Below are 57,671 nucleotides of genomic sequence, written 5' to 3'. Positions count from 1 at the left end.
GCAGAGCTGGATTTTATTATTGATTTTGACGGCCTTCTAGGCAGGGAATTTACAGCCTCCTGCAAATATGGCGTATGGGCTTTTCAGCAGGGAGATGAACAGTCATACTCTTACGGATCTTCCTGTTTTTGGGAGATTTATAACGATGAATCTGTCACAGCAGTCAGCTTGTATAGATATGCGGAAAAAAAGGATGAAAAAATTCTATTAAAAAAAGGGTATTTTGCAACAATAAAAGATTCGTATATGAAAAATAAAGATCATATTTGTTCATCTGTTAGTGCTTGGCCATCAATGGTATGCAAAGATATATTAAACGGCAATGCAGCTTATTTGAACGGAAATCCTGCAGTTTCAACATCAGCAAAGGCATTCGGTAGTCCAACTCAGGTTCAATGGTTCATTTTCTATAGTAAGCTGATCAGGAATAAAATAAAAAAACTAGTTACACAATTATTTTGTTATGAATACTGGAATGTCGGGCTGGTCAATCAGTCTATTGAAAATCTTTTAAATGAAACTCAGCCTGCAATTAAATGGCTGGTTGAAAAAAAAGACCTTTATTACGCGGATCCATTTGGATATGAAGAAAATGGAAGACTTCACATTCTAATGGAGGAATTAGATCACAAAGTCGTCAACGGCTATATCTCAAAACTGGATGTAAATCTTGGCGGAGATAAGGATGTTACGATTGATTCCTCAATCATCAGACTTCCATCACATATGTCCTATCCGTATATCCTGCACCATAAGGAAGATGTGTTTTGTATTCCGGAAACATCAGAGGAGAACGAAGTAGCGGTGTATCAATTAAATAAAATAACAAAAAAATGGATCAAGGCGAAAACAATTCTGGAAGGATTTCCGGCGGTAGACGCTACTATTGTAAAGCATGAAGATAGATGGTGGATGTTTTGCACCAGAGGCGGGACTGAATCTCAAACCCATAATTGCGAACTGCATCTTTTTTACGCAGAGCATTTATTTGGAGAGTGGAAAGCGCACAAACAAAACCCCGTGAAGATTGATATCCGCTCAAGCAGACCTGCAGGTACACCTTTTTATCAAGAAGGTTCTTTATACAGGCCTGCCCAGGATTGTTCTGAAACATATGGCGGAAGAATCGTGCTGAACAAAATAATAACCTTAACAACCACTCAATTTATTGAAGAACCTGCATCCCACGTACAGCCTGAGAAAAACAGTCTTTATCCGGATGGAGTTCACACGCTGTCATCATTAAACAGCCAGTGGACACTTATTGATGGAAAGCGGTTTGATTACAGCATTTTTCATCTTTTTAAAAAGCTGCATAAATTCAAACCTGTAAAGCGTCTGGAAATAGAAAAACATTCGGATAAGCACGTTCGTAACGTGTAGGAAGAAGCATTTTTTTAAAGTTTTTGTTCTTTATTAAGAATATATAGATGTCGTTATTCTTGTTAAAGAACCCTCATTGAGTTGATTCAGAAAGAGAGGAGAAAGAATAGATGATAAATAAGAATCCTGGTGCAAATGCTCATAGAATCTTCTTGGTTTTTTTTGATATTGCCTTGGTGTATATATCTTTTAGTTTTTCCCATTGGATTCATGCAGAAGGTTTATCCATAGATTTAGGAGTGAAAATTGACAATTCACTAATATTCTTTCTCTTAATTAGTTCCTTTTTAAGCTTTTACTTATTTGATTTATATGTAGATTGGCGCAGGAAAAGTGTACGCAATCTGCTTTATTCCGTTATTTTATCTTCATTGACTTTGTCAGGACTGATGCTTGTGATGCTCATGATAAAAGGGGCTGTGATGTCCATTCCTTTCATTATTACGGCTTTTTGCATACAAACCGTCATGCTGTGCACCATGCGCTTTCTTTTTTGGCATCAGCTTAAGCGCATATATGCAAACAAGAAGGTGTTAATCGTAGGTGAGGATTATGAGACGAGCTTAAAGATGGCTGATAAATTCCTTAGCCAGAAGCAGGAATGGTTTATTATCAGCGATTTTCTTCCTCTTGTTAAAAAAGAGTTTTTATTAAGCAAACTTCAATCTGCAGATGCAGTATTAATAGCACCTGAAATAAACAAACACGAAGCATCAGAAATCGTCAGTCTGTGTGTGAAAAATGAAAAAGAGGTACTGATTGTGCCGCACCTCTTTGAACTGTTTATTGCAGGATCTGAACCGGAGCAAATTGACGATATGCTGGTTTTATCGATTAAGCCACCCATGCTAAATCAAACTCAAAATCAGTTAAAGCGTGTCATTGATGTCATTGTTTCTGCCGCCATGCTGATTCTTTCTACCCCGATTATCATTGCACTTTTTACATTAATACCGCTGACTTCAAAGGGCCCAGCCATTTTTAAACAGGAACGCATCGGACAAGGCGGAAAACCATATTTACTGTATAAATTCAGAAGTATGGTACAGGATGCTGAAATCCAGACAGGACCGGTACTGGCAAGTGATAAGGATCCGAGAATAACAAAACTCGGAAGCTTCATGCGGGCAACACGATTAGATGAAATACCGCAGCTGTTTAATGTACTAAAAGGAGATATGAGTTTAATTGGCCCTAGACCTGAAAGAGAGTTCTTTATTATGAAGTTCGAGCAGGATATTCCTGACTATAAGTACAGGCTAAGGGTAAAACCAGGCATTACTGGACTGGCTCAAGTTTTAGCAAATTACACAACTTCCGTCGAAGATAAGCTTAGATATGATTTGATGTATGTGCGCAACTATTCCTTCATGCTGGATTTAAAAATCTTTTTACAGACGATCAGGGTTGTCCTGCAGAGAGATCAGGCACAAGGCTTAAAGGAAGAGAGCATGTTGAGGAAACAGAAGCTTATTCAAACGCTTGAACAAAATCAAGCAATAAATCAATGATCCGCAGAGGAATTATAAAGGAGGCAGTCCTTTGAGTACTGATAATGAACGTCTGGTGTCTATCATAACGCCAAGCTATAATGCTTCTAAATATATTAGAGAAACGATTCAATCTGTTAAAAATCAGACATACAGTCATTTTGAAATGATTATCGTGGACGATTGCTCTAAGGATGAAACGCGGGATATTATCCGCTCAGAGATGGAAAATGATAAGAGAATAAGATTAATAGAACTAGCTGATAATAGCGGACCTGCTGCTGCCCGCAACTATGCTATTAATCTTGCAAACGGCGATTACCTGGCTTTCCTGGACAGTGATGATTTGTGGCATCCGGACAAACTGAAAAAACAAGTTCAATTCATGGAAGACGGCGGTTTTGCTTTTTCTTACACCAATTACCGGATGATGAATGAGAACGGTGAGAAAACGGATGCAGTTGTTAATGTTCCGGCCAAGACCAGTTATGAAGGCTTACTGAAAAATACGATGATTGCTACATTAACTGTCATGATTGACAAACGGAAAACAGGTGCCGTTCAAATGGATTTATATCGGGATTGTTCTGAAGATTACGGTCTTTGGCTCTCCATTTTAGCGAACGGCATAGAAGCGCATGGACTCAGGGAAGAATTAGCCTTTTATAGAAAATGCGAAAATTCGCTTTCCAGCAATAAATTGAAATCTGCTGTGAAAACCTGGAACACATACAGGAAGATTCGAAACATTAACCGTTTCTCTGCTATGTGGTACTTTGCCAATTATTCCATTAATGCATTTAAAAAACACGCTAAAACCTATTGAAATTCAAATCCTTACTTTTGGATTATATCTCGCAAAGCAGGTGTTAATAATGGTTGAAAATAAAGCCGGAAGACTGTCAATGGTGCAAGTTTCAAGAGGCATTGCCATCCTATTTGTATTAATAGGGCACCTCAATATCCTGTACTACAGCAAATTCCAATACGACTGGTTTTATATGGGCAGATGGGAAAGAACGGGAGGTGTGGATTTTTTCTTTATTGTGACAGGTTTTATGATTTATTACTTGTACCATAGACACATTGGGGTACAATCAAAAGCCCGTGAATTCTTATTGAAAAGGCTGATCAGGATTTACCCATTGTTATGGATATTTACGATTGTCACAATCATTCTTTTCCGTTTATTTCCTTCACTTGGAAATGGATACACAACTGAGGAAATCATTAAATCCCTGATTCTTTTTCCGATGAAAGAGCCCATTATTTCATCAGCGTGGTCGCTTAGCCATGTCATGTTCTTCTATCTTTTATTCGCTAGTTTAATGTTCAGCCCCAGAGTCTTTAAACCGATCTTAATAGGCTGGGCTTCAGCCACTGTTTTCATCGAATTAGTTTTTCCGGAAGTTGCTTCATTTCTATTCAGTTTCAGCACCCTGGAAATTGTTTGCGGCAGTCTGGTTGCATATTTAATGCTGAATTATAAACTAGGATATTCAACACTGATGATCATTTTGGGTTTTGCAGGCTTTCTATTTGTTTGGATGAATAATGTATATGACTTTGCAGCAATACATGCACCGCTTCTCTATTGCTTATTCTCCATGCTGATTATGCTCGGTATATCTATAAAGGACAGGAAGGTAAGAGAAATCCCTAAAAGTCTATCATTGATGGGGGATGCTTCATACTCGATTTACATTACACACGGCCCATTTTTGCAACTGTATATTTTCATCTTTCAAAAGCTCCATGTTATAGGTTCACTTGGATACTTTTTATCCATGTGTCTTGTCATTCTTTGTACCGTTTTATCTGCATGTGCAGTTTACAAGATAATAGAAAAGCCAATGTCAAAAAAATTAAGAAGCATGGTCTTTGGAAGAGCTAAATCTCCAAAAGTCAGTCCTGCCATTGCTAAAACGTCGTAAGTTGTATAAAGAAATATATACTTGAAGAAGGTGTTTAAATTGATTGGGGAGAGAGTAAAAAGGCTTCGACAAGAAAAAGATCTGTCTATATCTGAGTTAGCGGCTATAACCGGTGTGGCAAAGTCCTATATAAGTTCCATTGAAAGAAATATTAAATCCAACCCCTCTATTCACATTCTGGAGAAGATAGCTGAGGGATTGGATGTACCTCTCCTTACCATCTTAAGTGAGAATGAAACTGCTGAGAATATCGACTCAGAGTGGTTATATCTCCTGAAAAAAGCGATAGATACAGGCTTAACGAAGGATCAATTTGAAGAATTTATTACGATTAGAATGCTGAAAAATAAATAAAAACATGATTTATCCCTGGATTCCATTAATTCCTAAATCATCCGCCATTTTATCCAATCTATTCTTCCCCGCGAACTTCCGAAGTTTTCGTTTATATCCTCAAAAATCTTTTTGGCTATAAATCCCCTTTTGCTGACGCGATAGGGTTTTTTATCATGGAAATTGATAATCCCCCAAAACTCATATAAACTGAAACAAACCACAAACACAAATCCTGACTTGAAGGGGAATATCAAGCTATTGGAGAGAACATACAGATGAAGATTCAGCAAAATTATTCATATGAGATCATGGAGGTTTGTCTGCTTGCCGGAAAAATCATGCTGATCAGCGGAGCTGAAACGTACCGGGTCGAAGATACGATGATGCGGATTGCTGCATCTTACGGTGTGAAAGATTCGCATAGTTATGTAACCCCGACAGGCATTATTTTTTCGATTGAGTCTGATCAGCCGACAAAGACGAAGTTAATTCGGATTATGGAACGGACAACGGATTTAGATAAGGTGACGAATGTAAATGCCATTTCAAGAAAAATAAGCAATGGCGAATTAAATGTAGATGAAGCTTATGATCTGTTAAAAGAGATTGAGGATGCAAAGTCTACATACTCTCTTGCTTTACAGGTAATAGCAGCAGCGATTGCAAGCGGCTGCTTTCTGATTATGTTTCAGGGGCAGTGGTCTGATTTCTTCCCCGCGGTTTTAGCAGGCGGGCTCGGTTTTATGGCTGTTATCTATTTTCATCGCCTGGTGCCAATCAAATTCTTCTCGGAATTTCTGGCATCCTTTCTTATTGGTCTTCTTGCTTATTTATTTGTAATGACCGGCCTCGGGACAGAGATGGATAAAGTCATAATTGGGTCTGTCATGCCTTTAGTTCCGGGTCTTCTTCTTACAAATGCAGTCAGGGATTTAATGGCTGGCCATTTAATATCGGGACTTTCAAAAGGAGCGGAAGCATTTTTAACTGCATTTGCCATCGGCTCTGGGATTGCCGTTGTTTTTTTACTATTTTAAGACAGGAGAGATTGAGTCATGTGGATACTTGGACAGCTGGTGACAAGCTTTATATCTACAGCTGCATTCGGTATTATTTTTCAGGCCCCAAAACCCTCCCTTATAAAATGCGGATTGGTGGGGATGTGCGGGTGGCTGATTTACATATCATTGGTTGGCTATGGACTAGACGCAGTTCCAGCTACTGTTGTTGCTGCTGTTTTTGTAGCCGTTACAAGTCAGGTTTTTGCAAAAATCTATAAAACTCCGATTATTATTTTCAGCGTAGCCGGCATTATTCCATTGGTTCCTGGGGGAATGGCATATGACGCAATGAGGAATTTCGTTGAGAATGACTATAATACCGCGATTACATTAGCTGCAAAAGCTTTTATGATTTCAGGTTCCATCGCGATCGGACTTATTTTTTCTGAAGTGATTAATCAAGTCATTAGAAGATCTCAGCTTCGTACAAAGGTTAAGTAAACGGGGGATTGACATGAGCTTCAAAAAAACACCATGATAGGCACGCTCGCTTATAAGCTCAGTCAGAAGCACTTAGATGAGATTGGCAGAGTATCTAAAGAGTGTGCGTTGAAATAGTTCAGTATAGAATGATAAGGATACCAATTGCAACGAAATTGGTATCCTTTTTTTTGTGGTTCTTGGAAAAGAATCTTGGAGCAGTGCTTGCTGATGGGAGGAATTATAGACAAGGTATGATTACCCTAAACCAAAGAAGAAGACCTGTATAGGCACCCATACACCCGCTTTGAGCAACCAAAACAATGCAGCATTCCTGCAAGAGCATCCTGCAACCGCACTGATCCCCAATCCGCCAATTCCCAAGGCAGATTCTGCTGAACGATTTCTTTTTTTTTTACAAATCCCTAACATTTCCTTCATATTAATCTACATTACCTTCATACTGGGTTTACTTTGGGGAGGTATGATGAAACTCGTGAAGGACAAGTGAATATAACCAGGTTGAGATATTGAGAAACCATAAAAAAACATAGGTGATAGATAAAGCCCAAGTTTTTTTATGGTTTTTATTTTTATATAAGGGGCTGAAACAGCCATGGATACCCACCAGGAATTCATAAAGCGTCTGCATGAAGACCGGCTGATTGCTGCAATAAAAGATCCGAAAAGCTTTGACAGGTTTATGGAAACGGATATTCAGTCCGCGTTTTTGCTCATGGGCAATATAAGTTTGATCAAGCGGTATGTTGATTTGCTGAAAAAGCATGATCGTCACGTTTTTTTACACTTGGAAAAGATACCTGGCATCAGCTATGACCGTGAAGGTCTGAAGTTCATTGCGAAATTTGTGAAGCCCACTGGAATCGTCACAACAAAGAGTTCCCTTATTCAATTTGCCAAAAATGAAGGCCGCTTGCCATCCAGAGGCTCTTTCTCATCGATACGGATGCTGTTGCAAATGGACTGAAAACCGTAAATGAAATCCAGCCGCACGCACTTGAAGTGATGCTCTTGAAACAGCAGGAAAGAAACAAGGGAAATAATACAGGGAGCTGACGAATCACTCTCCTCGAGATTCGTCAGTTCCTATTTTGAAAGAATCTTAGAGTAACATCATAGAAAGGAGTAGGAAGCCATGAGTAAACGAGTTGAAATATATGCACACAGGGGATGCAGCGGAGAGTATCCGGAGAACACATTGGCTGCATTTGAAGCATCGTGTGAAATTGGAGCGGATGGCATTGAGCTTGATGTGCAGTTGACAAAGGACGGAGAAGTTGTTGTCATACATGATGAACGTATTGACCGGACAACGAATGGGATTGGATTTGTTAAAGACTTCAGGTACAAACAATTAAAGCTGTTTGATGCAGGCAGCTGGTTTCATCCCAAGTATTCTCGGCAAATGATCCCGTCTTTACAGGATGTTTTAGATTTAATCAAAACGAGCCGTCCTGAAATGAAAGTAAATATTGAACTGAAAAATGATGTCCTCCTCTATGAAGGGATGGAAGAAAAGGTGCTTGAATGTATTTGGCGGTCTGGAATGGCGGACTCAGTCATTCTCTCATCCTTCCAATTTAAAAGCATGGGGAAAATACGAGAGTTGGACAACAGCATTCAAACGGCCCTTTTATTCGAAGGAATCCCATCTAACATCATTGAAGAAGCAAGGAAGGTTCGCGCTAATGCTCTCCACTCTGAAGCTTCTTTTGCCATTTCAGCTGCTGGAAAGAGAGTTATTGATGCAGGATATCCTCTTAGAGTGTTTACAGTAAATCAGACTGAAAAACTGGAGGCTTTGGCCAGATCGGGTGTTTCCGCGCTTATTACTGACTACCCGGAAATGTTTTTAGAGAATAAGAGTGTGCCTTTTTAGGCGCATTCTTTCTTTAAAAGATAAGAAAGTATAAAATTTTGCGCTTCGATGGCGAGCGGAATCGCTCAGGCTCCTCGGTCAGAACGGATCCGTAAGTATTGGCAAAAAGCGCTTTTACTGGCGGATCCTTATCTGTCATGCCCGCGCTAAACGGGCACTTGCGCTTTTCTTATGTCACTTTTTTTAACATAGAATGTAAGAAAAAAGAACCGCTGTATATGGGTTGTTTGCGTTTTCAACCTTTTTTAACGCGACCAATGGCACATATTCTATCAAAATAGTGATTGTGCAGTTATGACTTATCCCTTATAATCTAAAAAGAAAGAAAATTCAGTATTATGAGGGGGATTTTTATTGGAGGCGTTTGTTAATAGCTTAAATAGTGTTCTTTGGAGCACGCCCGTTATTTACATTTGTTTGGCTGTAGGTTTGCTTTTCTCCATCTTGACCCGATTTATGCAAGTGCGTCATATCAAAGATATGGTGCTGCTGATGTTTCAGGGGAAAAGCTCTGAAGCAGGAGTTTCTTCTTTTCAGGCATTATCCATTGCGTTATCAGGACGTGTAGGTACAGGGAATATCGCTGGTGTTGCCACTGCGATCGGCTTCGGCGGACCAGGAGCAGTATTTTGGATGTGGGCCATTGCCTTCATTGGAGCTTCAAGTGCTTATATTGAATCAACATTGGCTCAGATTTATAAAGTAAAACAGGACGGACAATACCGCGGGGGTCCGGCTTATTATATTGAAAAAGGAACTGGATGGAAATGGTACGGCATTATTTTTGCATTCGCTGCTTTACTTGCGATGAGCTTGCTGATGCCTGGTGTTCAAGCGAACTCCATTGCACTTGGCCTTGATAATGCATTTGGTTTAAGCCCTGTTATTACTGGTTTAGGACTTATCATTGTTTTAGCACTTATTATTTTTGGCGGAGTTAAGAGGATTGCAAATGTAGCACAGGTAGTAGTGCCATTTATGGCGCTTGGCTACATCCTGGTTGCTCTTGTTATTATTGCTTTTAATATTTCTGAGCTGCCTGCAGTTATTGCCCTTATTTTTAAAAGTGCATTTGCACTGGATTCTGCATTTGGCGGAATCGTTGGGATGGCGATTGCTTGGGGAGTTAAGCGTGGAATCTACTCAAATGAAGCTGGACAGGGTACAGGACCTCACCCAGCTGCTGCAGCTGAAGTTTCGCATCCTGCAAAGCAAGGCTTAGTTCAAGCTTTCTCTGTTTATATTGATACTCTTTTCGTATGTTCAGCTACAGCGTTTATGATTTTATTTACTGGCATGTACAACACACAAGCTCCGGATGGAACGTTCATTACGAATAAACTTGGAGCTGAAGTAGAGCCTGGCCCTGTTTTTACACAGGCGGCAGTAGAATCGGTTATTCCAATTCCAGGATTTGGTTCAGGATTTGTTGCAATCTCACTTCTCTTCTTCGCTTTTACAACAATCATGGCGTATTACTATATCGCTGAGACAAACATTGCTTACTTAACGAGGGGGAAAAGCAATAAAATCCCGATGTTCCTCGTAAAAGTCGTACTCCTTGGAGCGACATTCTATGGATCTGTTAAAACTGCATCATTAGCATGGGCTTTAGGGGACGTTGGTCTTGGAATCATGGTTTGGCTGAACTTAATTGCCATCCTGATCTTGGCCAAACCGGCGCTTATCGCTCTAAAAGATTATGAAGCTCAAAAGAAGCAAGGTCTTGATCCAGTATTTGATCCAGTAAAGCTTGGCATTAAAAATGCAGATTTCTGGGAGCACGAATATAAATATGAAGATCCTGGCACAGATTCAGTGCTGGATAAAAAAGACCGGACGTTAAATTCTTAAATGGCGGGACCTCTTGTTAACGGCAAGAGGTCTTTTCATGTTGCTTAAGAGATTGTGAGCCTGCGATGTGAAGTACTTAATATTGACAGACTGGTCATAAAAATGATTAATAGATAGTAAGAATCTGAGACAGGTGGGATCATGATGAAGCTGATCATATTTGGTGCAGGCGGAAAGACCGGAAGACACATGGTTGCCCAGACGCTTGCTGCGGGACATGAAGTCACTGCTTTTGTTCGATCTCCGGAAGCATTCAGTCTGGAACATGAGCGTCTTGCTGTTGTGAAAGGAAACGCGCTGAATAAAAAAGAAACAGAAGCTGCAATTAAAGGGCATGATGCCGCTGCCTCTTGTCTTGGCGGAAAAGGTCTAGGAAAGTCGTCCGTATTGACAGAGATGACAGAAAATATCTTATCCGGGATGAAAAAACATTCTGTTAACCGGATTTTATACGTTGCCTCTGCAGGCATCCATCAAGAGATCCCGGGCATTACAGGCTTTCTGACACAGAAAGTCATTTTGAAAAATGTGTTAAGAGATCATGCAGACGCTGTAAGAAGAATTCGGGAAAGCGAGTTTGACTGGACGGTTGCAAGGCCAATGCAGCTTATTGATGGACCCTTGACAAAAAACTATCGGATCGCGCAGGAGGGGATTCCTGAAGGGGGAAGGAAAATAGCCAGAGCGGATGTTGCTCATTTCTTAGTGAAGGCTTGGATTCAAAAGAGTTTTATTCATACATCAGCAGGTCTTGCCTACTAATGGATACGCTCATGCCGGCGTATCTTTTTTAGATACGGAAACAACAAGGGTGAAAATCTAAATATTCAAATTTTAACCAATAAAGAGTATGATAGAATAAATAAAATTCAAGATATTAGTCTGGCTAAATATGTACATAGATGATGCAATGTTTGGAGGATGCCGTATGTCGAAAGTATTTTCTTTGCTAAAGCCTTACCGTCTTGCGATGGGTGTAGCCCTGACCCTGATGCTGATTGAGCTTGGGGTAGAGCTGCTGCATCCGCTGTTAATGGCGAAAATAATTGATGATGGCATCTTGAAAAATGACTTATCTGTTGTCATCTATTGGGGAAGCGTCATGGTCGGGATTTCCATTGCGGCATTTGCTGCTGGTGTGACAAATTCCTTTTATGCGGCTCATGTCAGTCAGAGCTTCGGATATGATGTACGCAAAGGTTTATTTGAGAAGGTTCAGTCCTTTTCTTTTGCAAATTTCAGCCTGTTTCCTACTTCATCTCTGATTACGAGGATGACAAATGACGTGACGCAGCTTCAGAATACGATCTTTATGAGCCTGCGGATCATGCTCCGTGCGCCCCTTTTAATAGTAGGGGGAACAATCATGGCTCTAATCGTCAATTTTAAACTGGCCCTCATTCTCTTAATTTCGATTCCCCTTTTAATAGGATTTCTAGTATGGATGATGAAAAAAGGCAGCGGCCTGTTCAAAGCTGTTCAGGACCGGCTTGATTCTGTTAACGGTGTCATGCAGGAGAACCTGACTGGAATGCGGATTATTAAGGCATTTTTGAGAAGAAACTATGAAGTCTCAAGATTTACACAAGCAAATGAAGAGTTGAAAAGTGGGACCGTTTCAGCACTAAGGCTGATGGAAATTGCCATGCCTGTCTTATTATTAGTCATGAATATCAGTATCCTCGCCATTCTGTGGTTTGGCAGCATCAATGTCGGCACAGGGGATGCAAAGGTTGGGGAAGTAGTGGCGATTGTAAACTATGCGCTGCGAATATCCTCTGTTTTATCCATTTTTTCTTTTATCATCATGGCTTTTTCACGTGCAAAAGCCTCAGCCGGACGCATTAATGAGGTTTTAGATACAGAAGCTGATTTGACTGATTCGCTTGACGCAGAAGAAACAAGTGTGATTGAAAAAGGAGAAATTGAATTTAAATCCGTTTCTTTTACTTATCCGGGAACGAATACGGCTGTTCTGAATAACCTCTCCTTTACTGTGAATGCAGGTGAGACGATTGCCCTGCTTGGTGCAACGGGCTCAGGGAAATCGTCCATTTTCAATCTGATACCAAGGCTTTATGATGTGTCTGGCGGGGAGATTTACATTGGTGGTAAGAACCTACTGGATATGAAGCTTGAAAGTCTGAGGGGACAAATTGGTTTTGTTCCGCAGGAGTCTCTTTTATTCACAGGATCGATCAGAGAGAATATTGCTTGGGGTAAAGAAGGAGCATCATTTGAAGATATAAAGGAAGCGGCCATAAATGCACAGATTCATGAAACCATTGAAAGACTCCCTGATGGCTATGATACAAGAGTCGGTCAAAAAGGAGTCAATCTTTCCGGAGGTCAAAAACAAAGACTTTCGATAGCAAGAGCACTTGTCCGCAAGCCTAAAATTCTTCTGCTTGATGACAGCACAAGCGCTCTTGATTTAGCAACAGAGGCAAATCTATTAAAAAAGCTAAAAACATATAACAGCACGATTTTTATTATTACACAAAAAATCAGCACAGCAATGGAAGCCAGCAAGATCCTCTTGCTGGATGAAGGGGAAATTCTGGCATATGGTTCTCATCTTGAATTAATGGAAAAATCTTCGCTGTATCAGCGGATCTATGAATCCCAGTTTGGAGAGGAGGCCCTGCAGAATGTTCAAAGAGCTAAGTAAGCCATTCAAGTATCCGAAAGTCAAACAGGAAGAACCTATTCAGAAAAAAACAGGGAAACCAAAAAACTGGTTTGCGACGATTACAAGGGTATGGTCGTACCTTTCTTTGAATAAAGGCCTGCTTAGTTTGGTTCTCCTTATGGTAGTTCTCAGTTCCTTTTTGGCCCTCCTTGGTCCTTACCTGATTGGGAGAGTCATTGATGATTATATTGTGACCAAAGAAAGCAGCGGTTTTGTTAAGCTGCTGATTGCTTTGGTCGCAATTTATATAGTCCAGTCCATTTCTCTGCTGCTGCAGAACATATGGATGATAGGAATCGCCCAGAATACCGTTTTTACCATGAGAACACAGCTTTTCCGTCATCTGCACAGTCTGCCGATTTCCTACTTTGATAAACGGCAGCACGGGGAACTGATGAGCAGGGTAACGAATGATATTGAAAACGTCAGTTCAACCTTGAACAGTTCTGTTATTCAAATTTTCTCAAGTATCCTGACACTTGCAGGAACAATAGCAGTCATGCTCTGGCTGAGTCCGCTGCTTACGCTAATTACTCTGACCATCATCCCAATCATGTTCTTTGGGATGAGGTGGATCACAAATAGAACAGGAAAATTATTCAAAGCTCAGCAGCGGAACTTGGGGAATCTTAATGGCTATATTGAAGAAACCATTTCAGGCCAGCGCATCGTCAAGACGTTTTCACAGGAGCAAAAAGTGATTTCTGAGTTTCTGGAAAAGAGTCAGCGGCTTAAAGGAGCAGGGTTCTGGGCTCAGACGATCTCTGGCTTTATTCCGAAGCTGATGAACGTCCTGAACAATTTAAGTTTTGCGGTGATTGCCGGGGTAGGAGGCATTCTTGCTCTGAATGGTCTTGTCACAATCGGGGTCATCGTGATTTTTACTGAATACTCCAGACAGTTCACAAGACCTTTGAATGAGCTTGCGAATCAGTTCAATACGATTCTGTCTGCTGTAGCAGGTGCTGAGAGAGTGTTTGAAATTCTGGATGAAGACGAGGAAATGATAGATGAGAAAGGTGCTTCAAACCTTCAAGGAATGCAAGGAGAAGTGATATTTGACCGGGTCTCATTCTCTTATGAAGAAGAACAGCAGACGGTTCAAAACTTGTGCTTTACAGCATCTCCCGGTGAAACGATAGCCATCGTCGGTCCTACCGGTGCAGGAAAAACAACGATGATCAACCTGTTATCACGGTTTTACGATCCTGATGAAGGAAAGATTCTGATTGATGGAATGGAAAGCACAAAAATTAGACGCAGCAGTTTGAGAGAGCACATGGCATTTGTCCTTCAGGATCCCTTCCTGTTCACTGGGACGATCATGGAAAACATTCGTTATGGCCGTTTGGATGCAACGGATGAAGAAGTAATCCTTGCAGCAAAAGAAGCGAATGCCCATTCTTTTATTATGAAAACAAAAAATCAATATAAAACGGTTCTCACTCAGGACGGAAGCGGAATCAGCCAGGGGCAAAAACAGCTGCTGTCCATCGCGAGAGCGATCCTTTCAAGTCCGGTTATCCTTGTTCTTGATGAAGCGACAAGCAGCATTGATACCATTACAGAGCTGAAAATCCAGGAAGCCCTTCAGAGATTGATGAAAGGCAGAACAAGTTTTGTGATCGCACACAGGCTGAATACCATTCAAAAAGCGGATCAGATTCTCGTGCTTGAGAATGGTGCACTGATTGAAAGAGGAAGCCATGAGTCTCTTCTCCAAGAAAAAGGATTTTATTACGGTCTCTATCAAAGTCAGCTGAAAGACGAGGTCGTATAAGACCTCAGTTTTTAATTAGAGAAACGGTCATGCTATACTGAAACTGGAGGTGGGACAATGCGTTTATCAAATAAAAAAGTCATTGCGCTGGTCAGCGCCGATTTTGAAGATCTTGAATTATGGTACCCTGTGCTTCGTTTACAGGAAGAAGGGGCTGAAGTCCACTTAGTAGGCGAAAAAGCAGGCGAAACCTATATCGGGAAGTATGGTGTTCCGGCAACAGCGGATTATGCATTCGCCGATATTCAGTCTGGAGATTATGATGCGATATTGGTTCCTGGAGGATGGGCGCCTGATAAACTAAGACGATATCCAGAGGTTCTTCAAATGGTGAAGGACATGCATGAAAAAGAAAAGCCGATCGGACAGATCTGTCATGCAGGATGGGTGCTGATTTCAGCAAGAATCTTAGAAGGAAGAAATGTAACAAGCACACCAGGCATTAAAGATGATATGGAGAACGCAGGTGCAACGTGGCATAATGAAGCAGTTGTTGTTGACGGACACATTGTTTCAAGCAGAAGACCGCCGGACCTGCCGCCTTATGTAAAAGCTTTTGCAGATGTTTTAGCCGAAAAGTGAATATTTATAAAATAATGAGAGAAAGCATCTTACTTCATGGTGCTTTCTTTTTATATTTATATAGTTTGCTGAATAAAATATAATAGCGTGCTTTGATTCACTTTGCTATCTGGATAAAGGGATCAACTGAAGCTGGAATGTCAATAAATAAAAAGAAAAAGATACTATAGACGGATATCAAATAATATTATACTATATTTTCAGAATATTAATTTTCTTTAGAAGAGTCATTTAATTAGAGTGAAAGAATCTTTAGGAGGTGGTTCGACTACAGCGATGAACGGATAAAATGGCAACTTTGCATCAAAATATGATCAAAAACGGGGGATACGAATGAAAAAGAGAAGATTAATGGCAGTGTTTATGTCACTGATGATTTCAGCTGGCGTGATGGCAGGATGCGGTGCAAAAAGCACAGGTTCATCCGAAGGAGAAACAATTAAAATCGGTGCGAACTTAGAATTATCCGGCGGAGTAGCATCTTATGGTCAATCCATTTCGGAAGGCCTGGAACTTGCTTTAGAGGAAATAAATAAAAAAGGCATCGACGGCAAAAAAATTGAACTTGTTGAGTTTGATAATAAATCAGATGCAGCTGAAGCGACAAATGGAGCTATTAAACTAGTTAGCCAAGATAAGGTAGCTGCAATCATTGGTGCAGCAACAAGTACAAATACGCTGGCCCAGGTGCAGGTTGCACAGGATAATAAAGTGCCATTAATCACACCGACTGGAACGAACCCGACTATAACGAATACGGATGGCAAAGTGAATGATTATGTATTCCGTACATGCTTTATCGATCCATTTCAAGGAACGGTTGCAGCAAACTTTGCAACTGGAGACTTATCTGTTAAAAATGCAGCAGTCCTAATCGATAGCTCAAGCGATTATGCAAAAGGACTTGCAAAATCCTTCAAAGAATCATTTGAGAAAAACGGCGGTAAAATTGTTTCAGAGGAAGCTTATGTAGCAAAAGATACAGACTTCCGTGCAACTCTTACAAGAATCAAGTCAGCTAATCCTGAATTTGTATTCCTTCCTGGCTACTATGAAGAGGTAGGTCTAATTGTGAAACAAGCCCGTGAGCTTGGAATTGATGTTCCTTTCATGGGGGGCGACGGATGGGATTCTCCGAAGCTGATTGAAATTGCAGGCGGAGAAGCTTTAAACAATACATTCATTACAAATCACTATTCTGCTGGAGATCCGGATGAGAAAATTCAGGATTTTGTAAAAGCGTTCAAGGCGAAATACAAAGACAAATCTCCTGATGCCTTTAATGCGCTTGGATACGATACAGGCTATTTCCTGGCTGACGCTATTAAACGTGCAGGCGGTGCTGACCCTGAGAAGCTTCAAAAAGCAATCGAAGAAACAAAAGAACTTGCTCTTGTTTCTGGGAACCTGACGCTTGATGAGCTTCATGACCCAGTTAAGTCAGCGGCTATCCTTGAATATAAAGATGGCGAGCAAACATTTAAAACGAATGTAGATCCTGAATAAACACAATAAAAAGCAAAAGGAATAGGGGGCACTGCCCCCTATTCTGAATTTAGGATATAAGAAGGGTGAATTCTTGCACTTTTGTTTTAAACTGCCATACAAAATAATGGACTTTCAGGGGAGAAAGAGATTATGGAAATTTTTCAGCAGATTGTCAACGGAATATCTCTGGGCAGTATTTATGCGTTAATTGCACTTGGCTATACAATGGTATATGGCATCGTGAAGCTCATAAACTTTGCTCATGGTGATGTATTTATGATAGGTGCCTTTGTAGGGTTTTACTCAATTACCATTTTAGAACTCGGTTTTTTTCCAGCCTTAATCATATCAATGGCCGTTTGTGCATTATTCGGAGTCTTAATCGAGAGAATTGCTTATAAACCTTTGAGAAATGCGACTAGAATTGCAGCGCTTATAACAGCAATTGGAGTTTCCCTTCTAATTGAGTACGGAGTTATTTATGTGAGGGGAGCGCAGCCGGAAGCATATCCTGGAACGGTTCTGCCATCTGAGAGCATTTCCATTTTCGGCGTCACAATCAGCAGTCAGTCATTATTTATTCTGGGTATTTCTGTCGGGCTTATGATCTTGCTTCAATTTATTGTCCATAAAACAAAAATCGGCAAAGCCATGCGTGCGGTTTCATATGATGCAGATGCAGCAAGACTGATGGGTATTAATGTAGACAATACCATTTCTGCTACTTTCGCAATTGGCTCTGCTTTAGCTGGTGCAGCGGGTGTTATTTTTGGAACTTACTATATTAAAATTGAGCCTCTTATGGGGATTATCCCAGGCTTAAAGGCCTTTGTCGCTGCAGTATTAGGCGGAATCGGGATTATTCCAGGTGCGATGGTAGGCGGATTACTTCTGGGAGTCATTGAATCACTGGTAAGTGCTATGGGCTACTCCTTATGGCGTGATGGAGTAGCATTTATCGTCCTCATTCTCATTCTTATCTTCCGTCCATCAGGATTGTTCGGCAAAAATGTAAGAGAGAAGGTGTAAGGGGATGACTGCAATGAAAAAATCAAAAGGATTTTGGTATTCAATCGGTTTGGCATTCGTTGTTTTCATCGTCGTACAGGTTTTAATCTCCGGCGGGTTTTTAAACATCTATCTTGTCAACGCTTTGTACTTTATAGCCATTAATATTATTTTGGCAGCAAGTCTTCATCTTATTATAGGGATTACCGGTCAATTTTCCATCGGACATGCCGGCTTTTTAGCAGTAGGCGCGTATGCTTCAGCTGTTATTACGATGAAATTGCAGCTGCCTTTCTCTGTTTCACTGATTGTCGGTGGCCTTGCAGCAGCAGTTGCAGGTCTGATTATTGGGATTCCAAGTTTGCGCTTAAAAGGGGATTATCTTGCAATCGCTACACTTGGGTTCGGTGAAATTGTCCGCATCACGCTTTTAAATATCGATTACGTCGGCGGAGCAAGCGGTATGCAGGTATCCCATCTCACCACATGGCCTTGGGTATTCGGGTGCTTAATGCTTACTATTCTTGCAATCGTCAATTTTACGAATTCGACTCATGGACGTGCCTGTATTTCCATTCGTGAAAATGAAATAGCAGCTGATGCGATGGGAATCAATACAACGTACTATAAAGTAGCGGCATTTGTTATTGGATCCTTTTTTGCCGGAATTGCCGGCGGACTGTACGCACATAATTTTTATATCATTCAGCCTACAAACTTCGGCTTTTTGAAGTCATTTGATATTTTAATCTTTGTTGTTCTAGGTGGACTTGGCAGTATGTCTGGTGCTGTCCTGGCTGCAATCCTTCTTACGATTGTTTCTACTTTCCTTCAGGAATATCCAGAGACAAGAATGATCATTTACAGTCTCGTCCTTATCGTTATGATGCTTTATCGTCCGCAAGGCTTGCTTGGCACGAAAGAAATCACTTCTTTTTTCAAAAACCGCAATGGCATCAAAGGAGGTCCTGATCATGACAGCAAAAACACCGTTGCTTAACGTGCAGAATTTAGGCATAAAATTTGGGGGTCTTAAGGCTCTTTCATCCGTCAATATCGAATTGAATAAAGGTGAGCTTGTTGGATTGATCGGTCCAAACGGAGCCGGAAAAACGACTTTTTTTAATCTTTTGACAGGCGTATATGTACCTACAGAAGGAACGCTGATGCTGGAAGGACAAAAGCTGAATGGTCTTGTTCCCTATAAAATTACGCGCAAAGGAATAAGCAGGACGTTTCAGAATATTCGACTGTTTGGTGAACTTTCGGTTCTCGATAATGTTAAAGTAGCCTATCATTCTCTTGCAAAGCATTCTATAGCAAGCTCTATTTTAAGACTTCCTTCCCACTTTGCCGGTGAACGTGAGATGGAAGAAAAAGCGATTGAATTTCTTAAGATTTTCAAACTGGATAAAGTGAAAGATGAAAAAGCAAAAAACCTTCCATACGGTCAGCAGCGCCGGCTGGAAATTGCACGTGCTCTTGCAGCCCATCCAAAGCTGCTTCTATTAGATGAGCCTGCCGCAGGGATGAACCCGCAGGAAACAGAAGAGCTCATGAATTTGATTGCATTTATTCGCGCGAAGTTTGATTTGACGGTTTTGCTGATTGAGCATGATATGCCGCTTGTCATGGGTGTTTGTGAACGAATTTATGTACTTGATCATGGCCAGTTGATTGCTCAGGGGGTGCCTGAGGAAATCAGAAACAATCCAAAAGTCATCGAAGCGTATCTCGGCGAGGAGGTTTCATAATGCTGAAAGTAAATGGAATCAATGTATACTACGGAAACATACAAGCAATCAAGGATGTATCTCTAGAGATCAATCAAGGTGAAATTGTGACCTTGATCGGTGCGAATGGAGCCGGGAAGAGCACTTTATTAAAAACGATTTCAGGACTTTTAAAGCCTAAAAAGGGAGAGGTGCTTTTCCAGGAGAAATCAATTGCAGGAAAAGCGGCTCAAACAATCGTTAAACAAGGAATATCACATGTTCCTGAGGGGCGAAGAGTATTTGCCAACATGACAGTTGAGGAGAATTTAGAGCTTGGAGCTTACTTGCGCAAAGATAAAGCTGAAATAAAAAGGGATTTTGAAAAAGTATTTGAACTCTTTCCAAGGCTGTTTGAGCGCAAAAAACAGCAGGCAGGAACATTATCAGGAGGAGAACAGCAGATGCTTGCAATGGGCCGCGCGCTAATGGCCCGCCCTAAACTTCTCCTGCTGGATGAACCATCTATGGGACTTGCGCCGCTGCTCGTTAAAACGATCTTCAGAATTATTGAAGAGATCAATAAGACTGGAACAACCATTCTATTAGTTGAACAAAATGCAAACATGGCTTTGTCGATAGCTGATAGAGTCTATGTAATTGAAACTGGGAAGGTTGTGCTGTCTGGAACGGCAGAAGAATTAAATGCAAGTGATCAGCTGAAAATGGCGTACCTGGGAGGCCATTAATAGAAAACCCCTTCAACTCTTAATGGTTGAAGGGGTTTTTCGTTGTCTAGGTAATTAAAAAAGGCGATTGGTTGTGGATAACGAAATAAAGTTATCTGCGAGAGGTGCTTTTGCTTTTGTTATTTTAAAACAGCTGTTTGGCTTTTGTTTCTTTTCCAAGAATGATTACAGCCAGGACACCAATCAGAATGGATACACAGAATATGGAAAAGATCATGGTCATTGGAGTGTTTTGAGCCACAAGATAACCAACAACTAACGGTCCCAAAACCCCGCCAATACGTCCGAATGATGCAGCCATTCCAGCTCCAGTACCGCGAACGGCTGTCGGATATTGCTCTGGTGTATAGGCGTAAAGCGCGCCCCATGCTCCTAAGTTAAAGAATGAAAGGAATATTCCTGATGTAAGCAACATGGTGAGAGATTCTGCCGTTCCAAAGAAATAAGCGCTGATTGCTGTACCGACTAAATAAGTCGTTAAAACAAATTTCCTTCCGAATTTCTCTATAAACCATGCTGCTGTAAAATAGCCCGGTAACTGAGCAAGAGTCATAATAAGTACATACTGGAAGCTTTTAATTAAACTGAAACCTTTCAGTACCATGACACTTGGCAGCCATAAAAACATGCCGTAGTAAGAAAAGACGACACAGAACCAAAGTATCCAAAGCATAGTCGTCTGACGGATGTAATCCTTGGACCAAACCATTTTGATGTTTTCCATTATCGAAGGCTTCTGTTCTTTCTTGATCGCTAAAAACTGGGGAGAGTCCGGAAGCTTGATCCGTAAGTACAGTGCATAAAATGCAGGAAGCGCGCTTAGAAGCAGAGCCGTTTGCCATCCAAATCTTGGAATAACAAAATATGAGATAAGGGCGGCAATAAGCCAGCCTGCGGCCCAGAAGCTTTCAAGCAGGACGACAATTCGTCCCCGTTTTTCAGGTGCTACACTTTCAGATACCAGTGTTGATGCAACAGGAAGTTCTCCTCCAAGGCCCATTCCAACAAAAAACCTTAGTATGAGGAAGGCGGTTAATGTCGTTGTAAAAGCAGACAGTCCGCTCCCGATTGAAAAGAGAAGCAAGGTAATAATAAAAACATGTTTTCGTCCGATCCGGTCAGATAATAATCCAAAGACGAGGGCGCCAACGGCCATTCCGATTGAATTCATGCTGCCGATCCAGGCCATTTGCTTCACGCTCAACCCCCAATCAGATTGAAGCGCGGCTATAATAAATGAGAGCATTCCAACGTCCATGGCATCAAACAGCCAGCCAAGTCCTGCAATTCCAAGCAGCTTGCGGGTTGGAAGTGTATTCTTTTTCTCCATCGTATCCTCCTTAACAGCTTTCACCGATAATAGAATGCAGTAATCTTTCTTATTTTAGTCTACCTTATGAATTATATCTATCTTTGGATGAGTCTAAAGGAGGTTATTTTTTAAAAAAGAGTTATCTAAATTTACATATTTTTCAGATAAATATATAATAAGAGTGTGAAAATTTGGAATTAAGGAGGGCTGGGTTTTTAAAACTATTAACTAAAGGGGGAACAGGTAGTGAGTAATGAAAAGCAGCAATTAAAGTCCGCGCAGTCCTCAGTCGATTACACCAAAATTGTTCAGTCAGAATCCTTTCAAAAACTGCTTCAGACAAAGAGAAGTTTTATCTTGCCAATGTCTTTATTTTTCTTAGCCTTTTATTTTACATTGCCGGTGTTAACGGCTTATTCAACCGTACTGAATGAGTATGCAGTCGGCCCGATCAGCTGGGCATGGGTCTTCGCTTTTGCCCAATTTATTATGACTTGGACTTTCTGTATGCTTTATTCCAGCCGGGCAAAGAAGTTTGATCAGATTGTAGAACAAATTAAAGCCGAGGCAAAAAGGTAAAGGAGGACACATACAATGAACATGCTGGCATTTTCTCTCTTTTTAGGAATCGTAATTATGACATTATTTATCACTTATTTTGCCTCTAAGCGTACAAAGACTACAAGTGATTTTTACACCGCGGACAGCAGTTTAACCGGCTTTCAAAATGGCCTTGCCATCGCTGGTGACTATATGTCAGCTGCTTCTTTTTTAGGGATCGCAGGAATGATAGCGCTTTCTGGGTTTGACGGATTTTTTTACAGTATTGGATTTTTAGTTGCGTATCTTGTGGTGTTATACATAGTGGCTGAACCTCTTAGAAATTTGGGGAAATACACTATGGCTGACATGATAGCGGCAAGGTTTAATAATAGTAAGGTGCGCGGCGTTGCGGCGCTGAATACGATCTCTATTTCAATCTTTTATATGATCGCGCAGCTAGTAGGAGCAGGAGGGCTTATTCATCTGCTGCTTGGCATTGATTATGTGTATTCTGTTTTGATTGTCGGAACGCTGATGACCATCTATGTTGTATTCGGAGGAATGACTGCAACGAGCTGGGTGCAGATTGTAAAAGCTGTTCTTCTTATGATTGGTACATTTGTTATTTCGGTGATTGTGTTTGCTAAATTCGATTTCAGCATCATGAAAATGTTCTCTGAGATGCAGACGGCGACACCGACACCGCTTGGTGAGAGCTTTTTGAATCCGGGGAACAAGTTTAAAAATCCGCTGGATACGATTTCGCTGAATCTGGCGCTTGTGCTTGGAACAGCCGGTCTACCTCATATCCTGATCCGTTTCTTTACCGTTAAAGATGCTATTACAGCTCGGAAATCCGTTGTGTATGCAACATGGATTATCGGTGTATTTTATGTAATGACTGTCTTTTTAGGTTTTGGAGCTGCAGCGTTTGTCGGCTATGACAATATCGTAGCGGCCAATTCAGCCGGGAACATGGCAGCGCCATTGCTTGCAGAAGCGATTGGCGGAGATTTCTTATTTGCCTTTGTTTCAGCAGTTGCATTCGCAACCATACTCGCTGTTGTAGCGGGACTCGTGCTGTCAGCTGCTTCTGCATTTGCCCATGACTTTTACAGCCATATTCTTCGCCGGGGAGAAGCAACGGAGAAGGAGCAGGTTGTGGCAGCCAGATGGGCATCAATCGGTGTGGCTATTCTTTCGATTCTTCTTGCATTGTTTGCACAGAACATGAACGTAGCATTTTTAGTTGCACTCGCCTTTGCTGTCGCAGCAAGCGCAAACCTGCCGATTCTCTTGCTGACGATTTTCTGGAAACGGTTTAATACAGCAGGAGCAGTTACAGGAATGCTCACGGGCTTGTTCAGTTCTCTTATTCTTGTAGCCCTCAGCCCTAATGTATGGTCACCAGAGGCCGGAGCAGCGATTTTCGTTGGAGATCCATTGTTCAGCCTGTCTAATCCGGGTATTGTTTCAATCCCGCTTGGATTCCTCGGCGCTTACATTGGAACGATCGTTTCAAGCAAAAAAGAAGATGCGAAGAAATTTGATGAGATTCTTGTGAAGGCTAATACTGGAATGAAATGAATTAAATAAAATCCTCCTGCTTAGAAGCGGGAGGATTTTTATATAAGGCAGAAATGAAATTGAGAGATTTTTGCTATCTAGCCTTAAAGGTTAATCACTTGAAGATTGATTTTTAGTTTTATGTTTCTTTTTCTCATCTTGCAGTCCGATCTTTACTTCTTCGACTGGAATCGCATCAACAGTCATTTCATTTTCCCGTTCAATTAATGTTTTTCCGTCACGGCCAGGAATTTGCTCAGGGTTATCCTGTTTTTGCTTATTCTTTTTATCGGTCATGTCAAAAACACCTCCATGCTTGTACAGATACCTGTTTTATTGGGGTTTAAAACATCAATTAAACGCTTATTTAAATAGTGTGTTAATTCGAATAATAAAGAGGAATTATGCGGTTTTTGTCGAATAAGAACTCAAAACACAAATATAATTGGGGAAATTACGATGCTCGCAGAGAAATTGACGTTACATGTTTTGATCGTCTTGGTTCCTGTCTTGATTTACACGGTTATTCTTGAAAACAAGCGCATAACGGCATCACCTTATTTCTCCGGGGTCATATACGGGATCGCTGCCTTTTTGTGCATGATTTTCTCGTTTTATGATTACGGTCTTTATTGGGATTTAAGGTATGTACCAATGGTCTTTGCATTGCTGTATGGAGGTCCTGCTGCCGGCTTGATCGTCTTCATTTTCATTCTGCTCGCAAGAACATATGTAGGCGGGGAAGCAATCTTGTTTGGATATATAAGCGCCTTTCTCGCACTGATTGGACCTTTCCTGTTTTCAAAGCGCTTCAGAAAGTACAAGCCTAAAAAAAGGATTCAGCTTTCAATCATTATTGGATTTTGGCCTGCTGTTGTTCAGCTTGGCATTCTGCTCTCTTTTTTAATCACATCTGATTACACCTTCAGCAGCAGTAAGAAACTATTATTTTATGTGTTCATCTTCGGAATTTTACAAGTCATTGCCATTGGGATAGCTGCTAAACTCCTTGAAGCAGGCATTGAGCGGAAGATGATGAAGCAGGAGATTATCCGTACGGAAAAGCTAAATACGATCGGAGAGCTTGCCGCATCCATAGCACACGAGGTCCGGAATCCGCTGACTGTTGTAAAAGGTTTTTTGCAGCTGGTGGAAAAAGAAAAGAAGAATGATGAGCAATATATGCGTTTGATTTTGAGTGAGATTGGCCGAGCCGAGTCCATTCTGAATGATTACTTGAATTTTGCTAAGCCGAAGCTGAAAAAAATAGAAGAATTTCAGCTTTCAGAAGTAATACATAATGTTGTTTATTTATTGAATGCGCTTGCAGTAAAACAAGGGGTGAAGTTATCCTGCCAGCTTCATCCGGGTCTTTATATTGAAACCGATCGAAGCCAGCTTAAACAGGCGCTTGTCAATCTGATTAAAAATGCCATTGAAGCTACTCCAGAAGGGGGAATAGTCAGGGTGCAGCTCTTTTTTAAAAATGGACAGGCGTATACCGTCATTTCAGATACAGGCAAAGGCATGTCCGCGGATCAGCTTTCCCAAATCGGCACTGTTTTTTATTCTACCAAGGATAAAGGAACTGGTCTTGGAACAACTGTGTCTCTGCGCATTATTGAAACTATGAAAGGTAGAGTAGCTTATAAGAGCGAGCTTGGTTCCGGCACTGAAGTCACCATGATTCTTCCGATTAAAAACAAAAATAAGCGAGGTGCTCCACAGTAGAATCATACTGTGGTTTTTTCTTTCCTTAAACCTGTTCCCTCATCTAAAATCCTACTATTAACTATTAAAATACGAAAAAATAATTATTTAAAAATTCAGACATCAAACGTATAATAAGTGTGTACGCTACAGAAGGGATGATGGCAGATGAAGGCTTTAAGATCGATTATTATTTGGGGGTTAGTCTCCACACTGGGAGCAGCAGGATTTGCAGTCATCGCTCTTAATCAGGGGGAGAGCATTAACGCCATTTGGCTGCTGACAGCAGCTGTTTGTTCGTATGCGGTTGCTTACCGTTTTTACAGCCGTTTTATTGCTAATAAAGTATTTGAGCTTGATGACAAGCGGGAAACTCCTGCAGAGACACACAATGACGGCAAGGATTATGTGCCGACAAACAAATGGGTATTGTTTGGTCATCACTTTGCAGCCATCGCCGGAGCTGGACCGCTGGTAGGACCTATACTCGCTGCACAAATGGGTTATTTGCCGGGGACGATCTGGATTATTGTCGGGGTTATCCTTGCCGGAGCGGTGCAGGATTTCATTATTTTGTTTGGTTCTATGCGACGAAAAGGAAAGTCATTAGGGGAAATGATTAAAGAGGAAATCGGTCCGATAACGGGAATCATTGCCATGGTCGGCATTCTTGGAATTATGATTATTTTATTAGCTGTACTCGCTCTCGTTGTTGTGAAAGCGCTTGTAGGAAGTCCGTGGGGTATGTTTACGATTGCAGCTACGATTCCGATTGCTGTATTCATGGGCATATATATGAGATATATTCGGCCGGGAAGAGTTGGAGAAGGTTCTATAATCGGAGTCGTTCTTCTTCTTTTATCGATCTTCCTCGGTCAGCATGTTGCCGAAACACCGGAACTTGCCAAGCTGTTTACATATAAAGGTGAAACGATTGCTATTTTAATGATTGTATACGGTTTCATTGCGTCTGTATTGCCGGTTTGGCTGCTGCTTGCGCCAAGGGACTATCTGAGTACATTCCTGAAAGTCGGAACGATTGTCGGTCTTGCACTTGGAATTATCGTTGTAGCTCCAGACCTGCAGATGCCGTCTGTCACACCATTTATAGATGGTACAGGCCCTGTGTTTGCAGGAAATATGTTCCCGTTTTTATTTATCACAATCGCATGCGGTGCGGTTTCCGGCTTCCATGCTCTAGTATCTTCCGGTACAACGCCAAAAATGATTGAAAGAGAATCACATGCGAGGCCGATCGGATACGGCGCCATGCTGACAGAATCCTTTGTTGCAGTTATGGCGATGATTGCTGCATGTGTGCTTACGCCAGGGATCTATTTTGCTATTAATAGTCCGCCTGCCCTGATTGGCACGGAAGCTGTACAGGCGGCGGCAACCGTTTCGAGCTGGGGTTTTACAATAACGCCGGATGATTTGACAGCGCTTGCAGATGATGTCGGAGAAGAGACGGTTCTCTCAAGAACTGGAGGGGCTCCGACGCTTGCCATCGGAATGGCTTATATCTTTTCTGAAGTCATTGGCGGTAAAGCTCTTATGGCCTTCTGGTACCATTTCGCCATCCTGTTTGAAGCCTTATTTATTCTGACAACCATTGATGCGGGAACAAGGGTCGGGCGCTTTATGATTCAGGATTTATTGGGTCATATATATAAACCATTGGCCAGAACAGAATATCTCCCGGCCAATATTCTTGCCACTGCCCTATGTGTTCTCGGATGGGGATATTTCCTCTATCAGGGAGTAATCGATCCATTAGGAGGAATAAACACACTCTGGCCGCTGTTCGGCATAGCCAATCAGATGCTGGCAGGAATTGCCCTGCTGCTTGGTACAACCATTCTTTTCAAAATGGGCAAAAAAGCTTACGTTTGGATCACTCTCGTTCCGACGACTTGGATTTTAATCGTAACCATGACAGCCGGATGGCAAAAGCTTTTCCATGAAAATCCGAAGATCGGTTTCCTGTCACATGCAAATCTGTTTAAAGGGGCGATTGATAAAGGAGAGGTGCTTGCACCTGCTGCGAATGCGGACCAGATGAAGCAGGTGTTGATAAATGACTATGTGGATGCGGCCCTTTGCGCCATATTTATGATTGTAGTAATAGCTGTCTTGATTTCGGCTATCCGCATATGGATTAAGGTATTGACGAACAAGGAGACCACTTTGCACGAGGCGCCGTATATTGAGAGATCTGAAGGAGGCATAAGCCACCATGTATAAGAAACTGTCATCCATCCTTAAGTTCAGAAAACAATTTATCAGTTTACTCGCGGGTGTTCCGAGCTATGAAAAATATGTGGAGCATATGATGATCCATCACCCGGATCAGCCGGTCCAAAGCAGAAAGGAATTTTTCTGCGAGGCACAGGAAGCACGCTACAACGCAAAAGGCGGCAAGGTTTCGCGCTGCTGTTAATTATTAAAAATCGCTCATCTTTTGATGGGCGATTTCTTTTTATATTATAAGCTTGCTGATAAACTAATAATAGGTGATGCGGAATGAACGTAGTGCATATATCAGTCAGAGCACTAGTAGAATATGTTTTCAGAGCTGGAAGCATAGATTCAAGATTCAGAACTTCAGCAACGATGACTGAAGGAACAAAAGCACATCAGGCGATTCAGGAAACCTACGGGGAAGCGGATCAAAAAGAAGTATTTTTACAGACTGTCATCCTGCATAATCATCTTTCATTTCTAATTGATGGAAGATGTGACGGTCTTCTGTTATCTGAAGATATGCCATATATTGATGAAATAAAATCAACTGCCGGTGATCTTTCTTTATTAAATCAGGATTCTCATCCGGTTCACTGGGCTCAGGCGAAATGCTACGCATATGCTGTTTTAAAAGAAAGGGAACTTGATCAAATCGGGGTGCAGCTGACTTATGTCAGTGTACAGTCGGGAGAACAAATCAGGTTCAGGAACACGTTTTCGTCAGCAGATCTTGATTCTTTCATGAAGGAATTGATAAAAGCCTATTCTCCCTATGCTGAATTAAGAGCCGCGCATCAAAAGAAACGGGATAAAAGTATGGAAGAGTTATCTTTTCCTTTTGAAAGATATAGAGAGGGTCAAAGGAAGCTTGCTGGAACTGTCTACAAAGCAATCAGCGACAAGACGGACTTGTTTGCTCAAGCTTCAACCGGAATCGGCAAAACCATTTCGACCGTCTTTCCGGCATTGAAAGCGATGGGAGAAGGCAAATTAGATAGACTCTTTTACTTAACGGCTAAGACAATCACAAGAAAAGCAGCAGAGGATACCTTTTCTTACATGGAAACAAAGGGACTGTGTTTTACTGCGGTTACGATTACAGCAAAGGACAAAGTTTGTTTAAAGGATGAGACCCGCTGCCAAAAGGATTACTGCGAATTTGCAAATGGTTACTATGACAGGATTAACGGAGCGGTGCTTGATATCCTCTCAAATGAAACACGTTTAACTGCTGATGTTATTAAGGAATATTCTTTAAAGCATACCGTTTGCCCCTTTGAATTTTCATTAGATCTCGCATCTGCTTCAGACGGCATGATTTGTGATTACAATTATGTGTTTGACCCGCGCGTCTCCTTAAAACGTTTTTTCGATGAACAAAAGAAAAAATCGGTCCTGCTGATTGATGAGGCTCATAATCTGGTTGACCGGGGAAGGGCGATGTTTTCTGCAGACTTAAGGAAGTCGGACTTTCTTCAGCTGAAAAGAGAATTTAAACGAGGCGGCATTTTTAAACATGCGAAGAACATAAATGATTATTTTATTGCCCTGAAGAAACAAGTTGAAAATCAGCCGATGCTGACGAAGGATTTGCCTCATGAGCTTTTGGAACTTCTGGATCCTTTTGTAAAAGAAGCGGAGAAAGAGCTTTTGACGGGAAATCCGTCGCAGCTTCTCCTGGACTGCTACTTTCAGGCTCAGACATTCATGAAAATGTCGAAGTTCTATGATGAGAGATATGTGACGACAGCAGAAGCAGATAGAAAAGAGACAGTGATTAAACTGCTGTGTCTCGATCCGTCTTTTCTTCTTGGACAAATTAAAAAACCGTTTCGCTCAAGTATCCATTTTTCAGCTACGCTTTCTCCCATCCATTTTTACATGGACATGCTTGGAGGAACTTCTGATGATTATCAAGTGAAAATCCCCTCTCCATTTGCCAGAGAAAACCTGGGTGTCTTTATTAAACCAATTTCCACCAGGTATCATGACAGGGAGAAAAGCAGGGCGCCAATCTCTCAAGTGGTCATACAGCTGCTTGAAGAACGAAGCGGAAACTACCTTATCTTTTTTCCTTCTTACGTTTATATGAAGGAAGTATTTGAGTATTTGACAGAGCTAAATCCGTCTTTTGAAATGAAGATTCAGCAGCCTCAGATGACGGAAGCAGAGAGAGAAGCTTTTTTAGATGCATTTCAAGAAAACAGCAGCACGACAATGATTGCATTTGCCGTAATGGGAGGGATTTTTTCTGAAGGTGTTGATCTGATAGGCAACCGGTTAAACGGGGTCATCGTTGTTGGAGTAGGCCTGCCTCAGATAGGGTTTGAAAGAAACATCATGAAAGCCTATTTTCAGCAGTCAGGTAAAAATGGATTTGACTATGCCTATGTTTTCCCGGGGATGAACAAAGTTTTGCAGGCGGGCGGCAGACTGATCCGTTCTGAAAAAGATACCGGAACCATCGTGCTTGTTGATGACCGTTTTTTAGCCGATAAGTATCAGTCGCTTCTTCCGTATGAATGGAAGAACTTTGTTATCTTGGATTAAGCTCCTTCAAACTCTCTGTACAAGGGTTATCAATTTGCAGGGAGGGTAAAAAGGGAGAAGAGGTGATTATAAATGAGTGAGTTTTTTAAAGACTTCTTCCTTTTTATTGGCGGGTTTTTAAATGTAGGAATCACCTTGCTTTTTATCGTTCTGGTTTTTGTCGTAATTGGCGTAAAACGGAAGAACAAACGCAAGGCTGGGCATATGAAAGATCAAAATCACTAATAGGCGGAAAAGATGCACTTCAGACAGAGGTGTATTTTTTTGTGCTTATTGATACAGAGGGCACTAGTCTCATTCTCTCATCTTTCGCAAAAAAGCAGGATAATGACGTAAATTTACAAAATCATCATAAATAGTTAATGTTTCCATAGTATTCTTTTTTTGTAATCAATTAGAAAAATGAGGAGGAATACCGTTTTGCTTAAAAACAAACATGCTGCACGATTCGTAAAACTGGCACTTATGCTCAGTTTTTTTATTCCAATGTTTCAAGTCTCCCCGTCCCAAGCTTCGACCGGAGACGGGACCTGGACAGCACCATATTCAGTCGCTCAGGCGAATGCTGATCAAAATGGTTCTGTTAAAACGGTTAAAGGCTACGTTGTTGGACAGCCGACTGCCACGAGCACGGTAGTGACAGCCAATTATCCAAATGATTATGCACTTGCTCTCGCAGATTCACCATCAGAAACAAGTACAACTAAAATGATTTATGTTCAAATTCCATCCTCTTTCAGAACACAATTTGGATTAAAAACAAACCCTTCTCTAAAAGGCACGGAAATAAAAGTAACTGGAAAACTTGCAGCCTATTTTTCTCACGCAGGAATAACGGGGACGGCAGCTATGGAAAAACAAACTGGAACTACTGATCCCACGGACCCTACAGATCCAACAGATCCAGAGCCCTCTCCTTATGATGACACATACTATCAGTCTGCTGTCGGAAAAACAGGTGAAGCTTTAAAGACAGAACTTCATAATATTATAGACGATCATAGAGAACTTTCTTATGACAATGTTTGGGATGCACTCCGGAACACAGATGAAGATCCAAACAATTCGAGTAATGTCATTCTGCTATATACGGGGCGTTCACAAAGCAAGCTTACAAACGGCGGGAATGTGAATGACTGGAACAGAGAGCATGTCTGGGCAAAATCACATGGCGATTTTGGAACAAGTGCCGGTCCAGGAACAGATATTCATCATTTAAGACCGACGGATGTTTCAGTAAACAGTTCAAGAGGAAACCTTGATTTTGATAACGGAGGATCACAGCACTCCGAAGCTTTAGGAAACTATTATGATTCTGATTCCTGGGAGCCGAGAGATGCGGTAAAAGGCGATGTGGCCAGGATGTTATTTTATATGGCTGTCCGTTATGAAGGAGACAGCGGCGAGGTGGATCTCGAGCTGAACAATAATGTGAATAACGGAACAGCCCCGCTGCATGGGAAAATGTCTGTATTGCTTGAATGGCACAGACAAGATCCGGTTGATGCACGGGAAAGAAGAAGAAATGACATCATCTACAAAGACTATCAATACAACCGGAATCCATTCATTGATCATCCTGAATGGGCGGATGCCATCTGGAACTGAGAAATGCCTTCAATCCTCCCGAGCAGCAGCGGGAGGCTTTTCATGTTTGATGGAATAAGAAAAAGGCAAATAAATTACTATAAATGAATCGAAAAGGAGACTGGATCATGCTGAAAGCTCTCTACTTAAATTGTTCTTTAAAAAAGGGAAACGAACCTTCCAACACGGAATCCTTAATGAGACAATCTCAAAAACACATGGAAAATGAACATGTGCAAACGGAAGAATTGCGCATATCGGACTACAATATTGCATTTGGAATGGCACAAGATATGGGACGCGGCGATGACTGGCCGCTGATTATGAAAAAAATAGCCGAAGCGGATATTGTTGTAATCGGCACTCCCCTTTGGCTTGGAGAAAAGAGCAGCATTGCTTCTCTTGTCATGGAAAGACTTTATGCATCAAGCAGTGAAACGAATGAAAAAGGACAGTCTATATATTATAATAAAGTAGGAGGCGTGGCTGTAACAGGCAACGAAGATGGCGCGAAGGAAGCAGCCCGTTCGATTTTATACGGAATGCAGCACATCGGATTTCTTATCCCGCCTAATGCAGATGTCTATTGGGTTGGAGAAGCAGGTCCAGGTCCTTCCTACATGGAAGCGGGAAAAGAAAACGCGTTTACTATCAAGAATACGAGGACGATGAGCTTAAACTTAGTTCATTTGGCGAGGCTGCTGGCCGAGCATCCTATTCCTGCTGCAGGAAATACACTATAAACTATTGGAGTGTGTGTGATGATTCTTAATCAATCTATTCAGCATGTTAGTCTTTCTGTAACCAATCTTGAGATGGCAAAGCATTTTTATGAAAATATATTATGTTTAAAAGAAATGGAAAGACCTCCTTTTAATTCTGACTGTGCCTGGTACGAAATCGGCTCACAGCAGATTCATCTTATTGTGGATGAAGATTCGCAAACACTGAGAAAGCAGCATACCCTGAATTCCAGAGAAGGCCATCTTGCCCTGAGGATCGGTAATTATAAAGAGGCTTTAGACTGGCTTATTGAGCATCATATAGAATATCGTGAAGATGTAAACGGAGTGAGCGGTTTTGATCAAATATTCTTCAATGACCCGGACGGAAATTTAATTGAGCTGAATGTTGAACAAAGCAAGTAAGAGAGAGGGACCATATGCGTCTCTTTTTTTTATTAATGGAAAAAGGCGCAGTTCGACATTTCCTTGGAAATAAACCAGGTTATTTGCGGATTCCTGTAGAAAAAAGGAATGATATTTCCAGTGGATAGATCCAGGCTTATCAGCCACAAAGGGATGGGAAATATCTTATGCTAGTTTTTGTGCATCTACCTGCTGTACAATATAATGAAACATGATATAAGGGCGGATAAATAAATGAGCATTCTTTCTGTAGAGAATTTATATAAAACATATGGTGAAAAAACACTGTTTGACCATATTTCCTTTTCAATTGCTGAGAGGCAGCGAATTGGATTAATCGGGACAAACGGAACAGGGAAATCAACCCTTTTGAAATATCTTTCAGGGCTTGAGACAGTTGAAGAAGGAAAAATGATTCATGCGAATTCGTTTCATATTGAATACCTTCCTCAGCAGCCAGAGCTTGAGGAAGAATTGACTGTCCTTGAGCAGATCTATTATGGAGACTCGCTCATCATGAGGGCGATGCGGGATTATGAGCTCGCTCTTTCTGAGTTGGAAGCAAATCCGGCTGATGAAAAAAAACAGTCCAAGCTTCTTTCTATGCAGCAAAAAATGGACGAAAATGATGCGTGGGAAGCAAGTACGGTTGCGAAAACGGTTCTGACCCGTCTCGGTATTTCCGATTTTTCAAAACCTGTCAGGCTTTTATCCGGAGGCCAAAAGAAACGGGTGGCCATTGCAAAAGCTTTAATTCAGCCGGCAGATCTGCTGATTCTGGATGAGCCTACAAACCATCTGGATAATGAAACAATCGAATGGCTGGAGTCTTTTTTAGCGCAATACAAGGGCTCTATTCTTCTTGTGACGCATGATCGTTATTTTCTCAACCGGGTAACAAACCAAATTTTCGAATTAGAATATGGCAAGCTGTATGTATATGAGGGGAACTACGAAGTATATCTGGAGAAAAAGGCAGAGCGCGAGTTCAATGCCGAGCAGTCTGAAAGCAAACGCCAAAATCTGCTGCGCAGAGAGCTTGCCTGGCTTAGACGAGGTGCAAAGGCCCGTACAACGAAACAAAAAGCACGCATCGGACGTGTGGAAGACCTTCAGGATCAGGAAGGACCGGCAGCAAAACAAAGCGTGGATTTTGCCATCGGATCAACAAGACTGGGAAAAAAAGTCATTGAACTTGAAAATGTGTCAAAAGCTTTTCAGGACCGCACTTTAATGACGAATGTAAATTATCTCGTTGTTCCGGGAGAGAGACTCGGTATTATCGGACCTAATGGAAGCGGGAAGTCGACGCTGCTGAATATAATAGCGGGACGGATACAGCCTGACAGCGGAAACGTTGAAATTGGCGAAACCGTCAAAATCGGCTATTACACTCAGGATCATGAGGCGATGGATGAAGATTTGCGCGTTGTTGAGTACATCAAAGAAGTCGCGGAGGTTGTGCAGACAGTCGATCATCAAACGATCACAGCCGAGCAAATGCTTGAACGCTTTATGTTCCCAAGATCGATGCAGTGGACATATATCCGCAAGCTATCAGGCGGTGAACGCCGCCGGTTATATTTGCTTAAGGTACTAATGCAGGAGCCAAACGTTCTGTTCCTGGATGAGCCTACAAATGACTTGGACACACAAACACTAAGCGTCCTTGAAGATTATCTTGATCAATTTCCCGGTGTTGTCGTCACCGTATCCCATGACCGTTATTTTCTTGACCGGGTAGTGGATCATCTTCTTGTGTTTGAAGGCAGCGGAGCAGTAAGCCGTTTTCAAGGCAGCTACTCAGACTTTATGGATGCAAAGAAAAAAATGAAAGAGGCTGAAAGTGCAGCCCCTGCTCCTAAACTTCATGAGGCAGCTTCAGCTCCAAAACTTCGAAAAAAACTTTCTTATAAAGAGCAGCAGGAATGGGATGTTATTGAAGATAAGATCGCAGAACTGGAAGAAAAAAGAGAAGAGCTTGAAGGCCAAATTGCTTCAAGCGGCAGCGACTATGGCAAGATTCAGCAGCTCATGGAGCAGCAGCAGGCAATAGATGCTGAGCTTGAAGCAACAATGGAGCGCTGGGAAGAACTTTCGCTTATGGTTGAAGAAATAGAAAATGCGAAGCAGCAATAAGTGGATTTAACAGCCCTGAAAGAAATTCTTTCCGGGCTGTTTGCTTTTTTGTAAGACCTGAAAGTTGGAGTTAAGCAGTCGGTTCCGCTTTTCTTATTTTTTTAGGTCTTTTTTCGTTTCTTCACTTCGGATGTTGATCTCTTTAGAGAATTCAGCATCCTGCTTCTTGTTGTTCGGGTATTTGTTTTTGGATTCACGATTATCGTTTTTATTAGTCAAGACAAACCCTCCTTTTGTACAGATTAGAGGTTTATTTTGGGCCAAATGAGGATTTTTTATCCTAAAAAAAACACCTTCTTAATAGAAGGTGCTGCAGGTTAAAGCAATGATTCTGCTCCATCAATATAGACTTCTGTTCCAGTGATATGACTTGATAAATCGGAGGCAAGGAAATAAACGAGATCGGCTACTTGCTCAGGAGAGCCGGCTTTCTTTTCTAAAGGCTGTTCGCCCTCTGGAAACTCAACCGGAATCTCAACCTTTTCGATGTTTTCTTCTTCTGCAAAGGTATTGCTGTCGATGTTCGTTTCAATGGCTCCAGGACAGATCATATTGACCCTGATTTTATATCCTGCAAGCTCCAGGGCTGCCATTTTTCCGAATCCGACCTGCCCTACTTTTGACGTGCTGTAGGCTGAACGGCCAAATCCGCGGTATAAGCGGTTGCCATTAATAGAGCTTGTGATGATGATGCTTCCGCCCTTTTCCTTCATATAGGGAATCGCATATTTCACACTCAGAAAGGTGCTTCTTAAATTCGTGTTGATTGTTTGATCCCAGTCCTCGGGAGAAAGATCCTCAATAGGAGTCCATCTGCCGTTGATCCCCGCGTTAGCAAACACAATATCGATTTGTCCCCAAGTGCTGAAGACTTTTTGATAGCTGCTTTCCATTCGTTCTGCGTCGGAAACATCGCACTCAATAATGATGGCCTCGCCATTTTTGGCCTCAATGGCCGATTTCACTTTTTTGGCATTTTCTTCTTTTATGTCTAAAAGAGCGATTTTTGCTCCCTGTTCAGCAAGTTTTATCGCGGCAGCTTCTCCAATGCCGGAGCTTGCGCCGGTAACTATTGCAACTTTTCCAGATAGATTCATAGTGGGGACAGCCTCCTAATATTAGTGGTAGTAAGAAAATAGTGTGCTTTTATCTTATTATCCCCTTATTGGAAAAGAAGGAAACCACTACTTTAAAAGGAGCGAGAAGCTTTAAAGAAAAAACAGGTACATCTCCATTAAGAAATGTACCTGTTTCTGTTAAGCGCCTTTTCTTATAGCTTCATGCTCATTTTTCTTATGAAAAAGATAATTGAAAACATGGTTTGTTTTTGCTGAAAAAATCGGATTTAAGATGAATAGTGTCAGGAAGTTGGCTGATAATCCCCAGAAGCCTTCATAAACTCCAAACGATAGGCCTGTACCATATACTGTGAATGTTACTGCTAATCCAACAAGCAGACCGATAATGGTTGCTTCTTTCGTCTGCTTTTGCCAGAAGAGGCTGAGTACGATTGCAGGGAAGATCTGAACCATCCCGGAAACACCAAGCAGCTGCAGTGATACAAGAGCTGTCGGAAATAATAACCCGAAGATTAAGGCTAAACCGATGACCAGAAATACCATACTTCTTGTGATTAGTGTAAGCTTTGCAGGCTTTACATTAGGATTGATTAAATCTCTATAGATATTATTGGCGAATAAATTCGATGCGCCAATAGCCATAATGGAACACGGAATGAGAGAAGCAAGGGCAATGGTTGAATAGGCAAGGCCCTGTGCTACCCCGCCATAGGATGTCTGAATCAGCGTCAGCAGTGCAAAACGCGGATCCGTATCTCCGGGAAGGACAAGGAATGCAATGAATCCCAAGAAGATGACAAGGATTAAAACAACATTATATAAAGGCAAAAAGATCGAATTTTTGCGAATGGCATCTGCACTTTTTGCTGTAAATACACCTGTAGCAGCATGCGCCCACATGAACAGAGCAAGAGAAGAAACAATGGCCGCACTTGAGAACCACATTAATCCTTTTGGTCCTGATTCAGGAATCGTTAAAAGCTGAGGCGCCTCTGTCACCACTTTATCAATCATCGGTGTCCATCCCCCGAAGTGAATGATAGGAAGAGATGCAACCATGAAAAGCATGATCGCCCATACAAGAACATCTTTAATAATGGCTGTGTAAGTTGGACCTTTGATCCCGCTGAAAAATGTGTACAGTGCAACTAAGAAAAAAGAGGTAATGACAACCACTGTTACATTGATATAACCAGTACCTGCAACACGTAAAGTATCCATTATGCCGCTTAGCTGTAAATCAATATAAGGAATCAGCATAAGTACGCCTACGATGGCAATTAACGATGAAAGCAGCTTGCTGTCAAAGCGCTCGCGTGCATAGTCGGCAAGTGTTGTCAGCTGAAATTCTTTTGCCACCTTCCAAAGCTTTGGAAGAAAAAAATAAGCGATAAAGTATGCCAGAACAGAATAAGGAATAGCGAAAAAGGCAATGCTTCCGGCCTGAAATGCTGTACTGGTTAAACCTAGAAAAGTATAAGCAGTATATAGATCGGCACCTACTAAAAACCAGACAAGCAGTCCTCCAAATTTTCTGCCGCCAACCGACCACTCTTCAACAGAGCTTCTTGAAGCTTTATCACGTCCGGCTAAAAAACCGATTAAAACAACCGTTAAAATGATGAAAATTGTAATACTGAGTGCTGTAACATTACCTTGCTGCATTATTCAAGACCTCCCTGATTCTTTTGAATTCTAAAGATTCCCCACGTGCACAAAGGAGTCAGGGCGATCCACAGGAAAAGCCAGAAGTGCAGGAATGGCAGCCCGAGAATGATCGGATCAATCCTGTTTACGAAAGGAAGCAAGATAATCTGTAAAAATGGGATAAAAATAAGGATTCCAATTAAATATTGTTTTTTCACAAAAATGCCTCCTGTAATTTCATAGTTGAATGTTCATTATGATAACAAGGAAATAAGTATTGGACAAGAGGGAATTTTTAAAATTATGTAAAAATTTAATATATTAGACGAGATATTAAGGGGAATGCAGGTCTCATGGCCTGCTACGCCTCAGGTCTTAGTTCAAAATAAAGCTCAGGCTCGTTATGGGAAAACAGCAGGGAAGGTAGGATAGAGATATAGAAAGGAGGAACAGAAAATGAAAAAATTCGGTTTATTGATCGCAGGGGGTATTGCAGCCATAGTCCTGCTTGCAAATCTGGCCCCAATGCTTGCGCTGGCCATCAGTCTGGTGATCCTCTATTACTCGTATAAAGGATTCATGAAGACGGATTCAACTGGAATGAAAGTTTTCTGGGCAATCGCCGGAATCATTGCCTTATGTGCATCGGCATCGAATCTTCCAGCCGTACTTGGCGCAGTCGCAGCTTACATCCTATATGTTGTCTATAAAAAGTGGAACAACAAAGAAAAGTCATCGTTTAAAGAATCAAACGACCCATTCACTAATTTTGAAAGACAATGGGAAGAAATGAAAAAAAACCAATAACAGAAAGAGGAGTGGAAATAAATGAGCAATTTATTTACAAGAATCAAGGAAACAATCACTGCAGATTTTCACGAAATACTGGATCAAAAAGAACAGAAGAATCCAATCGCTATGCTGAATCAGTACTTAAGAGAATGTGAACAGGAAACAGATAAGGTCCGCAAGCTCGTGGAAAGACAGTATTTATTAAAAGAAGAATTCACCCGCGAATTTAAGGAAGCAGAGCACCTTACTGAAAAACGCAAGCGACAGGCAGAAATTGCAGCACAAGCCGGCGAAACAGAACTGCACGAATTTGCAGTGAGAGAACATGACCAATATCAGGAGCGGACAGTAAGACTGAACGAGTCTCTCAAAGAAGTAACCCTTCAATTAGAAGATCTTGAACGCAAGTATGAAGAAATGAAGCATAAACTAAAGGACATGTATATCAAGCGCATGGAACTGATGGGCCGTGAAAATACAGCCCGCGCCTCTCACCGCATGAACAAAGTATTAGACAGCAGCAGCTATTCAGCCGGTTCTTATGGACGCTTTGACGAGATGGAAAACTATCTGGACCGCTTAGAGCACCAGGTCAACACAGGCTATCACCGCAATACAATTGATGGAAGAATTGCACAGCTTGAAAAAGAACTTAAAAAAGAAGATTCTATTGCACAATAAAAACATGGTATTCTAAAGAAGGCGTAGATTTCTGCGCCTTTTTAAGGCAAATTCAGGACGAAAGGAGGTAAGCCCATATGCTCAAAAAAGCGAACGCTGATATGATGACCTATATATTGCTCATTGGAATCGTTCTGTTAATGCTTGAAGTCCTGTTTGATCATGGCGGGCTTATCTTTTTTCTGATTTTCTCATCGATCTGCATCTATCTTGGGAAAAAACGCCTTGCCAGAAAAACGGGGAAACTGCTCTTTTGGTTTGGGTTAATCAGTTTAATTATCACAGTCATGAATTTATGGGCGGTCAAATTTCTGATTTTCGCATTCGCCATTTATTTATTGTTTCAATACCGTCAATCTAAAAAAACACCTGCGGTTATTACACCTGAAATAAAAGAGTCGATTTTACTGAAAAAAGAAGATGTCCTTTATAAAAAGCCATTGTTCAGCAACAATGTTTTTGGTCAGCAGACTTCTGCTGAAGAAATTTATGAATGGAATGATATTAATATCCAAAGCGGAATCGGGGATACAATTATTGATCTCAGCAATACCGTTTTGCCGAAGGAAGAATGCATCATTGTGATCCGGAATGTTATCGGAAATGTGAAAATCCTTCTCCCATATGAGCTTGATGCAGCGTTTCAGCATTCTTCATGGGCCGGAGCTGTATCCATCTTTGAACATCGAGAGCCAAAGGTCTTTAATCAAGTTGTTTCGTATCAGACAAAAGGCTACGAGGATGCCGTGCAAAAGGTAAAAGTGGTGACATCTTCGATTGTTGGTGATTTAGAGGTGAAAAGGATATGAGCAGCATTTTTCGCCAAATGGCTTTAGGTGCAGCCATTTCTTTTTCTGTTCTCGTCTTCTTATCTGTCAGTTTTTTTGTCATGTTTCCACTGAATGACTGGAGCATCTTATGGCAAAGCGAAATGCTTGATCTTCCTTTTATCTATGTCATTCCTGCAGTCAGTCTGCTGATAGGCATGTTTCTTGGCCTGCTCTCGGGTATATTTTTGCGAAGCGATATTGTTCAGCTGTCAGATGGACTTTCACAGCTTGCGCAGGGAAAATTCACAGATGCCTCTTTTAACCGAAAGTCAGGAGAATTTGAAAAGATCTGGCAGCATCTGCGCAATCTTCAAAAGCATATGACAGAGCAAACAAAGCTTTCTCAAAAGCTCGCAAATGAAAAAGCAGAAGAACAGGAGAAACGCATACAGAAAATCGTTTCCGAAGAGCGCAACCGGCTTGCAAGGGAGCTTCATGATTCAGTCAGTCAGCAGCTTTTTGCCGCATCGATGATGATGTCAGCCGTTAATGAATCAGCAGATCATCGCAGCGAAGCAGAAAATAAACAATTAAGTATGGTTGAGCAGATGATTCATCAATCCCAGCTTGAAATGAGGGCTCTGCTCCTGCATCTCAGACCGGCAGCCCTCAAGGGAAAAACGCTCAATGAAGGGATGCAGGAACTCTTAGAAGAGCTGCAGCAGAAGGTTCCGATGGAGATTTCATGGAAAATGGAAGAAATGAAGCTTGATAAAGGAATTGAAGATCACCTTTTCCGCATCCTGCAGGAATGTGTTTCAAATACACTTCGCCACTCAAAAGCAGAAACACTTGAAGTGCTTTTTATTGAACGGGATGATTTGATTTTGCTTAGAGTAATGGATGATGGCGCAGGATTTAAAGTCGATGCTGCCAAAACAGGAAGCTATGGCCTGCAGAATATGCACGAGAGAGCAGCCCTGCTTGGTGGCACGATGAAAATAGTGAGCTTCCCCGGAAAAGGAACGAAGCTTGAAGTGAAAATACCAGTTGTAAGGGGTGAGAATAATGATTAAAGTCTTATTTGTAGATGATCATGAAATGGTGCGGATTGGTGTTTCCTCCTATTTAGCCGCTCAAAGCGACATTGAAGTAGTGGGTGAAGCCGATAACGGCTTTAAAGCAATCGAACTTGCTCTCGAACTCCGTCCTGATATTATCTTAATGGATCTTGTCATGGAAGGAATGGACGGGATTGAAGCAACGAGACAAATCATTGAGAAATGGCCTGAAGCGAAAATCATTATTGTCACAAGCTTTCTGGATGATGAAAAAGTGTATCCTGCCCTTGAAGCAGGTGCAACAAGCTATATGCTGAAAACATCCAAAGCAAGCGAGATCGCAAATGCAGTCCGGAATACATTCCATGGGCAATCTGTTCTTGAACCGGAGGTCACTGGGAAAATGATGATGAAAATGCGTCAAAAACCTGTTCACCACCCTCATGACGAACTGACGGCACGGGAAATGGAAATTTTGCTGCTCGTTGCAGAAGGAAAAACAAATCAGGAAATTGCCGATGAATTATTTATCGCATTAAAAACAGTGAAAACACATGTCAGCAATGTCTTAAGCAAGCTAGACGTGCAGGACCGCACACAAGCAGTCATTTATGCTTTTAAACATTCCCTTGTTCAATAAAGCTTGCAGGGGTAGATAGAGTGAGGATAAAGGGCAGATCGCAAAAGATTTGCTCTTTTTTATTGTTTTCGGGACTTTAGTTTTATTTTTTTCTGCCGATAGTAGGAATAGAATGTCGTTTTTATAGATTGAACGTTTTTTAACTAATTGAAAATAAGGGGTACTTAGATGCTGACACTTTTCTCAAAAAAACAACCGGCAGAAACATTCAATCCTGTCATGGGATTTCCTGAAGATAAACATATGGTAGTTGTTGAAGATAAAGAATTGTCTTCGAGGCTTGCATACATGGGTTATACCAATGAACAGCTCGAAACATTAAAGGAGCTGAAGCCTGTTGTCATGCCTATCCTTGATGAACTCCTTGAAACAGTGCTGAATCACTTATACAAGCAGCCTGTGCTAAGCAGGATTGCTGGAGATCATTCCACAAGAGCACGCTTAAAAGCTGTGTTTGTTGATTATTTTAAAAGCCTGCTGAGCGGTGAAATGGATGAACGCTTTTTTGAAATGAGAAACCGCATCGGAGGAACACATAACAGAGCTCACTTGCCTGTTACATGGTTTTTGGCAACATATTCAGCAATCAGTGCTCTGCTGATTCCAAAGGTCGTTCAGGTGCTTCAAACTGAGCCGGAAAAACTCTCTGTGGCACTGCTTGCAATCACTCATGCGATCAATCTCGATTCACAGCTTGTTGTGGATCAATATATGCAAAAAAGAATGAATGAGCTGAACGAGCTGAATGAAGAAAATGTTAATCTTCAAAGGGAGCTTTCTTCCATCAGCCAGGAAATGGCGGCATCTGTCCAGCTTACAGATTCGACTATGAATGAGACAAGCTCAAAGGCCGAACAAATCCGGGAAGAAATACAATCGACTCAAAAAAGCAGCAAAAACCTTCTGAACTTGACGAACAAAAACGAAGAGCAAATGGACGAAATGGTTTCGGCGTTTGGAGAGGTTATTGCAAAAGTGGAAAGCTCACTTGAGGGAATTGGAGACCTCAAAGGCATTTCGGACAAAATAACAAGAATGACAAAAGAAATTGAAGGAATTGCTGACCAGACAAACCTGCTGGCATTAAATGCTTCCATTGAAGCGGCACGCGCAGGCGATCACGGAAAGGGATTCGCCGTTGTAGCAAGCGAAGTCAGAAAGCTTGCAGAGGATTCCAAAAGAACAAGCAATGAAATCAACGCCCTAATCTCAAACAGCAACAAGCATATGGACACAATCGTCACCATCATGAGTTCTATGAATGAGTCCACTCAAACCTCTCAATCTCAAATCCAGCAAGTGCGGAGCGGGCTTGTCACAGTAAAGATGGAGATGGAGAATTACATGGAGATGTTCAGCAGAAACACAGTCGATCTGGATGCGATTGTTGATTCCATTCAGGAAATCAATAAAACAACAGAGAGCCTGTCGGACCTGGCCAACGTTTTACTGCAAAAAGCGGAGAGACAGCTATAAATTTCATATCAATTCTATTCAATCAAAAGGCTTTACCTGAAAAAGGCAGAGCCTTTTAATTTTGGTTCCTTCAATGACTTTAATTGTAAAGTTTTCGATATTCACATGGCGAACAATTTTTCAAACGGCGAAATACCTTGTAAAAATTTGAAGGACTTTGGAATCCAGTTTCAAAGCAAATATCCAGATTATTTTTGTCCGTGCTTATCGGAAGATGGGCAGCCTTGTCGACTCTTATAGTTTCCAAATAGGATCGTGGATTTTCAGCCGTTTCTTGTTTGAATAGCCGTTCGAGATAAAACGGACTTACTCCTGTATGTTCTGCAATATCCTGTAATTGGAGCTTTTGATTATAATTGTTTACCATGAAAGCAATAACCTTTCTGACAAGTACAAGATGAGGAGAGTGTTCTATTTCTGGCTGACACCTCTTGCAGGCACTGAATCCGGCATGTTCTGCACTTAATAAGTCATTGTAAAATTCACATTTTTTTTTTAGGTTTTTTGGATCGAAAAGAAGGACGGCAATAAATTTAAGTTGTTTTCACTGCCATAAAAAAAACCTATCATAGGTTTGATCACAAGCAATGATTTTCTCCCACTTTTCTTCAAAAGAAAGGTTAACACCCGGCACGATAGGACACCCCGCCTCAAGGTTATTTATCATATAAGTGTGCAGTATCGCTACACTCTAATAAGTGAGCAGCATTCATCTCTAATAAAGACATCATTTTGTCAGATAGTGCATTTCAGAAGCTAAGCTTAGTACCATTCGTTAGCCCAGGTAAAGATAAAATATTAAGCGGAGCGTTTACATGAAAGACAATTTCCTTTATTTCTTCATCTGCTGACAATCCGGGAACAAAAATTCCGCTGGTTCCGCTTTCTGCGTATGCCTTTGCCCGATCGATTGTTTCCAAAAGAGGATGTTCCTTTTGGAGATACGTATCGATTCTGGCATTTATATAAAACCCTTCAAAGCCAGCAAACTTCTTTAAGAGTATGGGGCTCAGAGATGCTGAATCTTAATTATTTCCACGATAATCATACTTTAGCTTTATTCATTACAATATAAAGGAAGACCAATATACTTGCTGTGAAAAAGCTGATCCAGATGGAGAAAATGGAAGATTGATAAAAAAGGGATATTGTTCCGGCAGTCCATCCTGCTAAAGAGCAGTACGGCAAGTAAGCGGGAATTTCCTTTCGGTAGAAAATAACTGCTGCCATTGTTGGGATAATCGATGCATAGACTTGCCCAAAAAAGAAAATGAGCTCAAGTAAATTGGGAGACAGAAGAGAACTAATTGCAAACAGCGACAGAGAGAGAATACCTGCAGCGATGTAAGTATTTTTAAGCTGGGTATGTTCGTTCCAGTTAAATTTGTCAGTAAGCATATTTCGGATAATCATAATAGATGTTGCATGCAGTTCGGCGCCAACTGTAGATGCTAGAGCACTGAAGCAGCAGCCGATAAATAGCAATAATAAAAATAATGAGTCCATTTTATCAATGAGCTGGAAGAGTACTGAATAAAGATTTTCATATCCTTGGCTGAAAATTGCTATGACAATCATTCCGGAGAAGGCAATGGGAATGGTTGCCCAAATAATGCCTGCCATCATGAATGTTGTTCTGATTTTATTTTTTTCAATAATGTAGAGTCGCTGCCAGCTGGCTCTATCTATCAAGACCTGCCCAAATCCAATTAATAGAGCAGTCAGGACAAAGGGGGTGACAGAGCTGTTTTTCAGAAATAATAAGTAGGGATGGTAGAGATGAAGTCCATCATAAACAGGAAAAATCCCTTCTTGGATAAAAAAATAAACGGGTATTAGAATAATAGCAGCAAAAATAAGGGAAATATGTACCCCCTCAAATTGATGGATTTTCTTCATACCGCCAATTCCGCCCAGTAAAAAGCAGTATACAAAAAAAATGAACAGCCCAACAAAAACAGGAATGTCGAATAGCAAATGAAGCAATATACCTGCCCCAAGGGACTGTATAAAGAGGGAGTCAATACTTGTAATCAATAAGACTGTCATGACAAACCAGTAGGAATTTCCCTTGAGCCTTGTCGTTAAGACATCGCCAATTGTCATGGCATCTGGAAAGCGTTCTCGTATAATCGGGGCAATCCAGCCAAAAGAAAAGAGAGCAAAGGCACCCATTAATGCGTAGCCCACACCTCCTAAAAGTCCATATTTAACAAGTGTTTCTGGTGATGAAAGAATGGTATTGCCTGTAATCCATCTCGCTAAAAGAGAAACGACGCCATATGCAATCCCGAATTTAATGCCTCCTTGAATATAGTGATGATAGACTCCCTGCTTCATAATTAAACCTTCTCTCTAAGCCTGTATTCTCTCGGTGATAAACCAGTCTGTTTTTTAAATAAAACGCTAAAATAATGCTGGCTATTAAATCCGCACTCTTCTGAAATAGAAGATATGGATTTCTCTGATTCCTGCAGTAATTGTTTCGCCATATCAATTCGATAGTCATTTAGATATTCAGAGAAACTGATTTTCATTTCTTCGTGAAACTTCCTGCTTAAATAGGCACTGTTGATATGGATTTGATTCGCCAGAAAGGAGAGGGAGAGTTTTTGGCTATATTGTTCATGGATGATATTTATTGCTTCTTGAATGATGTGTGATTGAACATCCGAATGCTGATAGTTCTCTAACACCTTGCACAGCTCTTCTTCAATAATCGGCTTGGTAATATAATCTTTTGCTCCTAATCGAATGGAAGCTTGTGCATAATCAAAAGATTGATAGGCGGTTACCATTACGATGTCAAGTTTTTTTAGCCTTTTTAATTCTAGACCTAGTTCAATGCCGGACTTTCCTGGCAGCTGAATATCCAGTAGAGCAAGTGAAATAGGATATTCATTCATTACTTTTATAGCTTTTGATGCATCAATTGCTTTATGGATAGTCCAATAAGGAAAACGGTGCTGTATGATATATTCGAGTTGTTCTAGTTCAAGAGGTTCATCATCGACAAGCAGTATATGCATATTTAACTCTCCTTTTGGAAATTATAGCGGTTTTCTATCAATAATTTTGGCCAGAGAGTTTGAACGTTTGTCCCATGCTCTTCTCGCTGCAGTTTAAGATAGGTCTGTTCTAGCGGGAACAGCATTTGCAGCCTTTTTTGAATATTAAATAGACCTAAGCCTATTTCATCGTCTTCCTGATAAGATGCGTAATCAACTTCAGGAGAAGAGGTATTCCATACATCTAATTGAATATGTTCGTTTTCTTCTTGAATAGAGATGATTAATTTGACACTGCCGGGTGTCTTTTCCAATCCATGTTTAAAAGAATTCTCAACAAGAGTTTGCAATAAGAAAGGAGGGATAAGGGCGCTTAAAACCTCATTCTCAGTTTTCCATATGATTTCAAGTCTTTCTCTGAATCGGATTTTTTGAATATCCAGATAGTACTGTGTGTATCTTGCTTCCTCTTCAATCGTGATGAAAGGCTCTGTTTCTTTGTATTTGAATTTTAAGTATTTAGAGAGAACTTCGATGGAGGAAATAAGTTCTTCTCTTCTGTTTAATCTTGCTAAACTAAGGATAACATTCAGTGTATTAAAAAAGAAATGCGGCTGTATTTGACGGCTAAGCTGATTGTATTTTGCTTCTTGAAGCTCCTGTTTCAGCATTAACTCTGTTTTTTCCTTTTTTAATTGATCTAATCTTTTCTCAAAAATGAATAAGAACAATAAGCTAAAAGCCCCGAGTAAAGGGGCTAAAACACAAATCATGATATAGAAGGAAAAGGACTCAAGTGTAATCATTGTAAGACTCCCCGAACTAATTATGTATCTATTCTAGTAGAAAAAGAAGATTCTGAAAACATCTATTAAACGTAATGACAGCGGGAAAAATGACCATCTTTTCCAATCATAGGGGGGAGTTCAGCTATACATAGATCTGTTGCTAAAGGACAGCGAGTATGGAATTTGCATCCGGACGGCGGATTTAAAGGAGAAGGAACATCTCCTTTTAAAATGATTCTCTCTTTTTTCTTTGCTGAAACTTCTGCCACTGGAATTGCTGATAGTAATGCTTTTGTATAGGGATGCTGCGGCTCCTGAAACAATTGGTGTTTTGATCCTACCTCCACAAGCTTCCCTAAGTACATGACCATCACACGATCAGAAATATGTCTTACTACACTAAGATCGTGTGAAATAAATAGGTACGTTAATTGCAGCTCTTTTTGAAGCCGTTTTAATAAATTCAAAATTTGTGCTTGAATGGAAACATCGAGAGCAGAGACGGCTTCATCACAAATGATGATTTTAGGGTTAACTGAAAGCGCACGGGCGATGCCGATTCTTTGTCTTTGGCCGCCGCTGAATTCATGAGGTAAACGGTCTAATGAAGCAAGTGGAAGGCCGACATAATCCATGAGTTCTTTCATTCTTCGTTCTTGCTGTGATGGTGGAAGCACCTTCTGAATAGTCATTGCTTCTTTCAAAATTTTTCTTACGGTTTGACGCGGGTTTAATGATGCATATGGATCCTGAAAGATAACTTGAATATCACCTCTCATTTTTCTTAGGTCTCTTTTAGATAGACTGGTTAGGTCTATTCCATTATATTTAATGACTCCCTCAGTTGGTTTTTCCAGCTGCAGGATAGCACGGCCGGTAGTTGATTTTCCGCATCCCGATTCACCAACAATACTTAATGTTTCCCCTTCATAAAGGGTGAAGCTGATGTCATCAACTGCTTTTACTTCCTGTTTGGGCTGAAACAGAGACTCACGTTTAACAGGAAAGTATTGCTTGAGTCCACTGATTTCTAATAATGGCTTTTTTACTGCTATCGCTTCTGTCATTTTGCCTTCACTCCTTTTTTTTGTGAGTCTGGGGTATAAAGGAAACAGCGAATTTGACTGCCATCCTCTAAAGTAGCAAGGGATGGTTCCTCATCATGGCATTGCGCTGTTGCCAGCGGACATCGAGGAGAAAAACGGCATCCCTTCGGCATATCGTATGGCGAAGGGACATTTCCTTTCATTGTTTGTAATTCTTCCTGATCTTCATACAGTTTAGGCAGAGAGGACATGAGACCGGTTGTGTATGGGTGTTTCGGGTTTGAAAATAGCTGTTCAGTTGTACTGTATTCAACGATCTGACCTGCATACATAACAGCAACTTTGTCACATAATTCAGCAACAACACCAAGATCATGAGTAATAAAAATAATGCCCATATTTAATTTCTTTTGAAGATCTTTCATTAATTCCAGGATTTGCGCTTGTATAGTTACATCTAGTGCTGTAGTCGGTTCGTCTGCAATTAATATCTCCGGATTACAAACTAGAGCCATTGCAATCATTACCCTCTGACGCATTCCGCCGCTTAACTGAAAGGGCTCCTGTTTTGCTCGTTTATCAGGAGAAGGTATCCCAACGAGATTCAGCATCTCAACCGCTTTTTTCCACGAGTCCTTTTTAGACAGCCTTTGATGAACGCGTATCGCTTCAGCAATTTGTTCTCCAACCCGTATGACTGGATTTAAAGAGGTCATTGGTTCTTGGAAAATCATCGAAATTTGATTTCCTCTCATCTGACGCAGCTCTTTCTCAGACATTTGTAAAATATCTTTCCCCTTAAAGTTAATTGTTCCATCAACAATTTTTCCCGGGGGAGAGGGGATAAGACGAAGGATGGAAAGCGATGTCATACTTTTTCCACAGCCTGATTCCCCTACAATCCCAAGGGTTTCCCCTTCATGCAGAACAAAATCAATGCCATCGACAGCTTTGGTAACGCCCTTTTTTGATGAAAAATAGGTTTTGAGATTATTTACTTTCAGCACAACTTTTTTATCCATACCTGATCACTCCTAATTTAACTCGATTCGTTTATTAAAGAATCGATATAAAATATCAACAAATAAGTTAACAAAAACGAAGACGAGGGAGGCAATAAGTACGCCGCCTTGTACCATTGGCAAATCCCTCATGCGTATGGAATCTACGATCATACGCCCGAGACCGTTTATGGCAAAAACGGATTCGATCAAAACCGTTCCGCCGAGTAAAGCGCCAAATTGAAGCCCTACTACAGTAATAACTGGTATAAGAGCATTTCGAAGTGCATGTTTATAAATAATGACATATCCTTTTAGCCCTTTCGCTTGTGCCGTACGAATATAATCCTTCCGCACAACTTCGAGCATGCTCGAGCGGGTCATTCTGGCTACGATTGCAGCGCCGCCTAACCCAAGGGTAAAAGCAGGTAATATAATGTGTAGAATACTGTCCCATCCTGCAACAGGCAATAGGTGAAGTTTAACGGAGAAAACATACATTAAGAGCATTCCAAGCCAGAAGCTTGGGAGAGAAATCCCTAATAAAGCTACAACCATGACAGTAATATCAGTAGGAGAGTATGGTCTTACTGCCGAGATAATACCTGCTGCCATTCCAAGGACAATGGTAATCAATATGCTGTAGAACGCTAATTCAATTGTAATAGGCAGTCTTGCAAGGACCTCTTGAAGGACAGGCTGCTGACTTTTTAATGATGTTCCCAAGTCACCTTGAAAGACATTGAGGATATAGTCGCCATATTGCATGTACAGAGGTCCATTTAGACCTAATTCTTCTCGTATTTGATTGATTGTTTCTTTTGATGCTCCTTCACCTGCAAGTAATACTGCTGGATCCCCTGGCACCATCTGCATAATTAGAAAAACAACGAGTGTTACTCCAAATATGACTGGGATTATTTCCAGTAATCTTCGAAAAATATAAAATATCACAATTTTCTCCTCCGGTTCATTATGATTTTAGCCGCGGATCCAAGGCATCGCGCAATCCGTCTCCAAATAAGTTAAACCCGAGAACAAGAACGGAAATGGCGAGCCCTGGGAATAATGCGATATATGGAGCACTGAACAGAAAATCTCTACCGCTGGATAGCATCGTTCCCCATTCTGGTGAAGGGGGCTGAGCTCCCAAGCCTAAGAAAGAAAGACCTGCGGCTGATAGAATAGCTGTTGCTAAGCGCAATGTTCCTTGAATGATGATAGGTGATAGGATATTCGGCAGAATATGCTTGAAAATTATTGTCCCATCATTTGCTCCCAATGAACGAATGGCGTCGATATATTCAAGTTTTTTTGTTTCAAGAGTAGAGCCTCTCACTACCCTTGCGAATAAAGGAACTGAAAATATTCCAACAGCAATCATGACATTTACTAGACTTGGTCCTAGCGCACTGATAATGGCAAGTGCTAATAGAATCCCAGGGAAAGCGAGCATAACATCTAAAATCCTGCTGATCATTGTATCAACCCAGCCGCCATAATATCCTGCTGCAAGTCCCATGATAATTCCGAAAAATGCCCCAAATGAAACTGCAGCAAATCCGATTCCCATGGATAATCTTGAACCATAGAGGATTCTTGCCATAATATCCCTTCCCTTATCATCTGTCCCCATCCAATGATCAAAGCTTGGCTGCTGAAGCTTTTTGTCTAATTGAATTTCAAATGGATCATGTGCAGCAAGGAGTGGAGCAAAAAGGGCAATTAAAATATAAAAAAGTATAATCGCCCCGCCGACTACGGCTGCTTTGTTCTTGGAAAAGATTTCCCAAAATTGTCGTAATCTTCCGATGAACAGTGTTGGGCCAGGTTCAGAAAAGCTTCTTTGTACCTCTTCAGCCTTTAGTTCTGTCGTCATCATGTGTCCCCCTCATAAAAATTTTTTGTATAACCTAAAGATAGTGGAAGCAGAAAGAAAAAAATAGACAATCTTTTAGAATTGTCAAAATAGTAAAAAAACAAGTAAAGATATTGCAAAAAATTCTGTGATTTCTTTTTTATAATGCAATTAAGCCTTGCAAACATAAAAAAGGAAGAAGGGGAAAAATGAGGAATTCAAGAAAACTTAAGAAGAGTATGAAAGGTCTTATGGTTCTATTCATCATCATGTCGATGCTTTTGGTGCAAGCATGTTCTACAGGCAATACTAGTAATGAAACAGCATCAAGTGATGAAAGCGGAAAGAAGAGAGGGGGGGTTCTAAAGGTCGTTCGATTATCTGATGCCACGAATCTGGATCCTCATTTTATTACGGATATTCCCTCGGCAAATGTTTTATATCAAAAGGTTTATGAAACATTGGTCACATTTGATAAGGACATGAAAATTGTTCCTGGATTGGCTAAAAGCTGGGAACAGACTGATGATATTACATGGGAATTCACTTTAAATGAAGGGATTACTTTCCACGACACCTCCAAGTTTAATGCAGATGCTGTAAAGAAAACCTTGGATCGTTTGATAGATCCAAAGACAGGCTCCCCTCAAAAGGATAAGCTCGGCATGATTAAGAAAGTGAACGTTCTTGATGAGTACAAGGTTCAAATCAAGCTTAGTACTCCATATGCCCCTCTCCTTTCGATTTTAGCCAGTAATGAAGGGAGTATTATAAGTCCCAAAGCAATTGAAGAAAGTTCAGATACCTTATCGAAAAAACCAGTTGGAACTGGACCTTTTAAATTTGAATCCTGGAAATCAGGCGAGTCCATTACCCTTGTAAAAAATGATAAATACTGGGGAGAGAAACCTATTATTAATGGAATTGAATTTGAAGTTGTTCCAGAGGATTCTACTCGTATTGCGATGGTTGAAACAGGAGAAGCGCATATCAATGATCAGGTGCCTGTAACGGAAATTGATAGAATTAATAACTCAGACACTCTTAACCTCTATCGGACAGAAGGACTGGCCGTTGAATACATTGGATTTAATACACAAAAAGCTCCTTTTGATAATGTGAAGGTACGCCAAGCGATTTCTTCTGCCATAGAAAGAGAAGCGATAATAAAAGGGGTTTACAACGGAGCAGGAACACTGGCCAATGCGGCAATGAGCCCAAAAGTGTTCGGATACAGCAAAGAAATAAAGCCATACGAGTATAATCCAAATAAAGCAAAAGATTTGCTGAAAGAAGCCGGCTTCAATGACGGATTGGAGTTAACGTTAATAACCAGTGACCGTAAAGAGAGAATTAACATGGCAGAGGTCATTCAGTCACAGTTAAAAGGGATTGGCGTTAAAGTAAATATTCAAGTATTAGAGTATGGAGCCTATATTGAAGCGGTGGATAAAGGTGAACAAGATATGTTTATTGGAGGGTGGGGAAATGCCACAGGAGATGGAGATTATAATCAGTATAACTTGTTCCACTCCGACTCTCATGGTTCTCCGGGAAATCATTTCTACTATACGAACAAAAAAGTCGATCAATTAATTGAACAAGCGAGAAAAGAAACAGATCCAGAAGTGAGAAAAAAGCTGTATGAGGAAGCGATGTCCATCGAAATGGACGACGCTGTGTACATTCCAATAAGAAACTACGAGCACATGGCCATATATAACAATGAAGTAAATGACTTCTGGCTTAATGCTGTCAACTATTTAATGGTAAATGACGTTACACTAGAGTAAGAGGAATAGGTGGCTCAGGCAAAAAAACGCTCCGGGTCACCATCCTTGGTTAATTGTAAAAATCAATATGGGGGGAACTTTACAGTGAATACATTTTGGCTGAAAAATGTAAGGCTTGAAACGGGTTTTAAAAAGGAAAATGGCACAGTTACCGGGACCGTTGCGCAAGAGTTTCATTTGAAAATAGAAAATGGAAAGCTAACGTCCATGACAGCAGATGAAAACGAGATGAAAAATTCTTTACCTGTTGTTGATGCAAAAGGAAAGCTCATGCTGCCATCCTTTCGTGAAATGCACATACATATTGATAAAACGTACTTTAGTGGTCCATGGAAAGCGTGTCGTCCAATTACAAATGGAATCTTTACCAGAATTGAGGAAGAAAAGGACTTGCTGCCAAAACAATTCCCATTTGCTCAAGAACGCGCAGAGAAAATGATTGAGCTGCTGCTGCAAAATGGCCATACACATATCAGAACACACTGTAATGTTGAACCGACATCTGGCCTGAAAAATCTTGAAATAACAATAAATGCGCTAGAAAAATATAAAAATTTCATAACCTATGAAATTGTTGCCTTCCCTCAGCACGGGTTATTGAGAAGCGGCTCTGTCCAATTAATCAGAGATGCAATGAAAAATGGAGCAACACATGTAGGCGGAGTGGATCCAGCGACAATCGACCGAAATATTGAAAAATCTTTGTGGACAACATTTGATATTGCGGCAGAACACAATGCAGGTATAGATATTCATCTCCATGAACCTAATTCATTAGGAGCCTTTACTTTTGAACGTCTTGCTGAATTTACGAAAGAAGCCAAAATGAAGGGGAAAGTGACAATCAGTCATGCCATTGCACTGGGTGATCTAGAAGGTCAGCCGCTCGTAGATATTATGAATGTTTTAAAAGAACAAGAAATTGATATTACAACTACTGTTCCGATAAATCGTCATACTATTCCAATTCCTGCATTAGATAAACATGGATTAAAAGTATCTGTTGGCCACGACAGTCTTACAGATCATTGGTCTCCATTTGGAACTGGGGATACAGTGGAAAAATTAAGTGTTTTAGCGGAACGTTTCCGTTGTATTGATGAATTTTCATTAAATAGATCTTGGAAATATGCCTCAGGCGGTATCACTCCTCTTAATGATGCAGGTGAACAAGTGTGGCCGAAAGTTGGGGACCAGGCAGACTTTATTTTAGTGGATGCAAGCTGTTCAGCTGAAGCTGTTGCAAGAAGAGCACGAATTGTTTCTGTCTATAAGAATGGGAATCAAGCAGATCAATCTTGCTTAGAAAGGAATGATGAACTTGAAATGGCTGAAGAACGTTAAATTAGAGGTGGGAAATCAGCTTAACGAAGATGGACTTATTGAAACGAAAACAGATCTATTCCATATTGGAATTAAAGAGGGAAAAATTATGGAGCGGCTGCACCATACCGAAAGTATCTCAGAACAGGCAGAAGTGATTGATGCAAACGGATTACTTGCGATTCCAACCTTCAAGGAAATGCATAATCATTTGGACAAAACCTATCTATCTTTGGATTGGAAGGCTTGCAGGCCAGTAAAGAATCTAAATGAACGGCTCCATTTTGAAGCGCAGGAACTAAAAGAACTTGCACCAACAGCAAAGCAACGGGCAATGAGCATGATTGAAATGATCTTATCCAAAGGCTCAACCCACATCAGAACGCATGTTAACATCGATCCCTATATTGGTCTGAAAAATTTAGAAGGTGTTCTTGAAGCACTAGAAGAGTTCAAAGGTGTGATTACCGCTGATGTCATTGCTTTTCCGCAGCATGGATTATTAAGAGATGATGTTCCGCAGTTAATGAGAAAAGCGATGAGAAATGGAGCTACAATGGTCGGAGGACTGGACCCTGCTGGAATCGACCGCTCGATTGAGAAATCCTTATACGAAACAATGGAAATTGCTTCAGAGTTTAACGCAGACGTTGATATTCATTTACACGATGGAAGAAACGTAGGAACCTATACAATTGATAAGTGGATGGATTACGTTGAAGAAGCGAATTGGCAGAACCGCTCTGCTATTAGCCATGCTTTCTGTATCGGAGAGGTTCCTGAAGCTCAGCAAAGAGCACTTGCAGAACGCTTAAGGGAAAATGGTGTCTCAATTATGTCAACCATTCCTCTTACAAAATCTTTACCGCCAATCGAGCTTTTAGATGCTCATGGCGTAGATGTCCACTTTGGCTGTGATGGTTTTTATGATTCATGGAGTCCTCATGGGAATGGAGATGTGCTCGAGAAGGTTCAAAAATATGCACAAATTAGCCGCAGAATTGATGAGGTGTCGCTTCGGAGCACGTTAAAGTGGGCAACGGGAGGCGTAACAGCGTTAACAAATAAAGGAGAATATCTGTGGCCGAAAGCTGAAGATAAAGCAAATTTCATTTTCATAGAGGCTGCTTCCTCAGCAGAAGCAGTTGCAAGACGTCCAGATAGGAAAGCCATCATGATAAATGGGGAAATTGTATACGGCACGTTAAGTAAATTAGAGTATACAGTATGAAGCATATTCTGATGAGAAAGCCCATGTTCATCTATATGGGCCTTCTTTTTTGTGTCATTTGCTGGGGCAGTAACTTTATCTTTGGAGCAATCCTGGTAAACTATTTCCGTCCAATGGAAATTGCATTCATACGGCTCCTTTTCATCAATCTCTTTTTATTTATCATTTTGTTTAAAGGTGTTGCATCTCATCAGCCACATAAAAGGGCTGTCATATTTCTTATGATGATCGGATTCATTGGTGTTACATTAAATCATTGGAGTTTCTATGCAAGTTTAACCAAAGCAGATCCTGTTACAGCGGCACTTATCTTAGCGACTGCACCCATTTTCACCGCGTTTATTAACTATTTATTATTTAAGGAAGCAAAGAATATCTTCTTTTGGGCTTGGAGTATGCTTAGTTTTGCAGGTGTGACTCTGGTTATCATGAAAAAAAATTCTATTGAAATTGGTGCAGGAGAGGGATACATCTTTCTTACTATGTTATCTTTTTCTGTTTTTATGGTTATGGTTGAAAGATACGCAAACAGTTTCTCTTCTGGAATCATAACCTTTTACTCTAGCTTTTTTGGCATGGTATTCATGACAGTTGCCCTTCCATTCTCGGACGTCAGCCTAACGAGAACTGCACCGGCAGGTATGTGGTTATTGCTCATAGTGACCGGCATTATCATGCATGGAATCTGTCCGCTTATTTGGAATCATTGTATTTCCAGGGTCGGTTCTACCAATGCATCACTGCTATTAAATATGGAGCCATTTATTGCAATGATAGCAGGTTATCTGATTTTAAAAGAAACGGTAAGTTCCATCCAATTTATTGGATCGTTGCTGATCATTACAGGGGTTGCTATGGCGATACAGTCGAATAAACGGAATGCCTTAGTAGCGGGAGACGGCATGAGCAAAGAGTTTTTAAGTAATCTTGGAAAAAAAAGAGACAAACCTCTTAAACTTTAAATTGAAATAAAGGCTGCGGGTATGCTTGCCTGCTGCATTTCGACGTTCACGGCTTTTATGGTATTTGGAGCTCCAAGGCTGCTTGCAATAGAATCAGTTAGTATCCTCTTGTGGTTCCTGCCGACAATTGTGATTACGCCTTTAATCATCGGATTATCGATTTATTACGAAAAAAATTTATAAAGAAGGCTGCTTAAAAAGAACAGAGGGGCATGGTCCCCTCTGTTTCTTTTTAATTTTAAATACAAAGGAATACAACAAAAAAGCACACAAAACAAATTCTTTACTCCACGTTAATATGCGCTTAACATTGTGGTTTTATATTGTATTTGTAAGGTAAATCACGAAACGGGGAGAAAAAACAATGAAAAACCATATTATTAAGCTTTTCGTTTTACTTATGTCAATCACTTTGTTAACTGCTTGCGGATCGAATGCTTCTAACGGAAATGGAAAGGAAGAGGCAGAAGGTAAACTTACGGTATACACAGCTATTGAAGAAGAACTGATTCCAGAATACTTAAAATCATTTGAAGAGAAATACCCGAATATCGATTTAAATATTGTTCGGGATTCAACCGGAGTTATTACCGCTAAGCTTTTAGCAGAAGGAAAAGATACTGAAGCTGATGTTGTTTGGGGCCTTGCTGCCTCGAGTCTGCTGGCGCTGGATGGAAAGGAAATGCTTGAAGGCTATACTCCAAAGGGCTCAGATAAAATTCTTCCGGAATATAAAGATTCAAATCAGCCTGAAAAATGGGTTGGAAACACAGCATTTATGACCGGAATCGTCGTAAACGAAGTGGAGCTTGAAAAGAAAAACCTGCCCATTCCAAAAACGTATGAAGATTTAATAAAGCCTGAGTACAAAGGGTTAATCGTTATGCCACACCCTGCATCATCAGGAACAGGATATTTAACAGTCAATGCGTGGCTGCAGATGATGGGCGAGGAAAAAGGCTATGAATATATGGAAAAGCTGCATGAAAACATCGGTACTTACACCCACTCAGGGTCAAAGCCTGCTAAGTTATCTGCAGCAGGCGAGTATCCAATTGGAATTTCATTAGTTTACAGCGGCGTTACTCAAAAACAAGATGGTGCTCCCGTAGATGTGATCCTCCCTGAAGAAGGTTTGGGCTGGGATGTTGAAGCAAATGGTCTTATTGCTAAAAATGAGAAGAAAAATGAAGAAGCTGCAAAAGCTTTCTTAGATTGGGCCATTACAGAAGATGTCATGAAGAAATATTACGATGCAAATGGATTTTCAACAATGGAAAATAAGTTTGAAAAGACTGAAGCATTCCCTCAGGGTGTACAAGACAAA

Annotated in this window: 56 protein-coding genes and 1 pseudogene (2 of these 57 cut by a window edge); 42 read left to right on the top strand and 15 right to left on the bottom strand. The window is 40.9% G+C overall.

The features are described from left to right. The 20 genes from E2R53_RS18515 to E2R53_RS18425 all read left to right on the top strand — a co-directional run. Nucleotides 1–1,383, top strand: the 3' portion of a protein-coding gene (locus tag E2R53_RS18515) for a glucosamine inositolphosphorylceramide transferase family protein (RefSeq protein ID WP_133313245.1). 288 nt of this gene lie to the left of the window's left edge; 1,383 of the gene's 1,671 nt are visible here — the last part of the coding sequence; the start codon falls outside the window, past its left edge; its stop codon occupies nucleotides 1,381–1,383. Nucleotides 1,384–1,493: 110 nt separating this feature from the next. Then, nucleotides 1,494–2,894 carry a sugar transferase gene (locus E2R53_RS18510; protein ID WP_133313244.1) on the top strand — a complete coding sequence of 467 codons (1,401 nt, stop codon included), beginning with the start codon at nucleotides 1,494–1,496 and terminating at the stop codon, nucleotides 2,892–2,894. Between the two features lie 31 nt (nucleotides 2,895–2,925). Beyond that, nucleotides 2,926–3,699 (top strand): glycosyltransferase family 2 protein, encoded by a 774-nt coding sequence (locus E2R53_RS18505; protein ID WP_133313243.1) that lies wholly within the window; start codon nucleotides 2,926–2,928, stop codon nucleotides 3,697–3,699. A 49-nt stretch (nucleotides 3,700–3,748) separates the two neighbouring features. Beyond that, nucleotides 3,749–4,807 carry an acyltransferase family protein gene (locus tag E2R53_RS18500; RefSeq protein WP_165971032.1) on the top strand — a complete coding sequence of 353 codons (1,059 nt, stop codon included), beginning with the start codon at nucleotides 3,749–3,751 and terminating at the stop codon, nucleotides 4,805–4,807. 39 nt (nucleotides 4,808–4,846) lie between these two features. Next, nucleotides 4,847–5,161, top strand: a complete 315-nt coding sequence (locus E2R53_RS18495) for a helix-turn-helix domain-containing protein (protein ID WP_133313241.1) — start codon at nucleotides 4,847–4,849, stop codon at nucleotides 5,159–5,161. A 257-nt stretch (nucleotides 5,162–5,418) separates the two neighbouring features. Continuing rightward, entirely contained in the window at nucleotides 5,419–6,180 is a 762-nt protein-coding gene (locus tag E2R53_RS18490) for a threonine/serine exporter family protein (RefSeq protein WP_133313240.1), read from the top strand. Between the two features lie 18 nt (nucleotides 6,181–6,198). Beyond that, complete coding sequence (locus E2R53_RS18485) at nucleotides 6,199–6,645, top strand: threonine/serine exporter family protein (RefSeq protein ID WP_133313239.1); 447 nt, start codon at nucleotides 6,199–6,201, stop codon at nucleotides 6,643–6,645. A gap of 595 nt (nucleotides 6,646–7,240) precedes the next feature. Then, a complete protein-coding gene (locus E2R53_RS18480) occupies nucleotides 7,241–7,612 on the top strand; it encodes a glycerol-3-phosphate responsive antiterminator (RefSeq protein ID WP_286166293.1) in 372 nt (123 codons plus the stop codon). Continuing rightward, nucleotides 7,564–7,701: a hypothetical protein gene (locus tag E2R53_RS23665; protein ID WP_353653487.1), complete on the top strand. Its 138-nt coding sequence runs from the start codon at nucleotides 7,564–7,566 to the stop codon at nucleotides 7,699–7,701. The genes E2R53_RS18480 and E2R53_RS23665 overlap by 49 nt, the downstream gene beginning before the upstream one ends. A 79-nt stretch (nucleotides 7,702–7,780) precedes the next feature. Further along, on the top strand, nucleotides 7,781–8,524 hold the full coding sequence (locus E2R53_RS18475) for a glycerophosphodiester phosphodiesterase (RefSeq protein WP_133313238.1): 744 nt from the start codon (nucleotides 7,781–7,783) through the stop codon (nucleotides 8,522–8,524). A gap of 354 nt (nucleotides 8,525–8,878) precedes the next feature. Then, nucleotides 8,879–10,378: an alanine/glycine:cation symporter family protein gene (locus E2R53_RS18470; protein ID WP_133313237.1), complete on the top strand. Its 1,500-nt coding sequence runs from the start codon at nucleotides 8,879–8,881 to the stop codon at nucleotides 10,376–10,378. Between the two features lie 141 nt (nucleotides 10,379–10,519). Continuing rightward, nucleotides 10,520–11,140 carry an NAD(P)-dependent oxidoreductase gene (locus E2R53_RS18465; RefSeq protein ID WP_286166292.1) on the top strand — a complete coding sequence of 207 codons (621 nt, stop codon included), beginning with the start codon at nucleotides 10,520–10,522 and terminating at the stop codon, nucleotides 11,138–11,140. A gap of 166 nt (nucleotides 11,141–11,306) precedes the next feature. After that, a complete protein-coding gene (locus E2R53_RS18460) occupies nucleotides 11,307–13,049 on the top strand; it encodes an ABC transporter ATP-binding protein (protein ID WP_133313236.1) in 1,743 nt (580 codons plus the stop codon). Continuing rightward, a complete protein-coding gene (locus E2R53_RS18455; RefSeq protein ID WP_133313235.1) occupies nucleotides 13,030–14,850 on the top strand; it encodes an ABC transporter ATP-binding protein in 1,821 nt (606 codons plus the stop codon). The genes E2R53_RS18460 and E2R53_RS18455 overlap by 20 nt, the downstream gene beginning before the upstream one ends. A 57-nt stretch (nucleotides 14,851–14,907) precedes the next feature. Further along, nucleotides 14,908–15,432 carry a type 1 glutamine amidotransferase domain-containing protein gene (locus E2R53_RS18450; protein WP_133313234.1) on the top strand — a complete coding sequence of 175 codons (525 nt, stop codon included), beginning with the start codon at nucleotides 14,908–14,910 and terminating at the stop codon, nucleotides 15,430–15,432. Nucleotides 15,433–15,765: 333 nt separating this feature from the next. Further along, entirely contained in the window at nucleotides 15,766–16,938 is a 1,173-nt protein-coding gene (locus E2R53_RS18445) for an ABC transporter substrate-binding protein (protein WP_133313233.1), read from the top strand. A gap of 132 nt (nucleotides 16,939–17,070) precedes the next feature. After that, a complete protein-coding gene (locus tag E2R53_RS18440; protein ID WP_133313232.1) occupies nucleotides 17,071–17,949 on the top strand; it encodes a branched-chain amino acid ABC transporter permease in 879 nt (292 codons plus the stop codon). Between the two features lie 4 nt (nucleotides 17,950–17,953). Further along, on the top strand, nucleotides 17,954–18,928 hold the full coding sequence (locus E2R53_RS18435; RefSeq protein WP_133313231.1) for a branched-chain amino acid ABC transporter permease: 975 nt from the start codon (nucleotides 17,954–17,956) through the stop codon (nucleotides 18,926–18,928). Further along, nucleotides 18,903–19,682, top strand: coding sequence for an ABC transporter ATP-binding protein (locus E2R53_RS18430; RefSeq protein ID WP_133313230.1), 780 nt, complete (start codon nucleotides 18,903–18,905; stop codon nucleotides 19,680–19,682). The genes E2R53_RS18435 and E2R53_RS18430 overlap by 26 nt, the downstream gene beginning before the upstream one ends. Beyond that, nucleotides 19,682–20,389, top strand: coding sequence for an ABC transporter ATP-binding protein (locus tag E2R53_RS18425; RefSeq protein WP_133313229.1), 708 nt, complete (start codon nucleotides 19,682–19,684; stop codon nucleotides 20,387–20,389). Before E2R53_RS18430 ends, E2R53_RS18425 begins: the two co-directional genes overlap by 1 nt. Nucleotides 20,390–20,513: 124 nt before the next feature. Here E2R53_RS18425 and E2R53_RS18420 read toward each other — a convergent pair whose 3' ends face one another. Then, the gene (locus tag E2R53_RS18420) at nucleotides 20,514–21,719 is read right to left on the bottom strand and encodes an MFS transporter (RefSeq protein WP_133313228.1); all 1,206 of its coding nucleotides are present in this window, start codon (nucleotides 21,717–21,719) and stop codon (nucleotides 20,514–20,516) included. A 228-nt stretch (nucleotides 21,720–21,947) separates the two neighbouring features. Between E2R53_RS18420 and E2R53_RS18415 the strand changes: the two genes are divergently transcribed. Together E2R53_RS18415 and E2R53_RS18410 are read left to right on the top strand one after the other, a co-directional pair. Further along, complete coding sequence (locus E2R53_RS18415) at nucleotides 21,948–22,280, top strand: DUF485 domain-containing protein (RefSeq protein WP_133313227.1); 333 nt, start codon at nucleotides 21,948–21,950, stop codon at nucleotides 22,278–22,280. 15 nt (nucleotides 22,281–22,295) lie between these two features. Then, the gene (locus tag E2R53_RS18410) at nucleotides 22,296–23,831 is read left to right on the top strand and encodes a solute symporter family protein (protein ID WP_133313226.1); all 1,536 of its coding nucleotides are present in this window, start codon (nucleotides 22,296–22,298) and stop codon (nucleotides 23,829–23,831) included. A gap of 90 nt (nucleotides 23,832–23,921) precedes the next feature. Here E2R53_RS18410 and E2R53_RS18405 read toward each other — a convergent pair whose 3' ends face one another. Further along, nucleotides 23,922–24,107 carry a hypothetical protein gene (locus E2R53_RS18405; protein WP_133313225.1) on the bottom strand — a complete coding sequence of 62 codons (186 nt, stop codon included), beginning with the start codon at nucleotides 24,105–24,107 and terminating at the stop codon, nucleotides 23,922–23,924. Nucleotides 24,108–24,269: 162 nt separating this feature from the next. On the opposite strand from E2R53_RS18405, the gene E2R53_RS18400 reads away from it, so the two are divergent. From E2R53_RS18400 to E2R53_RS18360, 9 genes are all read left to right on the top strand, one after another. Continuing rightward, entirely contained in the window at nucleotides 24,270–25,541 is a 1,272-nt protein-coding gene (locus E2R53_RS18400) for an ATP-binding protein (RefSeq protein ID WP_133313224.1), read from the top strand. 147 nt (nucleotides 25,542–25,688) lie between these two features. Further along, entirely contained in the window at nucleotides 25,689–27,764 is a 2,076-nt protein-coding gene (locus E2R53_RS18395; protein WP_133313223.1) for a carbon starvation CstA family protein, read from the top strand. Then, nucleotides 27,757–27,960 (top strand): YbdD/YjiX family protein, encoded by a 204-nt coding sequence (locus E2R53_RS18390; protein WP_133313222.1) that lies wholly within the window; start codon nucleotides 27,757–27,759, stop codon nucleotides 27,958–27,960. Before E2R53_RS18395 ends, E2R53_RS18390 begins: the two co-directional genes overlap by 8 nt. 83 nt (nucleotides 27,961–28,043) lie before the next feature. Further along, entirely contained in the window at nucleotides 28,044–30,314 is a 2,271-nt protein-coding gene (locus tag E2R53_RS18385; RefSeq protein ID WP_133313221.1) for an ATP-dependent DNA helicase, read from the top strand. Between the two features lie 72 nt (nucleotides 30,315–30,386). Beyond that, the gene (locus E2R53_RS18380; RefSeq protein WP_133313220.1) at nucleotides 30,387–30,539 is read left to right on the top strand and encodes a hypothetical protein; all 153 of its coding nucleotides are present in this window, start codon (nucleotides 30,387–30,389) and stop codon (nucleotides 30,537–30,539) included. Nucleotides 30,540–30,779: 240 nt separating this feature from the next. Then, the gene (locus E2R53_RS18375; protein WP_133313389.1) at nucleotides 30,780–31,922 is read left to right on the top strand and encodes an endonuclease; all 1,143 of its coding nucleotides are present in this window, start codon (nucleotides 30,780–30,782) and stop codon (nucleotides 31,920–31,922) included. A 107-nt stretch (nucleotides 31,923–32,029) separates the two neighbouring features. Continuing rightward, nucleotides 32,030–32,644: a flavodoxin family protein gene (locus tag E2R53_RS18370; RefSeq protein WP_286166291.1), complete on the top strand. Its 615-nt coding sequence runs from the start codon at nucleotides 32,030–32,032 to the stop codon at nucleotides 32,642–32,644. 18 nt (nucleotides 32,645–32,662) lie between these two features. Beyond that, complete coding sequence (locus E2R53_RS18365; protein WP_133313219.1) at nucleotides 32,663–33,049, top strand: VOC family protein; 387 nt, start codon at nucleotides 32,663–32,665, stop codon at nucleotides 33,047–33,049. A 234-nt stretch (nucleotides 33,050–33,283) separates the two neighbouring features. Continuing rightward, nucleotides 33,284–35,188 (top strand): ABC-F family ATP-binding cassette domain-containing protein, encoded by a 1,905-nt coding sequence (locus E2R53_RS18360; protein ID WP_133313218.1) that lies wholly within the window; start codon nucleotides 33,284–33,286, stop codon nucleotides 35,186–35,188. Nucleotides 35,189–35,281: 93 nt separating this feature from the next. Here the strand turns inward: E2R53_RS18360 and E2R53_RS23660 are convergent, their stop codons facing one another. The 4 genes from E2R53_RS23660 to E2R53_RS18345 form a co-directional block, all read right to left on the bottom strand. Further along, nucleotides 35,282–35,407 (bottom strand): hypothetical protein, encoded by a 126-nt coding sequence (locus E2R53_RS23660; RefSeq protein ID WP_286166290.1) that lies wholly within the window; start codon nucleotides 35,405–35,407, stop codon nucleotides 35,282–35,284. Nucleotides 35,408–35,505: 98 nt separating this feature from the next. Further along, nucleotides 35,506–36,285: an SDR family oxidoreductase gene (locus E2R53_RS18355; protein WP_133313217.1), complete on the bottom strand. Its 780-nt coding sequence runs from the start codon at nucleotides 36,283–36,285 to the stop codon at nucleotides 35,506–35,508. A 159-nt stretch (nucleotides 36,286–36,444) separates the two neighbouring features. After that, nucleotides 36,445–37,932, bottom strand: a complete 1,488-nt coding sequence (locus E2R53_RS18350) for a sodium:solute symporter family protein (RefSeq protein WP_133313216.1) — start codon at nucleotides 37,930–37,932, stop codon at nucleotides 36,445–36,447. Beyond that, nucleotides 37,932–38,132: a DUF3311 domain-containing protein gene (locus tag E2R53_RS18345; RefSeq protein WP_133313215.1), complete on the bottom strand. Its 201-nt coding sequence runs from the start codon at nucleotides 38,130–38,132 to the stop codon at nucleotides 37,932–37,934. Before E2R53_RS18345 ends, E2R53_RS18350 begins: the two co-directional genes overlap by 1 nt. Nucleotides 38,133–38,370: 238 nt before the next feature. Between E2R53_RS18345 and E2R53_RS18340 the strand changes: the two genes are divergently transcribed. The 6 genes from E2R53_RS18340 (at nucleotide 38,371) to E2R53_RS18315 (ending at nucleotide 43,334) form a co-directional block, all read left to right on the top strand. Beyond that, nucleotides 38,371–38,721 (top strand): flagellar basal body rod protein, encoded by a 351-nt coding sequence (locus E2R53_RS18340; RefSeq protein ID WP_133313214.1) that lies wholly within the window; start codon nucleotides 38,371–38,373, stop codon nucleotides 38,719–38,721. A 21-nt stretch (nucleotides 38,722–38,742) separates the two neighbouring features. Continuing rightward, the gene (locus tag E2R53_RS18335; protein ID WP_133313213.1) at nucleotides 38,743–39,387 is read left to right on the top strand and encodes a PspA/IM30 family protein; all 645 of its coding nucleotides are present in this window, start codon (nucleotides 38,743–38,745) and stop codon (nucleotides 39,385–39,387) included. A gap of 77 nt (nucleotides 39,388–39,464) precedes the next feature. Then, nucleotides 39,465–40,196, top strand: a complete 732-nt coding sequence (liaF, locus tag E2R53_RS18330; protein WP_133313212.1) for a cell wall-active antibiotics response protein LiaF — start codon at nucleotides 39,465–39,467, stop codon at nucleotides 40,194–40,196. Next, a complete protein-coding gene (locus E2R53_RS18325) occupies nucleotides 40,193–41,233 on the top strand; it encodes a sensor histidine kinase (RefSeq protein ID WP_133313211.1) in 1,041 nt (346 codons plus the stop codon). Before liaF ends, E2R53_RS18325 begins: the two co-directional genes overlap by 4 nt. Next, entirely contained in the window at nucleotides 41,226–41,858 is a 633-nt protein-coding gene (locus E2R53_RS18320) for a response regulator transcription factor (protein WP_133313210.1), read from the top strand. Before E2R53_RS18325 ends, E2R53_RS18320 begins: the two co-directional genes overlap by 8 nt. 168 nt (nucleotides 41,859–42,026) lie before the next feature. Then, nucleotides 42,027–43,334 (top strand): globin-coupled sensor protein, encoded by a 1,308-nt coding sequence (locus E2R53_RS18315; RefSeq protein WP_133313209.1) that lies wholly within the window; start codon nucleotides 42,027–42,029, stop codon nucleotides 43,332–43,334. Between the two features lie 79 nt (nucleotides 43,335–43,413). On the opposite strand, the pseudogene E2R53_RS18310 reads toward E2R53_RS18315, so the two are convergent. The 9 genes and pseudogenes from E2R53_RS18310 to E2R53_RS18270 form a co-directional block, all read right to left on the bottom strand. Then, a pseudogene (locus E2R53_RS18310) lies at nucleotides 43,414–44,001 on the bottom strand (bifunctional transcriptional activator/DNA repair enzyme AdaA). Nucleotides 44,002–44,083: 82 nt separating this feature from the next. Next, entirely contained in the window at nucleotides 44,084–44,299 is a 216-nt protein-coding gene (locus tag E2R53_RS23655) for an isocitrate lyase/phosphoenolpyruvate mutase family protein (RefSeq protein WP_286166315.1), read from the bottom strand. Nucleotides 44,300–44,378: 79 nt separating this feature from the next. Beyond that, complete coding sequence (locus E2R53_RS18300) at nucleotides 44,379–45,674, bottom strand: hypothetical protein (RefSeq protein ID WP_133313208.1); 1,296 nt, start codon at nucleotides 45,672–45,674, stop codon at nucleotides 44,379–44,381. A 2-nt stretch (nucleotides 45,675–45,676) separates the two neighbouring features. Continuing rightward, nucleotides 45,677–46,363: a response regulator transcription factor gene (locus tag E2R53_RS18295; RefSeq protein ID WP_133313207.1), complete on the bottom strand. Its 687-nt coding sequence runs from the start codon at nucleotides 46,361–46,363 to the stop codon at nucleotides 45,677–45,679. 2 nt (nucleotides 46,364–46,365) lie between these two features. Beyond that, nucleotides 46,366–47,148, bottom strand: a complete 783-nt coding sequence (locus E2R53_RS18290; protein WP_133313206.1) for a sensor histidine kinase — start codon at nucleotides 47,146–47,148, stop codon at nucleotides 46,366–46,368. Nucleotides 47,149–47,213: 65 nt separating this feature from the next. Beyond that, the gene (locus E2R53_RS18285; RefSeq protein ID WP_133313205.1) at nucleotides 47,214–48,197 is read right to left on the bottom strand and encodes an ABC transporter ATP-binding protein; all 984 of its coding nucleotides are present in this window, start codon (nucleotides 48,195–48,197) and stop codon (nucleotides 47,214–47,216) included. Continuing rightward, on the bottom strand, nucleotides 48,194–49,198 hold the full coding sequence (locus E2R53_RS18280; protein ID WP_133313204.1) for an ABC transporter ATP-binding protein: 1,005 nt from the start codon (nucleotides 49,196–49,198) through the stop codon (nucleotides 48,194–48,196). Before E2R53_RS18280 ends, E2R53_RS18285 begins: the two co-directional genes overlap by 4 nt. 12 nt (nucleotides 49,199–49,210) lie before the next feature. Next, a complete protein-coding gene (locus tag E2R53_RS18275) occupies nucleotides 49,211–50,131 on the bottom strand; it encodes an ABC transporter permease (RefSeq protein ID WP_133313203.1) in 921 nt (306 codons plus the stop codon). A gap of 19 nt (nucleotides 50,132–50,150) precedes the next feature. Further along, on the bottom strand, nucleotides 50,151–51,056 hold the full coding sequence (locus E2R53_RS18270; RefSeq protein ID WP_133313387.1) for an ABC transporter permease: 906 nt from the start codon (nucleotides 51,054–51,056) through the stop codon (nucleotides 50,151–50,153). A 188-nt stretch (nucleotides 51,057–51,244) separates the two neighbouring features. Between E2R53_RS18270 and E2R53_RS18265 the strand changes: the two genes are divergently transcribed. The 5 genes from E2R53_RS18265 to E2R53_RS18240 form a co-directional block, all read left to right on the top strand. Then, nucleotides 51,245–52,828 (top strand): glutathione ABC transporter substrate-binding protein, encoded by a 1,584-nt coding sequence (locus E2R53_RS18265; protein ID WP_286166288.1) that lies wholly within the window; start codon nucleotides 51,245–51,247, stop codon nucleotides 52,826–52,828. Between the two features lie 84 nt (nucleotides 52,829–52,912). Continuing rightward, complete coding sequence (locus E2R53_RS18260; protein WP_133313202.1) at nucleotides 52,913–54,172, top strand: amidohydrolase family protein; 1,260 nt, start codon at nucleotides 52,913–52,915, stop codon at nucleotides 54,170–54,172. Then, nucleotides 54,144–55,382 (top strand): amidohydrolase, encoded by a 1,239-nt coding sequence (locus tag E2R53_RS18255; RefSeq protein ID WP_133313385.1) that lies wholly within the window; start codon nucleotides 54,144–54,146, stop codon nucleotides 55,380–55,382. The genes E2R53_RS18260 and E2R53_RS18255 overlap by 29 nt, the downstream gene beginning before the upstream one ends. Continuing rightward, nucleotides 55,379–56,344, top strand: a complete 966-nt coding sequence (locus E2R53_RS18250) for a DMT family transporter (RefSeq protein ID WP_133313201.1) — start codon at nucleotides 55,379–55,381, stop codon at nucleotides 56,342–56,344. The genes E2R53_RS18255 and E2R53_RS18250 overlap by 4 nt, the downstream gene beginning before the upstream one ends. Before the next feature lie 364 nt (nucleotides 56,345–56,708). Beyond that, nucleotides 56,709–57,671 carry the 5' portion of a putative 2-aminoethylphosphonate ABC transporter substrate-binding protein gene (locus E2R53_RS18240; RefSeq protein WP_206197407.1) on the top strand. Its footprint extends 102 nt past the window's final position, so only the first 963 of its 1,065 coding nucleotides appear in the window; it begins with the start codon at nucleotides 56,709–56,711; the stop codon falls past the right edge of the window.

This window comes from Peribacillus frigoritolerans, from assembly GCF_004358755.1.
Lineage (GTDB): Bacteria > Bacillota > Bacilli > Bacillales > Bacillaceae > Bacillus_P.
Note: the sequence above shows the minus strand (reverse complement) of the source record. Positions and strands in the feature narration are given on the sequence as shown.

What these genes read in the sequence shown, in the direction of transcription:
- E2R53_RS18295 (WP_133313207.1), bottom strand. Translation starts at nt 46,363, where the DNA reads ATGCATATACTGCTTGTCGATGATGAACCTCTTGAACTAGAACAACTC.
- E2R53_RS18425 (WP_133313229.1), top strand. Translation starts at nt 19,682, where the DNA reads ATGCTGAAAGTAAATGGAATCAATGTATACTACGGAAACATACAAGCA.
- E2R53_RS18370 (WP_286166291.1), top strand. Translation starts at nt 32,030, where the DNA reads ATGCTGAAAGCTCTCTACTTAAATTGTTCTTTAAAAAAGGGAAACGAA.
- E2R53_RS18395 (WP_133313223.1), top strand. Translation starts at nt 25,689, where the DNA reads ATGAAGGCTTTAAGATCGATTATTATTTGGGGGTTAGTCTCCACACTG.
- E2R53_RS18500 (WP_165971032.1), top strand. Translation starts at nt 3,749, where the DNA reads ATGGTTGAAAATAAAGCCGGAAGACTGTCAATGGTGCAAGTTTCAAGA.
- E2R53_RS18450 (WP_133313234.1), top strand. Translation starts at nt 14,908, where the DNA reads ATGCGTTTATCAAATAAAAAAGTCATTGCGCTGGTCAGCGCCGATTTT.
- E2R53_RS18440 (WP_133313232.1), top strand. Translation starts at nt 17,071, where the DNA reads ATGGAAATTTTTCAGCAGATTGTCAACGGAATATCTCTGGGCAGTATT.
- E2R53_RS18465 (WP_286166292.1), top strand. Translation starts at nt 10,520, where the DNA reads ATGATGAAGCTGATCATATTTGGTGCAGGCGGAAAGACCGGAAGACAC.
- E2R53_RS18445 (WP_133313233.1), top strand. Translation starts at nt 15,766, where the DNA reads ATGAAAAAGAGAAGATTAATGGCAGTGTTTATGTCACTGATGATTTCA.
- E2R53_RS18410 (WP_133313226.1), top strand. Translation starts at nt 22,296, where the DNA reads ATGAACATGCTGGCATTTTCTCTCTTTTTAGGAATCGTAATTATGACA.
- E2R53_RS18315 (WP_133313209.1), top strand. Translation starts at nt 42,027, where the DNA reads ATGCTGACACTTTTCTCAAAAAAACAACCGGCAGAAACATTCAATCCT.
- E2R53_RS18335 (WP_133313213.1), top strand. Translation starts at nt 38,743, where the DNA reads ATGAGCAATTTATTTACAAGAATCAAGGAAACAATCACTGCAGATTTT.
- E2R53_RS18390 (WP_133313222.1), top strand. Translation starts at nt 27,757, where the DNA reads ATGTATAAGAAACTGTCATCCATCCTTAAGTTCAGAAAACAATTTATC.
- E2R53_RS18290 (WP_133313206.1), bottom strand. Translation starts at nt 47,148, where the DNA reads ATGATTACACTTGAGTCCTTTTCCTTCTATATCATGATTTGTGTTTTA.
- E2R53_RS18350 (WP_133313216.1), bottom strand. Translation starts at nt 37,932, where the DNA reads ATGCAGCAAGGTAATGTTACAGCACTCAGTATTACAATTTTCATCATT.
- E2R53_RS18435 (WP_133313231.1), top strand. Translation starts at nt 17,954, where the DNA reads ATGACTGCAATGAAAAAATCAAAAGGATTTTGGTATTCAATCGGTTTG.
- E2R53_RS18320 (WP_133313210.1), top strand. Translation starts at nt 41,226, where the DNA reads ATGATTAAAGTCTTATTTGTAGATGATCATGAAATGGTGCGGATTGGT.
- E2R53_RS18460 (WP_133313236.1), top strand. Translation starts at nt 11,307, where the DNA reads ATGTCGAAAGTATTTTCTTTGCTAAAGCCTTACCGTCTTGCGATGGGT.
- E2R53_RS18280 (WP_133313204.1), bottom strand. Translation starts at nt 49,198, where the DNA reads ATGGATAAAAAAGTTGTGCTGAAAGTAAATAATCTCAAAACCTATTTT.
- E2R53_RS18405 (WP_133313225.1), bottom strand. Translation starts at nt 24,107, where the DNA reads ATGACCGATAAAAAGAATAAGCAAAAACAGGATAACCCTGAGCAAATT.
- E2R53_RS18255 (WP_133313385.1), top strand. Translation starts at nt 54,144, where the DNA reads ATGAACTTGAAATGGCTGAAGAACGTTAAATTAGAGGTGGGAAATCAG.
- E2R53_RS18375 (WP_133313389.1), top strand. Translation starts at nt 30,780, where the DNA reads ATGCTCAGTTTTTTTATTCCAATGTTTCAAGTCTCCCCGTCCCAAGCT.
- E2R53_RS18455 (WP_133313235.1), top strand. Translation starts at nt 13,030, where the DNA reads ATGTTCAAAGAGCTAAGTAAGCCATTCAAGTATCCGAAAGTCAAACAG.
- E2R53_RS18380 (WP_133313220.1), top strand. Translation starts at nt 30,387, where the DNA reads ATGAGTGAGTTTTTTAAAGACTTCTTCCTTTTTATTGGCGGGTTTTTA.
- E2R53_RS18340 (WP_133313214.1), top strand. Translation starts at nt 38,371, where the DNA reads ATGAAAAAATTCGGTTTATTGATCGCAGGGGGTATTGCAGCCATAGTC.
- E2R53_RS18360 (WP_133313218.1), top strand. Translation starts at nt 33,284, where the DNA reads ATGAGCATTCTTTCTGTAGAGAATTTATATAAAACATATGGTGAAAAA.
- E2R53_RS18265 (WP_286166288.1), top strand. Translation starts at nt 51,245, where the DNA reads ATGAGGAATTCAAGAAAACTTAAGAAGAGTATGAAAGGTCTTATGGTT.
- E2R53_RS18325 (WP_133313211.1), top strand. Translation starts at nt 40,193, where the DNA reads ATGAGCAGCATTTTTCGCCAAATGGCTTTAGGTGCAGCCATTTCTTTT.
- E2R53_RS18480 (WP_286166293.1), top strand. Translation starts at nt 7,241, where the DNA reads ATGGATACCCACCAGGAATTCATAAAGCGTCTGCATGAAGACCGGCTG.
- E2R53_RS18365 (WP_133313219.1), top strand. Translation starts at nt 32,663, where the DNA reads ATGATTCTTAATCAATCTATTCAGCATGTTAGTCTTTCTGTAACCAAT.
- E2R53_RS18285 (WP_133313205.1), bottom strand. Translation starts at nt 48,197, where the DNA reads ATGACAGAAGCGATAGCAGTAAAAAAGCCATTATTAGAAATCAGTGGA.
- E2R53_RS18475 (WP_133313238.1), top strand. Translation starts at nt 7,781, where the DNA reads ATGAGTAAACGAGTTGAAATATATGCACACAGGGGATGCAGCGGAGAG.
- E2R53_RS18355 (WP_133313217.1), bottom strand. Translation starts at nt 36,285, where the DNA reads ATGAATCTATCTGGAAAAGTTGCAATAGTTACCGGCGCAAGCTCCGGC.
- E2R53_RS18300 (WP_133313208.1), bottom strand. Translation starts at nt 45,674, where the DNA reads ATGAAGCAGGGAGTCTATCATCACTATATTCAAGGAGGCATTAAATTC.
- E2R53_RS18420 (WP_133313228.1), bottom strand. Translation starts at nt 21,719, where the DNA reads ATGGAGAAAAAGAATACACTTCCAACCCGCAAGCTGCTTGGAATTGCA.
- E2R53_RS18385 (WP_133313221.1), top strand. Translation starts at nt 28,044, where the DNA reads ATGAACGTAGTGCATATATCAGTCAGAGCACTAGTAGAATATGTTTTC.
- E2R53_RS18270 (WP_133313387.1), bottom strand. Translation starts at nt 51,056, where the DNA reads ATGACGACAGAACTAAAGGCTGAAGAGGTACAAAGAAGCTTTTCTGAA.
- E2R53_RS18490 (WP_133313240.1), top strand. Translation starts at nt 5,419, where the DNA reads ATGAAGATTCAGCAAAATTATTCATATGAGATCATGGAGGTTTGTCTG.
- E2R53_RS18485 (WP_133313239.1), top strand. Translation starts at nt 6,199, where the DNA reads ATGTGGATACTTGGACAGCTGGTGACAAGCTTTATATCTACAGCTGCA.
- E2R53_RS18430 (WP_133313230.1), top strand. Translation starts at nt 18,903, where the DNA reads ATGACAGCAAAAACACCGTTGCTTAACGTGCAGAATTTAGGCATAAAA.
- E2R53_RS18400 (WP_133313224.1), top strand. Translation starts at nt 24,270, where the DNA reads ATGCTCGCAGAGAAATTGACGTTACATGTTTTGATCGTCTTGGTTCCT.
- liaF (WP_133313212.1), top strand. Translation starts at nt 39,465, where the DNA reads ATGCTCAAAAAAGCGAACGCTGATATGATGACCTATATATTGCTCATT.
- E2R53_RS18510 (WP_133313244.1), top strand. Translation starts at nt 1,494, where the DNA reads ATGATAAATAAGAATCCTGGTGCAAATGCTCATAGAATCTTCTTGGTT.
- E2R53_RS18250 (WP_133313201.1), top strand. Translation starts at nt 55,379, where the DNA reads ATGAAGCATATTCTGATGAGAAAGCCCATGTTCATCTATATGGGCCTT.